The 53,079-nt window shown below is 62.2% G+C and carries 66 protein-coding genes and 5 tRNA genes (1 of these 71 only partly in view); 60 read left to right on the forward strand and 11 right to left on the reverse strand.

Annotation, left to right across the window (positions count from 1 at the left end; genetic code table 11):
- Positions 1-362: 362 nt before the first annotated feature.
- The 4 genes from Q0C23_RS06015 (at position 363) to Q0C23_RS06030 (ending at position 2,505) form a co-directional block, all read left to right on the forward strand.
- The gene (locus Q0C23_RS06015; RefSeq protein WP_291511478.1) at positions 363-563 is read left to right on the forward strand and encodes a hypothetical protein; all 201 of its coding nucleotides are present in this window, start codon (positions 363-365) and stop codon (positions 561-563) included.
- Positions 556-897, forward strand: coding sequence for a hypothetical protein (locus Q0C23_RS06020; RefSeq protein WP_291511479.1), 342 nt, complete (start codon positions 556-558; stop codon positions 895-897). Before Q0C23_RS06015 ends, Q0C23_RS06020 begins: the two co-directional genes overlap by 8 nt.
- Positions 894-1,985 (forward strand): hypothetical protein, encoded by a 1,092-nt coding sequence (locus Q0C23_RS06025; RefSeq protein ID WP_291511480.1) that lies wholly within the window; start codon positions 894-896, stop codon positions 1,983-1,985. The genes Q0C23_RS06020 and Q0C23_RS06025 overlap by 4 nt, the downstream gene beginning before the upstream one ends.
- Before the next feature lie 211 nt (positions 1,986-2,196).
- Entirely contained in the window at positions 2,197-2,505 is a 309-nt protein-coding gene (locus tag Q0C23_RS06030) for a hypothetical protein (RefSeq protein WP_291511481.1), read from the forward strand.
- A 290-nt stretch (positions 2,506-2,795) separates the two neighbouring features.
- Here the strand turns inward: Q0C23_RS06030 and Q0C23_RS06035 are convergent.
- From Q0C23_RS06035 to Q0C23_RS06055, 5 genes are all read right to left on the reverse strand, one after another.
- Positions 2,796-2,872, reverse strand: a tRNA-Pro gene (locus Q0C23_RS06035).
- 34 nt (positions 2,873-2,906) lie between these two features.
- On the reverse strand, positions 2,907-3,263 hold the full coding sequence (locus tag Q0C23_RS06040; RefSeq protein WP_291511482.1) for a YtxH domain-containing protein: 357 nt from the start codon (positions 3,261-3,263) through the stop codon (positions 2,907-2,909).
- 17 nt (positions 3,264-3,280) lie between these two features.
- Positions 3,281-4,915 (reverse strand): alpha-D-glucose phosphate-specific phosphoglucomutase, encoded by a 1,635-nt coding sequence (locus tag Q0C23_RS06045; RefSeq protein WP_291511483.1) that lies wholly within the window; start codon positions 4,913-4,915, stop codon positions 3,281-3,283.
- 8 nt (positions 4,916-4,923) lie between these two features.
- Positions 4,924-5,211, reverse strand: a complete 288-nt coding sequence (locus Q0C23_RS06050; RefSeq protein WP_291511484.1) for a hypothetical protein — start codon at positions 5,209-5,211, stop codon at positions 4,924-4,926.
- On the reverse strand, positions 5,208-6,098 hold the full coding sequence (locus Q0C23_RS06055; RefSeq protein ID WP_291511485.1) for a diiron oxygenase: 891 nt from the start codon (positions 6,096-6,098) through the stop codon (positions 5,208-5,210). Before Q0C23_RS06055 ends, Q0C23_RS06050 begins: the two co-directional genes overlap by 4 nt.
- A 150-nt stretch (positions 6,099-6,248) precedes the next feature.
- On the opposite strand from Q0C23_RS06055, the gene ffh reads away from it, so the two are divergent.
- The 8 genes from ffh (at position 6,249) to xerD (ending at position 12,217) form a co-directional block, all read left to right on the forward strand.
- On the forward strand, positions 6,249-7,625 hold the full coding sequence (gene ffh / locus Q0C23_RS06060) for a signal recognition particle protein (protein ID WP_291511486.1): 1,377 nt from the start codon (positions 6,249-6,251) through the stop codon (positions 7,623-7,625).
- A 97-nt stretch (positions 7,626-7,722) separates the two neighbouring features.
- Positions 7,723-7,980: a 30S ribosomal protein S16 gene (gene rpsP / locus Q0C23_RS06065; RefSeq protein WP_291511487.1), complete on the forward strand. Its 258-nt coding sequence runs from the start codon at positions 7,723-7,725 to the stop codon at positions 7,978-7,980.
- A complete protein-coding gene (gene rimM, locus Q0C23_RS06070) occupies positions 7,967-8,476 on the forward strand; it encodes a ribosome maturation factor RimM (protein ID WP_291511488.1) in 510 nt (169 codons plus the stop codon). The genes rpsP and rimM overlap by 14 nt, the downstream gene beginning before the upstream one ends.
- A complete protein-coding gene (gene trmD, locus Q0C23_RS06075; protein ID WP_291511489.1) occupies positions 8,476-9,201 on the forward strand; it encodes a tRNA (guanosine(37)-N1)-methyltransferase TrmD in 726 nt (241 codons plus the stop codon). The genes rimM and trmD overlap by 1 nt, the downstream gene beginning before the upstream one ends.
- 37 nt (positions 9,202-9,238) lie before the next feature.
- Positions 9,239-9,583, forward strand: coding sequence for a 50S ribosomal protein L19 (gene rplS, locus Q0C23_RS06080; protein ID WP_291511490.1), 345 nt, complete (start codon positions 9,239-9,241; stop codon positions 9,581-9,583).
- Positions 9,583-10,815 carry a hypothetical protein gene (locus tag Q0C23_RS06085; protein ID WP_291511491.1) on the forward strand — a complete coding sequence of 411 codons (1,233 nt, stop codon included), beginning with the start codon at positions 9,583-9,585 and terminating at the stop codon, positions 10,813-10,815. Before rplS ends, Q0C23_RS06085 begins: the two co-directional genes overlap by 1 nt.
- Positions 10,773-11,297 carry a methylated-DNA--[protein]-cysteine S-methyltransferase gene (locus Q0C23_RS06090; protein WP_291511492.1) on the forward strand — a complete coding sequence of 175 codons (525 nt, stop codon included), beginning with the start codon at positions 10,773-10,775 and terminating at the stop codon, positions 11,295-11,297. The genes Q0C23_RS06085 and Q0C23_RS06090 overlap by 43 nt, the downstream gene beginning before the upstream one ends.
- Positions 11,294-12,217, forward strand: coding sequence for a site-specific tyrosine recombinase XerD (xerD, locus tag Q0C23_RS06095; protein WP_291511493.1), 924 nt, complete (start codon positions 11,294-11,296; stop codon positions 12,215-12,217). The genes Q0C23_RS06090 and xerD overlap by 4 nt, the downstream gene beginning before the upstream one ends.
- Positions 12,218-12,292: 75 nt before the next feature.
- Here xerD and Q0C23_RS06100 read toward each other — a convergent pair whose 3' ends face one another.
- The 3 genes from Q0C23_RS06100 to Q0C23_RS06110 all read right to left on the reverse strand — a co-directional run bounded on the left by Q0C23_RS06100 (position 12,293) and on the right by Q0C23_RS06110 (position 15,505).
- Positions 12,293-13,798 carry a Do family serine endopeptidase gene (locus Q0C23_RS06100; protein WP_291511494.1) on the reverse strand — a complete coding sequence of 502 codons (1,506 nt, stop codon included), beginning with the start codon at positions 13,796-13,798 and terminating at the stop codon, positions 12,293-12,295.
- Between the two features lie 170 nt (positions 13,799-13,968).
- Positions 13,969-14,838, reverse strand: a complete 870-nt coding sequence (locus tag Q0C23_RS06105; RefSeq protein ID WP_291511495.1) for a tetratricopeptide repeat protein — start codon at positions 14,836-14,838, stop codon at positions 13,969-13,971.
- 112 nt (positions 14,839-14,950) lie between these two features.
- Positions 14,951-15,505 (reverse strand): hypothetical protein, encoded by a 555-nt coding sequence (locus Q0C23_RS06110; protein WP_291511496.1) that lies wholly within the window; start codon positions 15,503-15,505, stop codon positions 14,951-14,953.
- A 164-nt stretch (positions 15,506-15,669) separates the two neighbouring features.
- Here Q0C23_RS06110 and Q0C23_RS06115 point away from each other — a divergent pair, with 164 nt between their 5' ends.
- From Q0C23_RS06115 to Q0C23_RS06155, 9 genes are all read left to right on the forward strand, one after another.
- A complete protein-coding gene (locus Q0C23_RS06115; RefSeq protein WP_291511497.1) occupies positions 15,670-16,419 on the forward strand; it encodes a hypothetical protein in 750 nt (249 codons plus the stop codon).
- A 121-nt stretch (positions 16,420-16,540) separates the two neighbouring features.
- Positions 16,541-17,785, forward strand: coding sequence for a serine hydroxymethyltransferase (glyA, locus tag Q0C23_RS06120; protein WP_291511498.1), 1,245 nt, complete (start codon positions 16,541-16,543; stop codon positions 17,783-17,785).
- A 2-nt stretch (positions 17,786-17,787) separates the two neighbouring features.
- Positions 17,788-18,279: a transcriptional regulator NrdR gene (gene nrdR, locus Q0C23_RS06125; RefSeq protein WP_291511547.1), complete on the forward strand. Its 492-nt coding sequence runs from the start codon at positions 17,788-17,790 to the stop codon at positions 18,277-18,279.
- A complete protein-coding gene (ribD, locus tag Q0C23_RS06130; RefSeq protein WP_291511499.1) occupies positions 18,257-19,399 on the forward strand; it encodes a bifunctional diaminohydroxyphosphoribosylaminopyrimidine deaminase/5-amino-6-(5-phosphoribosylamino)uracil reductase RibD in 1,143 nt (380 codons plus the stop codon). Before nrdR ends, ribD begins: the two co-directional genes overlap by 23 nt.
- Positions 19,372-20,028: a riboflavin synthase gene (locus Q0C23_RS06135; RefSeq protein ID WP_291511500.1), complete on the forward strand. Its 657-nt coding sequence runs from the start codon at positions 19,372-19,374 to the stop codon at positions 20,026-20,028. The genes ribD and Q0C23_RS06135 overlap by 28 nt, the downstream gene beginning before the upstream one ends.
- Entirely contained in the window at positions 20,025-21,158 is a 1,134-nt protein-coding gene (gene ribB, locus Q0C23_RS06140; RefSeq protein WP_291511501.1) for a 3,4-dihydroxy-2-butanone-4-phosphate synthase, read from the forward strand. The genes Q0C23_RS06135 and ribB overlap by 4 nt, the downstream gene beginning before the upstream one ends.
- Complete coding sequence (gene ribE, locus Q0C23_RS06145; protein ID WP_291511502.1) at positions 21,151-21,618, forward strand: 6,7-dimethyl-8-ribityllumazine synthase; 468 nt, start codon at positions 21,151-21,153, stop codon at positions 21,616-21,618. Before ribB ends, ribE begins: the two co-directional genes overlap by 8 nt.
- A gap of 3 nt (positions 21,619-21,621) precedes the next feature.
- Positions 21,622-22,086, forward strand: a complete 465-nt coding sequence (nusB, locus tag Q0C23_RS06150) for a transcription antitermination factor NusB (RefSeq protein ID WP_291511503.1) — start codon at positions 21,622-21,624, stop codon at positions 22,084-22,086.
- Between the two features lie 108 nt (positions 22,087-22,194).
- Positions 22,195-22,761 (forward strand): tetratricopeptide repeat protein, encoded by a 567-nt coding sequence (locus Q0C23_RS06155; RefSeq protein WP_291511504.1) that lies wholly within the window; start codon positions 22,195-22,197, stop codon positions 22,759-22,761.
- 19 nt (positions 22,762-22,780) lie between these two features.
- Here the strand turns inward: Q0C23_RS06155 and Q0C23_RS06160 are convergent, their stop codons facing one another.
- From Q0C23_RS06160 to Q0C23_RS06170, 3 genes are all read right to left on the reverse strand, one after another.
- Positions 22,781-23,107, reverse strand: coding sequence for a lipopolysaccharide assembly LapA domain-containing protein (locus tag Q0C23_RS06160; protein WP_291511505.1), 327 nt, complete (start codon positions 23,105-23,107; stop codon positions 22,781-22,783).
- Between the two features lie 20 nt (positions 23,108-23,127).
- Positions 23,128-24,813, reverse strand: a complete 1,686-nt coding sequence (ubiB, locus tag Q0C23_RS06165) for a 2-polyprenylphenol 6-hydroxylase (RefSeq protein WP_291511506.1) — start codon at positions 24,811-24,813, stop codon at positions 23,128-23,130.
- 99 nt (positions 24,814-24,912) lie between these two features.
- A complete protein-coding gene (locus Q0C23_RS06170; protein WP_291511507.1) occupies positions 24,913-25,557 on the reverse strand; it encodes an OmpA family protein in 645 nt (214 codons plus the stop codon).
- A 297-nt stretch (positions 25,558-25,854) separates the two neighbouring features.
- On the opposite strand from Q0C23_RS06170, the gene Q0C23_RS06175 reads away from it, so the two are divergent.
- The 39 genes from Q0C23_RS06175 to secY form a co-directional block, all read left to right on the forward strand.
- Positions 25,855-25,939: transfer RNA gene (locus Q0C23_RS06175), tRNA-Tyr, on the forward strand.
- Between the two features lie 31 nt (positions 25,940-25,970).
- Positions 25,971-26,044, forward strand: a tRNA-Gly gene (locus tag Q0C23_RS06180).
- A gap of 7 nt (positions 26,045-26,051) precedes the next feature.
- A tRNA-Thr gene (locus tag Q0C23_RS06185) sits at positions 26,052-26,127 on the forward strand.
- Positions 26,128-26,171: 44 nt separating this feature from the next.
- Positions 26,172-27,362 carry an elongation factor Tu gene (tuf, locus tag Q0C23_RS06190; RefSeq protein WP_291511508.1) on the forward strand — a complete coding sequence of 397 codons (1,191 nt, stop codon included), beginning with the start codon at positions 26,172-26,174 and terminating at the stop codon, positions 27,360-27,362.
- 58 nt (positions 27,363-27,420) lie between these two features.
- Positions 27,421-27,496 (forward strand) — tRNA-Trp (locus Q0C23_RS06195).
- A gap of 20 nt (positions 27,497-27,516) precedes the next feature.
- A complete protein-coding gene (gene secE, locus Q0C23_RS06200) occupies positions 27,517-27,867 on the forward strand; it encodes a preprotein translocase subunit SecE (RefSeq protein WP_291511509.1) in 351 nt (116 codons plus the stop codon).
- Positions 27,867-28,400 carry a transcription termination/antitermination protein NusG gene (gene nusG, locus Q0C23_RS06205; protein WP_291511510.1) on the forward strand — a complete coding sequence of 178 codons (534 nt, stop codon included), beginning with the start codon at positions 27,867-27,869 and terminating at the stop codon, positions 28,398-28,400. Before secE ends, nusG begins: the two co-directional genes overlap by 1 nt.
- Positions 28,401-28,452: 52 nt before the next feature.
- Positions 28,453-28,881 carry a 50S ribosomal protein L11 gene (gene rplK / locus Q0C23_RS06210; RefSeq protein ID WP_291511511.1) on the forward strand — a complete coding sequence of 143 codons (429 nt, stop codon included), beginning with the start codon at positions 28,453-28,455 and terminating at the stop codon, positions 28,879-28,881.
- 3 nt (positions 28,882-28,884) lie between these two features.
- Positions 28,885-29,574, forward strand: coding sequence for a 50S ribosomal protein L1 (gene rplA / locus Q0C23_RS06215; protein WP_291511512.1), 690 nt, complete (start codon positions 28,885-28,887; stop codon positions 29,572-29,574).
- A 144-nt stretch (positions 29,575-29,718) separates the two neighbouring features.
- Positions 29,719-30,240, forward strand: a complete 522-nt coding sequence (gene rplJ / locus Q0C23_RS06220) for a 50S ribosomal protein L10 (protein WP_291511513.1) — start codon at positions 29,719-29,721, stop codon at positions 30,238-30,240.
- Positions 30,241-30,270: 30 nt separating this feature from the next.
- Complete coding sequence (gene rplL / locus Q0C23_RS06225; protein ID WP_291511514.1) at positions 30,271-30,663, forward strand: 50S ribosomal protein L7/L12; 393 nt, start codon at positions 30,271-30,273, stop codon at positions 30,661-30,663.
- A 115-nt stretch (positions 30,664-30,778) separates the two neighbouring features.
- Positions 30,779-34,867 carry a DNA-directed RNA polymerase subunit beta gene (rpoB, locus tag Q0C23_RS06230; RefSeq protein ID WP_291511515.1) on the forward strand — a complete coding sequence of 1,363 codons (4,089 nt, stop codon included), beginning with the start codon at positions 30,779-30,781 and terminating at the stop codon, positions 34,865-34,867.
- A gap of 29 nt (positions 34,868-34,896) precedes the next feature.
- The gene (rpoC, locus tag Q0C23_RS06235; protein ID WP_291511516.1) at positions 34,897-39,045 is read left to right on the forward strand and encodes a DNA-directed RNA polymerase subunit beta'; all 4,149 of its coding nucleotides are present in this window, start codon (positions 34,897-34,899) and stop codon (positions 39,043-39,045) included.
- Positions 39,046-39,151: 106 nt separating this feature from the next.
- Positions 39,152-39,523 (forward strand): 30S ribosomal protein S12, encoded by a 372-nt coding sequence (rpsL, locus tag Q0C23_RS06240; protein WP_004867899.1) that lies wholly within the window; start codon positions 39,152-39,154, stop codon positions 39,521-39,523.
- A gap of 42 nt (positions 39,524-39,565) precedes the next feature.
- Positions 39,566-40,036, forward strand: coding sequence for a 30S ribosomal protein S7 (rpsG, locus tag Q0C23_RS06245; RefSeq protein WP_004867897.1), 471 nt, complete (start codon positions 39,566-39,568; stop codon positions 40,034-40,036).
- Positions 40,037-40,068: 32 nt separating this feature from the next.
- Positions 40,069-42,168 carry an elongation factor G gene (fusA, locus tag Q0C23_RS06250; protein WP_291511517.1) on the forward strand — a complete coding sequence of 700 codons (2,100 nt, stop codon included), beginning with the start codon at positions 40,069-40,071 and terminating at the stop codon, positions 42,166-42,168.
- Between the two features lie 18 nt (positions 42,169-42,186).
- A complete protein-coding gene (gene tuf, locus Q0C23_RS06255; protein WP_291511508.1) occupies positions 42,187-43,377 on the forward strand; it encodes an elongation factor Tu in 1,191 nt (396 codons plus the stop codon).
- Positions 43,377-43,685, forward strand: coding sequence for a 30S ribosomal protein S10 (gene rpsJ, locus Q0C23_RS06260; protein WP_291511518.1), 309 nt, complete (start codon positions 43,377-43,379; stop codon positions 43,683-43,685). The genes tuf (Q0C23_RS06255) and rpsJ overlap by 1 nt, the downstream gene beginning before the upstream one ends.
- 10 nt (positions 43,686-43,695) lie before the next feature.
- Complete coding sequence (gene rplC, locus Q0C23_RS06265) at positions 43,696-44,328, forward strand: 50S ribosomal protein L3 (protein ID WP_291511519.1); 633 nt, start codon at positions 43,696-43,698, stop codon at positions 44,326-44,328.
- A 9-nt stretch (positions 44,329-44,337) separates the two neighbouring features.
- Complete coding sequence (gene rplD / locus Q0C23_RS06270; protein WP_291511520.1) at positions 44,338-44,955, forward strand: 50S ribosomal protein L4; 618 nt, start codon at positions 44,338-44,340, stop codon at positions 44,953-44,955.
- The gene (rplW, locus tag Q0C23_RS06275) at positions 44,952-45,245 is read left to right on the forward strand and encodes a 50S ribosomal protein L23 (protein ID WP_291511521.1); all 294 of its coding nucleotides are present in this window, start codon (positions 44,952-44,954) and stop codon (positions 45,243-45,245) included. Before rplD ends, rplW begins: the two co-directional genes overlap by 4 nt.
- Before the next feature lie 14 nt (positions 45,246-45,259).
- Positions 45,260-46,084 carry a 50S ribosomal protein L2 gene (gene rplB / locus Q0C23_RS06280; protein WP_291511522.1) on the forward strand — a complete coding sequence of 275 codons (825 nt, stop codon included), beginning with the start codon at positions 45,260-45,262 and terminating at the stop codon, positions 46,082-46,084.
- A 16-nt stretch (positions 46,085-46,100) separates the two neighbouring features.
- Positions 46,101-46,376: a 30S ribosomal protein S19 gene (gene rpsS / locus Q0C23_RS06285; protein WP_291511523.1), complete on the forward strand. Its 276-nt coding sequence runs from the start codon at positions 46,101-46,103 to the stop codon at positions 46,374-46,376.
- A 12-nt stretch (positions 46,377-46,388) separates the two neighbouring features.
- Positions 46,389-46,721 (forward strand): 50S ribosomal protein L22, encoded by a 333-nt coding sequence (rplV, locus tag Q0C23_RS06290; RefSeq protein ID WP_291511524.1) that lies wholly within the window; start codon positions 46,389-46,391, stop codon positions 46,719-46,721.
- 11 nt (positions 46,722-46,732) lie between these two features.
- Positions 46,733-47,395, forward strand: coding sequence for a 30S ribosomal protein S3 (rpsC, locus tag Q0C23_RS06295; protein WP_291511525.1), 663 nt, complete (start codon positions 46,733-46,735; stop codon positions 47,393-47,395).
- Positions 47,396-47,410: 15 nt separating this feature from the next.
- A complete protein-coding gene (gene rplP, locus Q0C23_RS06300; RefSeq protein ID WP_004870737.1) occupies positions 47,411-47,827 on the forward strand; it encodes a 50S ribosomal protein L16 in 417 nt (138 codons plus the stop codon).
- On the forward strand, positions 47,824-48,021 hold the full coding sequence (gene rpmC, locus Q0C23_RS06305) for a 50S ribosomal protein L29 (protein ID WP_291511526.1): 198 nt from the start codon (positions 47,824-47,826) through the stop codon (positions 48,019-48,021). Before rplP ends, rpmC begins: the two co-directional genes overlap by 4 nt.
- A complete protein-coding gene (rpsQ, locus tag Q0C23_RS06310; protein ID WP_291511527.1) occupies positions 48,018-48,293 on the forward strand; it encodes a 30S ribosomal protein S17 in 276 nt (91 codons plus the stop codon). Before rpmC ends, rpsQ begins: the two co-directional genes overlap by 4 nt.
- Positions 48,290-48,658 carry a 50S ribosomal protein L14 gene (gene rplN / locus Q0C23_RS06315; protein ID WP_004870742.1) on the forward strand — a complete coding sequence of 123 codons (369 nt, stop codon included), beginning with the start codon at positions 48,290-48,292 and terminating at the stop codon, positions 48,656-48,658. Before rpsQ ends, rplN begins: the two co-directional genes overlap by 4 nt.
- A gap of 7 nt (positions 48,659-48,665) precedes the next feature.
- Positions 48,666-48,989 (forward strand): 50S ribosomal protein L24, encoded by a 324-nt coding sequence (gene rplX, locus Q0C23_RS06320; protein WP_291511548.1) that lies wholly within the window; start codon positions 48,666-48,668, stop codon positions 48,987-48,989.
- Between the two features lie 17 nt (positions 48,990-49,006).
- Complete coding sequence (gene rplE, locus Q0C23_RS06325; protein WP_291511528.1) at positions 49,007-49,549, forward strand: 50S ribosomal protein L5; 543 nt, start codon at positions 49,007-49,009, stop codon at positions 49,547-49,549.
- A gap of 15 nt (positions 49,550-49,564) precedes the next feature.
- Entirely contained in the window at positions 49,565-49,750 is a 186-nt protein-coding gene (locus Q0C23_RS06330; protein WP_291511529.1) for a type Z 30S ribosomal protein S14, read from the forward strand.
- 9 nt (positions 49,751-49,759) lie between these two features.
- On the forward strand, positions 49,760-50,155 hold the full coding sequence (rpsH, locus tag Q0C23_RS06335) for a 30S ribosomal protein S8 (protein ID WP_291511530.1): 396 nt from the start codon (positions 49,760-49,762) through the stop codon (positions 50,153-50,155).
- 12 nt (positions 50,156-50,167) lie between these two features.
- The gene (gene rplF / locus Q0C23_RS06340) at positions 50,168-50,692 is read left to right on the forward strand and encodes a 50S ribosomal protein L6 (protein ID WP_291511531.1); all 525 of its coding nucleotides are present in this window, start codon (positions 50,168-50,170) and stop codon (positions 50,690-50,692) included.
- Positions 50,693-50,701: 9 nt separating this feature from the next.
- Complete coding sequence (rplR, locus tag Q0C23_RS06345; protein ID WP_291511532.1) at positions 50,702-51,058, forward strand: 50S ribosomal protein L18; 357 nt, start codon at positions 50,702-50,704, stop codon at positions 51,056-51,058.
- Positions 51,059-51,072: 14 nt separating this feature from the next.
- On the forward strand, positions 51,073-51,603 hold the full coding sequence (gene rpsE / locus Q0C23_RS06350) for a 30S ribosomal protein S5 (RefSeq protein ID WP_291511533.1): 531 nt from the start codon (positions 51,073-51,075) through the stop codon (positions 51,601-51,603).
- Positions 51,596-51,781, forward strand: coding sequence for a 50S ribosomal protein L30 (gene rpmD, locus Q0C23_RS06355; protein WP_291511534.1), 186 nt, complete (start codon positions 51,596-51,598; stop codon positions 51,779-51,781). The genes rpsE and rpmD overlap by 8 nt, the downstream gene beginning before the upstream one ends.
- The gene (rplO, locus tag Q0C23_RS06360) at positions 51,778-52,215 is read left to right on the forward strand and encodes a 50S ribosomal protein L15 (protein WP_291511535.1); all 438 of its coding nucleotides are present in this window, start codon (positions 51,778-51,780) and stop codon (positions 52,213-52,215) included. The genes rpmD and rplO overlap by 4 nt, the downstream gene beginning before the upstream one ends.
- Positions 52,215-53,079 carry the 5' portion of a preprotein translocase subunit SecY gene (gene secY / locus Q0C23_RS06365; protein ID WP_291511536.1) on the forward strand. The gene runs 467 nt beyond the window's last position, so 865 of the gene's 1,332 nt are visible here — the first part of the coding sequence; it begins with the start codon at positions 52,215-52,217; the stop codon falls past the right edge of the window. Before rplO ends, secY begins: the two co-directional genes overlap by 1 nt.

Below are 53,079 nucleotides of genomic sequence, written 5' to 3' on the forward strand. Positions count from 1 at the left end.
CCCCAATGTTCCCCCGCTGAGGGAACCAGAGAACCATATATAAATCAAGGCCGTTCCCCCTGTTCCCTCGGTTCCCCCGCAAATATTCAAAGTTCAGATGATTATGACGCGGCAGAGCAGGCGGCGATCCAGTGGGAGGCAGAGCAGCCGCCCTACGACGATCCCACCGGCACGGCTCGCGTGCCATGGCCGGACGAAGCCGCACGATTCCTGCTGATGGTGTTGCGGGACGGTTTGGGCTTGCACCCGCACCTGGACGCTGAGGGCAGGCTTCATATCCCTGGGCTCACCAACCCCCAGGATCGTAACTCAGTTGCCCGCTACAAGGACGCCCTAGTGGCGCTACTAAAGGAGGAAGCACGATGACCGACCAAGAGCTACACCTGCAAGACGCGTTTGAGAGCCTTTGCAACGCACAGGCCGCGCTCGACGGTGGCGATATGGAAGAACTCGCTGCCTGCCTTGCCGAGGCGGGATTCTCGATCTGCTGTGCCCTGCCTGAGCAGTACGCCGAGCGAGCGCCGGATGATTGGTTTGAGACCCAAGGAGGCATTGATGGCTGACAGTAAATTACAGGCGATTACAGGCAAGCGGCTACCACCGAACGCGGGCAAGGGCAGGCCAGCCGGAGCCGTCAACAAAACCACGGCCACCCTGAAAGCAGCCTTGGAGCAATCATTCAGCGAGCTTGGCGGGGTGCGTTGGTTGGTGCAGCTTGCCGAGCGAGAACCGCGAGCCTACGCCGCGCTGTTGGCAAAGCTGTTGCCGACGCAGATTGACGCGGATGTTACCGCACACCCGCCGATCACCAAGATCACCCGCGTGGTTGTGGACCCACAGCACGGCACCGAGACGGAAATACCACCAGCAACACCAGACAAGGAGATGAACTCATGAGCAGATTCTACGCGCTGGAGCTGTACGCGCCGACCGCACAGCAGCAGGCATCGGCCACGGTCACGCTGCCCATTGCGGCCAAGCAAGGCATCCTCCCCAAGCCCAGCCCGACCAGCGGGACCAAGACCTATCCCGGCTCTCCGACAAAGGTCTGGACCAGCCATCCCAACGGGATCTACGACCCAGGCGCCCAGAACATCCAGTTCGACGTGCTGACCTTTGGGCAGGGTATCGGGCAGACCATATTCACCATTCAGGTCGAGGGCGTATCGTTCCAAGACATCCAGCAGCACAACAACTTCCGCGACTACGGCCTGAAGCTCTACGCCGGGATGCTCCCCGGCCTGCCATTGGCCAACCAACAGCCAACCCCGGGACTGATCGTGCAGGGCTATGTTCTGGAAGGCATCGGCAACTGGGTCGGCAACGACATGACGCTCACCTTCGTGGTGAACCCCGACCCATTCACCGAAGACAACCCCGGCAATCTGGTGTTCCAGTGGAAGCCTGGGCAGACGTTGGCGCAGGCGTTGCAGAACATGCTTTCCGTGGCCTACCCCGGCTGGAAGTTTACTGCCAGCATCAGCTCGAATCTGGTTACCAACCATGTTGTGACGCACCGGGCCGCGACGCTTTCAGACTTCGCTAGCTGGCTGGAGCAGTACACCCGGCATCGTCTGGGGCCGAAGTATCGCGGCGTGGAGATGTTCTTCCGCCAAGGCCATATTGTGGCCACCGACTACACGCAGACGCCCACGTCCACCCCGCCATCCATCCGCTTTGACGAGCTGATAGGGCAGCCTGTCTGGTCGGATGCCGCGCAGATGGACCTCATGGTGGCCCTGCGCGCAGACGTCCGCGTGGGTGACCAGATCAAGCTGCCGTACACCGAAGCCGCGCCAGGGTTGCAGGTGGAGTTGCCGCAGACCAGCAACGCATCGCTGGACTATCAGAAATCCTTCAATGGCACGTTCATCGTGAGCCACACCCGCCAGCTTGGAGACTTCCGAGGGGAATCTGGCCAGGACTGGATCACGGTCATCCGCTGCTACGCGACGACGGTTGACGGACCAGGCGAGGCGTCCTAATCTTCTAAGCATGGTGCTAGTAACACCTACAGGCGGAAATCCGCCCCGTCAGACATGCGGGATTTTTTATGCCCAGCGTTGGGCACGTCCTCAATGGCCGGGGGTGGGCGAATACAATACCTTCGGGAAATCAACCCGGTGTTCCTGTAGCACTTTTCAGCCCCTGGCCGCCTGCCGCCGTTGGCAGGTACTCAGCTAGAGGGCTAATCACATGCATTTTTCCCACCTACACAACGGAATCTATAACGCCAAGGAAATGGCCGCCCACCCGGAGCGGTACACCAAGGCTGAAATGCGGAGCGAGGCGGACGAACTCGGAGTAGTTCTGCACGGCCTGTTGGACTTTATCGGGGTGCTTGGTCAGGTCATGCACTACACCGGAGACAACGGGGATGCGTGGCAGGGACGTAACCTTCGCACCGTCGGAGAAGCGCTGGCATCCCTGGCGGACCTGGCAACGGGTATTGACGATATTCGCTTTGACCTGTTGAACCCGTCTGTGGCCAAGTCCGACGACTGATAGACCGCATCGTCAGCACCAGCCCCCGCCCTGGGGGCTTTTCTTTGCCCTGAGAGCGACGATCAGGACGCGGGTGGGGCATGTGTACTGCCGAGGCCGGAGAATCGCTCAGAGGGCAAATCTGGCCTGCGCCAAAGCGAGTAGCCATCGGAAGGAAGGGCGCGACACCACCGTCAGGAGCGGGCCGATTTTGTCCAGTTTCTTGGCCGAGTGTAACCGGTAATGTAACCGGTAGATGGTGATGGGCAGATTACTGGCTCTGTGACTAGTTTATAACTGCTTGATTTTATTGGTCGGGGAGACAGGATTCGAACCTGCGACATCCTGCTCCCAAAGCAGGCGCGCTACCAGACTGCGCCACTCCCCGATGGCGCCAAGCATAGCGGCCCCGGGGAGGTGGGTCAATCCAGACGGGCGAGCTTGCGGCGCAGGCGATCCAGTTCGCCCCGTGCCATGGCTATGCCATCGTTGAGGCGAGCGCGCTCCTTTTCCGAGAGCTCCTTGCCTTTTTCCACCAGTTCCTCGCTGTAGATGGCGATGGTGTCCAGCAGTTCCTCCACCCGGGCGTTCATGCGCTCCCGCGAGGCAGCCATGCGGTCCCAGGCCTTGTTGGCCTGACGGCGCAGCTGCTCACGGGTACGCTCGCCCGCCTGCGGGGCAAAGAGCAGAGCAACAGCGGCTCCCGCCAGCGCACCGGCAACGAGTGCCGTGCCCAGTGCGCCGTATCCCAGACCGCGATCTTCGTCGTCATATTCCATGGTGTTTCCTCCGTGGTTCAGGTGATGACCGTAGGCTGTGTACGCCCCGACAGCGCTTGCAGACGGCAGAGATCCCGCCCCAGCCCGATGAGATCTTGCAGCACGCGCTGCGGATTCTGCATCTGTCGTTGGCTATCCCTTACCTGCGTCTCGTGGTAGATGCGCAGAGTCGCCCCCGAGGTCCCGGTTCCCGAGAGACGAAAGATCAGTCGAGCACCATCGTCGAACAGGATCCGCAGACCTTGATGCAGGCTGTGGCTACCGTCCACAGGATCAGTATAGGCGAAATCGTCGGCCAGCCGCACTTCCCGTCCTGCGAGTTTCTGTCCGGCAAGTACCGGCAGTTGGGTGGCGACGGCGGCTATCAGGTCGGCGCCCACCTGTGCCGGCAGATCCTCGTAGTCGTGCCGGGTGTAATAATGGCGACCGTATTCCTGCCAGTGCTGGCTGAGAATTTCGGCCACGCTCTGGCCGCGGGTAGCAAGGATGGAGAGCCAGGCCAGCACGGCCCAGAGACCATCCTTCTCACGGACGTGATTGGAGCCGGTGCCAAAGCTCTCTTCGCCGCAGAAGGTGATGGCGCCGGCGTCCAGCAGATTGCCGAAAAACTTCCAGCCCGTGGGCGTCTCATAATGGGGGATGCCCAGGCGCTGGGCGACGACGTCCACCGCCTGGCTGGTGGGCATGGAGCGGGCGACGCCGTTCAGGCCTTCGCGATAGGCGGGGATGCAGGTAGCACCCGCAGCCAGTACGGCCAGAGAATCGCTGGGTGTGACAAAGATGCCACGGCCGAGGATCATGTTGCGGTCACCGTCCCCGTCCGAGGCCGCACCGAAATCCAGCTGCTCGCCGGAGAGCAGGGCATCCGCCAGATCCTTGGCGTAGACGAGATTGGGGTCGGGATGTGCACCGCCAAAATCCGGCAGAGGGTCGCCGTGCACAACGGTACCGGCAGGCGCCCCCAGGCGCTTTTCCAGGATCTCGTGGGCATAGGGCCCGGTGATGGCGTGCAGGGCATCGAAGCGCATGCGAAAACGGCCGCGCAACAACCGCGACAGAGCATCGAAATCAAAGAGACTTTCCATCAGCTCGGCGTAATTCTGGACGGGGTCGATGACCTCCACGACCAGATCGCCCAGGCGACTCGTGCCCAGTCGGTCCAGGTCGGGGTCCTGGACCTCTGTGAGGATGCGGTAGCCATCGATGACCTTGCTGCGCGTCCAGATGGCCTCCGTCACGGACTCCGGCGCCGGGCCCCCATTGCTGACGTTGTACTTGATGCCAAAGTCCTGATCCGGCCCGCCCGGATTGTGAGAGGCCGTCAGGATGATGCCGCCGTAAGCCATGCTGCGACGGATCAGGGCCGATACCGCCGGCGTGGAGAGCAGACCGCCGCGCCCCACCAACACCCGGCCCCAGCCGTTGGCCGCCGCCATGCGCAGGATGACCTGAATGGCCTGCCGATTGTAATAGCGGCCATCGCCCCCCAGGATCAGCGTTTTACCCTGCCGATCCGGCAGCACATCGAAAATCGCCTGGACGAAGTTCTCGAGGTAATGCGCCTGCTGAAAGACGGTGACCTTCTTGCGCAGGCCAGAGGTGCCCGGACGCTGATCCGGGAAGGGCGTGGTCGGGACGGTGGCGATGGGCACGGTGCGCCTCAGTTATCCAGGGGAATGTCGAGAATGGTGGATTGGCGCGTGGCGTCGGTGCGCACCCAGAGGGTGTATCCGCCAATCTGCCAGGTAGTGACGACGGTGGCGCCACTGTCGATGGCCTGGCGGCTGGCGGCGGCGAGGTCTTCGTCCATGCTCTCCTCCCAGTCGCCGGTGACGTGGCGGCGAAGGATCTCCTGAGGGTCCACGTTGCCGGCCTCGAAGATGGCCCAGGCATCGGGAGAGGCCAGGATCTGGCCCAAGGGGAAAAGCATGGGCTTGGAATCGCTCATAGGGAAAAACCTTGGCTGCGGAGAAAATCTCGACTGGGTGCCGCGCACTCGTTCATGAGCTGTCGCCGATGCGGGTTATGCCGCACCCGCCGCGCCAGCAGCACCGGCTCTGCGAGACCGGCAGCGGCATAGACGTTGGCCGAGGGGAAGAAACAGCTCTGCAAAAACTGGTGGATGACCCGCCGCAGCAGCGGGCTCAGCAGGCGCTTCTGCCAGGAACTGAGCCGACGGCTGCGCTCTTGGATGGTGGCACGGGCAAAGGCCATGTGCCGAGCCTCCTCCCGCATGTGGATCTGGGTGATGGCGAGTACCGCGGCAGGCAGCTTCTTATCTGCAAAGATCCGCCGATTGAGGCGGTCTGGGATGTTCTCCCCCACCAGAATGGTGGCCCAGAAGGCCGCCGAACTCTCCGGCGCAAAGCGCGCAAAGGCACTGGCCAATCGTGGCCGATCCCGGGCACCGGACATGAAAGGAATCTGGGCGCGCCGTTGCAACTCCAGAAACATCAGACTGTGCCCGATTTCTTCGCGCATCTCATGGAGCTGATAGCGGTAGGCGGCGGCATCTCGATACATCTCCGCCAGCCGGTTGCGCCCGAGGCGCTCTATGAACAGGGCCTCCAACCATAGACCCAGTTCACAGAAGGCCACGAATTCGGCGTGGGAAAGGCGGATCCGCTCTTCCGCGCCAAGGGCGTCGAACTCCGGCAGGCCATAGAGCGACAGCAGCGGTTCCGGGAGCCAGAGCTCATCAAAGCGCAGACTGTCCCACGGCACGGCCGCGACCGGATCGCGATAGTGGCTGCTGTGCTCGTTCAGACGCAGCAGCAGGGCCTCGTGATGATGCCGAACGACAGCGGACGACGGAAGCGGTTCGGGACGGTTCATGGCCGCATTCTGCCACGTTGCGGCAGGGTCTCCAAGGCCGGTGGATGCCCGTCTCTGGTGAAGCAACGCACGGACTGGCAGCTTGGTTCCAAGATCGGACTTTGCGCGCGCACCGCAGCTGGCGCACAATATTGATGTCCAGGGGGTTCCATGTTCGACAATCTCACCCAGAAGCTCAGCCAAAGCTTCCGCAACCTGCGCGGTCAGGGGCGGCTCAGCGACGACAACATCCGCGATGCCCTGCGCGACGTGCGCATGGCCTTGCTCGAGGCGGACGTCGCCCTGCCCGTCGTCAAGGATTTCATCCAGTCCGTGCGGGAGCGGGCGCTGGGCGAGGAAGTCAGCCGCAGCCTGACGCCGGGGCAGGTCTTCATCAAGATCGTCAACGACGAACTGGTGGCGCTCATGGGCGCGACCAACGACCGGCTGGATCTGCAGGTGCGGCCACCTGCCGTGATTCTTCTGGCCGGCCTGCAAGGGTCCGGCAAGACCACCACGGCCGCCAAGCTCGCCCTGTGGCTGACGGAGCGGGAGAAAAAGCGGGTACTCCTGGTCAGTACCGACGTCTACCGGCCGGCGGCCATGGACCAGCTGCGCAATCTGGGCCGCGACATCGGCGTCGAGGTCTTTCCCAGCGATCCCAGCCAGGCCCCCCTGCAGATTGCGCGGGACGCCCTGGCCGAGGCACAGCGCAAGGTCATGGACGTGCTCATCGTCGATACCGCCGGTCGTCTGCACGTGGACGAGGAGATGATGGCCGAGGCCAAGGCCCTTGCCGCCGCCGTCCGGCCGGCGGAGCTCCTCTTCGTGGTGGATGCCATGACCGGCCAAGATGCGGTCAACACCGCCAAGGCCTTCGATGCCGCCCTGCCGCTGACGGGTGTCGTCCTCACCAAGGCAGACGGTGATGCCCGCGGCGGCGCGGCCCTTTCCATCCGCGCCATCACCGGCAAGCCCATCAAGTTCATCGGCGTGGGCGAAAAGGTGCGCAAGGGCCTCGAGCCTTTCTACCCCGATCGCATGGCCTCCCGCATTCTCGGCATGGGCGATATCGTCAGCCTTGTGGAGCAGGTGCAGCAGGACGTGGACCACGAGCAGGCCCGGCGCATGACGGAAAAGCTGCGCAAAGGCAAAGGCTTCGACTTGGAGGATTTCCGCGAACAGCTGCGTCAGCTGGAGCGCATGGGCGGCATGGCCAGTCTGATGGACAAGCTTCCGGGCATGGGCGAGCTGCCGGCCGAGGCGCAGAGCGCGCTGTCGGATCAGAAACCCATGCGCCGTCTGGAGGCCATCATCAATTCCATGACGCCCCAGGAGCGCCGCCACCCCGAGATCATCAAGGCCTCGCGCCGCCGCCGTATCGCCGCCGGCTCCGGCACCACGGTAACGGAGGTCAATCGGCTCCTCAAACAGTTCGAGATGATGCAGAAGATGTTCAAGAAGATGGGAAAGGGCGGCAAGGGCCTGGGACGTCTGCTGGGGATGAATCCCAAGAACCTGCTGAAGGGCGGTCTGCCCTTTTCCTGAAAGCGCGCCTGAAGTCTTTCAATGGCCGACATTTTTGGTTACGATACGCGCCTTTCCCAGCACGCGTGAGTGCCTGCGGGTAGTCCAAGGAGAATCTATGGTAGTCATTCGTATGGCAAGAGGCGGCGCCAAGAAGCGGCCTTTCTACCACATCGTGGTGGCCGACAGCCGCTTCCGGCGGGATGGACGTTTCATCGAGCGCTTGGGTTTCTACAACCCCATCGCCAATCCCTCGGAGCTTCGTATCGACAAGGAGCGGGCGGCGTATTGGTTGGCGCAGGGCGCGCAGCCCTCGGACACCGTGGCGCGTTTCCTCAAGCAGGAGGGCGTGAGCGGGGCAGGTGCCACAGCCTGAAGATGCCTGGACCGTCCTCGGACGGATCTCGGGAGTGCACGGTGTGCGCGGCTGGGTCAAGGTGTTTTCCTTTACTCAGGAGCGCGACGGGATCCTCGACTACCCCCACTGGTATCTCGGCAGCGAGCACAGGCCGGTTCGGGTAGTGGAAGGTCGCCTTCAGGGCGGTGGCGTGGTCGCCCGTCTGGAAGGGATAGAGGACCGCGACCTTGCCTTGGGCCTGGTCGGGCGTGAGATCGCGGTGCCCGCGTCGGCCCTGCCAGCCTTGCCGGCCGGAGAATATTACTGGTTCCAGCTGCAGGGGCTGGCGGTGGTCAATCTCTCCCAGGAGTGCCTTGGCAGAGTGTCCGGGCTCCTGGAAACCGGGGCCAACGACGTGCTGGTGGTGCAGGATGAGCAGGGTACGGAGATCCTCATTCCCTGGGACGCGCGTGCGGCCGCAGGGGTGGACCTGGAACAAGGGCGGATCACGGTGGATTGGCAGCGGGATTGGTGATGCGCTTTGACGTCATCAGCATCTTTCCGCAGCTCATCGAGCAATACCTGCAGGAGGGGGTGGTTGGGCGCGGTCTGGCGCAGGGCCATTTTCGACTGGGGCTGTGGAACCCGAGAGACTTCAGTACCCTTGCGCATCGTCGCGTAGACGATCGTCCCTTTGGTGGGGGGCCGGGCATGGTGATGATGGCGCCGCCACTGTTGGCGGCCATCGCCGCCGCCCGGGGTGAGAATCCGGGGGCGCCGGTGATCTATCTGTCGCCCCAGGGGAAGGTGCTCCATCAGGCGGCGCTGCAACGCTTTGCCGACCTGGAAGGCTTGATACTGCTTGCCGGGCGCTACGAAGGCATCGACGAACGGGTCATGTCGGCGGTGGATGAGGAGTGGTCCATCGGCGATTACGTGCTCGCCGGCGGCGAACTGCCGGCCCTGGTGCTCATGGAAGGGGTAGCGCGCCTGCTGCCGGGGGTGCTGGGGCATCCCGATTCGGCCGGGGAGGACAGCTTTGCCCGAAACGGCCTGTTGGACTGCCCGCACTACACCCGGCCGGAGCGTATCGGCACGCAAGAGGTGCCGCCGGTGCTGCTGTCGGGAGACCATCGGCGGATCGCCCGCTGGCGCCTGCGTCAGGCGCTGCGGCGCAGTCTGGAGCGCCGCCCGGATCTGCTACAGGCCCGGGGTCTGAGTGCCGAGGAGCGCGCTCTGTTGGAGCAAGAGGAAAACTGAAACGAGCGGGTAGGTCGGATTTTTTGAGGAGTGGGTCATGAACGTCATCGATGCGATCAATAAAGAGCAGATGGGTGCGGAATTGCCGGCCTTTGGTGCTGGCGATACCGTAGCCGTGCACGTCAAGGTCAAGGAAGGCGACCGCGAGCGCGTCCAGGTTTTTGAGGGTATCTGCATTGCGCGCCGCAACCGCGGTCTGCACTCGGCCTTCACCGTGCGCAAGATCTCCAACGGCGAAGGGGTAGAACGGGTGTTCCCCGCGCATTCTCCTGCGGTGGTCAAGGTGGAGGTGAAGCGGCGGGGCGATGTTCGTCGCGCCAAGCTCTACTACCTGCGCAACCTGTCTGGTAAGGCCGCGCGGATCAAGGAAAAGCTGGGCTGATGTCGGGCCCGGACCCGGAGCCCATATCGCGGCTCCGGCCACGGTTGCCAGGGTCGGCCTCGGAACAGGATAGCTGCTGGGCCGATCCGCAGGCGGCCGCTTCCCTCCGTCGGGACCTGTGGCACGCCATTCTGGGACGCTGGCAAGCGTATCCGGACGACGTGGCGGTGCTGGAAGGCGTGGTGGAGCAGCTCAGCTGGCTACAGGAAGCCCCTTCCATGGCCGGTTCCTGGGCGCTGCCTTGGCTGGAACGTTGGCTGGGTCCCGGCAGAGCGGAAACTGCCACCGCCGCCGAGATCATCGCCCATCACCACGCCGATCGGGCACTCCCGCTGGATATGGAAGGGGAGGAGTTCGGTCGTCGTCTGGCAGCACGTGATCCCGACGCACTGATGTCCCTTCTGCTCAGCATGGCAGAGGACGAACGGGCGCGGGAGCTGGTCGTGGCCGGTCTTGGTCTCAGCATGGCCGCCGATGCCGAGGCGGGTGGCTTGCGCTGCCGCTTGGCGGCGGCCTGGGCAGCGCAGGCAGCGACCTTGGATAACCAGGATTTTGCCGCCTCGGCCTGGCTTCTGGCACGCAGCCACTGGTCCCTGCCGGCCTCCTGCGCCGTGGTGGTACCCGAGAGTGTGTCGCCCAGTAGCACGGGGGATGAAAAACCTCTGCTGGAGAGTCTGCGCCAGCGAGATCTGCCCGCCTTCATGCAGCACCTGCGAGCCATGGGCGACCAGCCCTTGGCAGCCTTGCGGCAGCTCTTTCTCAGTACCGGCCTTGCCATCCTGGAGTGTGCGGAGGATGCGCAGCGGCGTGAGCTCGCTCGACTCTATCTGTGGATGGGAAGCAGTCTGCAGTTGCCCCACCGCAGCCGCCAGCAGAGCCGGCGCCTGCTCTTCGGCGTCGCCGCTGCCCTCTTTACTCAGGCCGGCTGGCAAAGACTCGACGGGGTACCGAGCTTTCGGGAAGTGCAGAGCTACGGTGAGGCTGTGCGTGCGGGTACAGCAGGCCCACCCACCCATCCATGGCAAAGCTGCCTTGCCGCGACCCAGGACGGTCAGCCGGAACACGAGGCGCGGTGGTGGCAGCACACGGCTCTGCAGTATGCTGCCTCGAGTGCGTGCGAGCGACCGTATTTTTTTGCGCTCTGGCACATGGCAAAAACGGCGGGTGCATTAGGCGGAGGTCCCTTGACGTGGATACATCCCCTGGTATTCCAGGCGCTGCATCGACCCTGAATGCCTACCACTGGCAGCCGGGCTGGGGCTGGATCGAAGCACAGTTCCAGGACGGTGCTCTGATCCGCCTGGCCTTTGCCGACGCGCCGTCCCTTGCGGACCCATCACTACCATCGGTAATACCTGCGCCGGCATCGCTGCGCGAGCTTTTGGATGCTTATTTTTCGGGCCGTCCCATCGCGGCGCGGGATGCGCTGCAGTGTCTCCCCATCCGCCTGCAGGGCACTCCGTTCCAGAAGCGCGTCTGGGCCGCCTTGACGGAAATACCCTACGGAAAAACGACCCAATACGGCCTTCTGGCTCAGAGTTTGGGAAGTGCACCGCGGGCTGTGGGTCAGGCCTGCAAGGCCAATCCTGTCGCCATTCTTGTCCCCTGCCACCGCGTTCTCGCGGCCACGGGCCTGGGTGGGTATGGCGGCTTGCGCAGCGGACCCGCATGGAGCCGCAAGGAGGCCCTGCTGCATCTGGAGGGCGCCCTTTGACAGTCGCCGAGGGTGAGGCTGTGGCGCCGCTTCCGGGTGGAGAGGATCTGACGCGTTTTCTCGATCACCTCTGGCTGGAGGGCAACTTGGCCGCCAACAGTCTCGCGGCCTACGGGCGCGATCTGCGCTTGCTGGAAAGCTACTTGGCATCCCGGGGGCGGCGATTGCGCGATGCCGACGCCGCCGATCTGTCCACCTTTCTCGCCCGGCGTCTGCAGGACGGTGCGGCCCTGCGGAGTATCGCCCGGCAACTCTCCAGCTTGCGGCGTTTTTATGCCTATGCGCAACGGGAAGGTTGGCGCGGCGATGATCCCAGCGCGTCTCTGCAGCACCTGCATATGGGTCGCCACCTACCTGCCGTACCCAGCGAAGGGGAGGTGGACGCCCTGCTGGCGGCGCCGGATCGCAGTACCGTTCTCGGCCTGCGCGACGCCGCCATGCTCGAGCTCCTCTACGCCACCGGTCTGCGAGTATCGGAGCTGGTGGGTCTGCTTCGTGCGCAGCTGGATCTCGAGGCCGGTGTGGTGCTGACCTTGGGCAAGGGCAGCAAGGAGCGTTTGATTCCCGTCGGTGAGGTGGCCATGGAAGTCCTCGACCGCTACCTGCGGGAAGCGCGACCGCAGCTGCTCGGGCAGAGGCAGAGTCCGGCCCTGTTCCTGAGCGTTCGCGGCGAGGCCATGAGCCGCCAGCGTTTCTGGCAGACCATCAAGGCCTACGGCGCCAAGGCCCAGATTCGCGCCGCCTTTTCACCCCACAGCCTGCGTCACGCCTTCGCCACCCACCTTCTGGACCACGGTGCCGATCTGCGCAGCGTGCAGCTCATGCTCGGCCACGCCCAGCTGAGCACCACAGAGATCTACACCCACATCGCCCAAGCGCGCCTGCAGAGCCTGCATCGCCAGCACCACCCCCGCGGTTGACAGCGGGCCCCGCCCGCAATGGGGCGGGCCTGCCACCATCCCCCGGGCGACAGCAGGCCTGAAGCGGAAGCGGTCTCAGTGCTTGGGCAGCGTCACGACCACATAGATGCTGGATGGACCCTGACGGACCAAGACCGGAATGGGTGTGTCGGCGGGCAGCCGGCGAACGATCGCCTCCAGTTGTTGAGGTGTGGAGACATCCTGTTGAGCGATCTGCTGGAGGATCATGCCGGGACGAATCCCCGCCTCCGCCGCCGCACCCTCACCCACATCCGTGATCACCACTCCATGGTGGATTTTCAGACGGTCCATCAGCGCCGCGTCCAGCGCCCGCACGTGCACGCCGAGGCGCGGAATCTCCAGGGCACTGGGCTTGGCCGCCTTGCTGCTGACGGTCTCGTCGGTTTTTTCCGGCTTGGGCAGGGCGCCGACGGTGACCTGAAGGGTTTCGGGTTTGCCGTCGCGGAGAATGCCCAGGGCGGCCGTGCTACCGGGTTTGCTGGATCCGACGAGCAGCGGTAGCTGTCCGACATTGTAGACGGGCTTGCCGGCAAAGGTGACGATGACGTCGCCGGGGCGCAGACCGGCATGGGCGGCAGGACCATTGCTCATCACCGAGGCCACCAGGGCACCCACGGGCTCCTTGAGGTGCAAGGCTTGGGCCATTTGCGGTGTCACGCTCTGCACCTCGACCCCCAAGTAACCGAATTCGATGGGCTTGTGCTCCTTGAGATCCCGCACCACCTGCATGACGGTGTTGATGGGGATGGAGAAGGATAGCCCCATGTAGCCGCCGCTATTGGTGTAGATCTGGTCGTTGATGCCGATGACCTGGCCCGCCATGTTGAACAGCGGCCCGCCGGAGTTGCCGGGATTGATGGGCACATCGCTCTGGATGAAGGGGATATATTCGTCGTCCGGCAGGGGCCGGTTGGTGGCGCTCACCACCCCTTGAGTCACGGTATTGAAGAAGCCGAAGGGGGCACCGACGGCCAGCAGCCACTGTCCCACCCGCAGGTCGTCGGAATTACCCAGGGGCGCGGTGGGCAGACCCTGGGCGTCTATTTTGAGGAGAGCGGTATCGTAGCGCACCGACAGGCCCACCAGCTTGGCGGGATAGGCGTGGTGATTGGTCAGGGTGACGACGATGTGCTGCGCGCCGCGGACGACGTGAGCGGCAGTGACGATGTAGCCGTCGGAGCTGAGAATGAAGCCGGAGCCCAGCGACTGGATTTTCTCCTGCGGGCCTGCGCCGTGACCTCCCTGAGAACCACCGAAATGTTTGAAGAAACGATAGAAGGGGGAGTCTGGCGGGAAGGGATTGTGTTCTTGGGCGAGGGCCTTGCTGCTGGTGCTGCTGATATTCACCACGGTCGGTCCGTAGCGATCGATGATCGGGGTGAAGTCCGGGAGATTCACCAGCGGCTGTGCCGGTCCTGCCTGAGCCGGAACCGACAGGGCCGCGGTGTTGGCCGCGGGCGTCGCCTGGGCGCATCCGCTGAGACCAAGAGTCAGGGCGAGAAGGGCAGTCCCCATGGCCTGGGACAGGGGAAGGCGGTTTTGCGGGGCGTGTCGGCTCACGGATGGAATCTCCTTGTGGTTGGACCTGAGGTCAGGCCGTAGGGTCGGGCGGCGGGTTTGGGCTGAGCCGGTAATCCGGACCGCCGGAGCGTGCCTGATCCGGAGTGGGGTCCGGGGCCAGGCGTGGGGCCACTGCGGCGGCACCGATCAAAAAAGCTGCAGCCTTTCGTTCAGTATAAGGTTCTCGCCAAGCGAGTGCGATACTTTTCCACGAGGGGATGGCGGGCCCCCAGTACCGTGAAGATCTGCAGCAGCGTCCGCCGACCGAGATCGTCGCCATACTGCCGATGGTCGCGTACCAGTTCCAGCAGCTCTTCCATGGCTGGCTCCTCCTGTCCCTGCAGGAGGAGGCGCAGCGCGTGCAGGTAGAGTGCCTGCGCCCGCTCGTCGCCCTGCGCTTCACGCAGGCGCCGCTCCAACTCGGCCATGGGGGGAGCGCTCTGGACAGCCTGGGAGAATTCCAGCAGGGCCTTCAAAGCCTGCACCTCATCTTCCAGCTGAAAGGCCGGACTCATGGCGGCGATGTCGGCGTTGACCTCTTCCCAGCGTCCTTGGGCACTGTGCAGGCGGGCCAGGCTCAGGCGAGCCGCATCGTTGCGGGGGTTGGCCGTCAGCGCTTCGCGAAAGAGCTTCTCGGCCTCGTCTTCCCGTCCTGCCTCCATGGCCGCCAGCGCTGCCTGGCGCAGATCGTCTCCGGGGGGTGGAACGATCCCCTCCAGAAACTTGCGCACAGCCGACTCGGGCAGGGCACCGGTGAATTCGTCTACCACCTTGCCGTCGCGGAAGGCTTTCACAGCGGGAATACCGCGTACCTGAAAGCTTCGCGACAGTTCTGGATTCTCATCGGAGTTGACCTTGGCCAGGAGGAAGGCACCTGCCATTTCTTCTGCCAGCTTCTCGAGGACGGGGCCGAGGGCACGGCAAGGCCCGCACCAGGGCGCCCAGAAGTCCACGACTACCGGCCTCCGCTTCGATTCCTCGAGGACCGCGGCGGCGAAATTGTCCTCACGGACATCGATGACCAAAGCTTGCGCCGTCATATGTACTCCCTGAAAACGATGGCATGTCTCACTGCATGACTGAGCCGATCATGGTAGGACCTCCGTCGGTGATTCTCAATGCATGGAGCGGATGGCGCGATGGCGGTCGCCGTCATTGCGGCCGCAGTCTTGCCAATTCGTCCAGAATGCCCTGCAGTAGCTGCCGGGCGTTGGCGCTCATACCCCGCGCCAGCCGGGCGTAGTCTTCTTGGCCGCGTGACAGTGGCCCGAGGGCAGCGCCAATACGCGCCATGTCGCCCCCGGCCCGCTCCATCTGGCTGGCCATCTGCCCAAGCCAGGCCAGCGCTTGGCTATCGCCCTGGCGCGCGGCGTGTACTACGCTGGCAATACCGGGAGCGGCAAGACTGGGGTCTGCGCCCTGATCCAGGGCGGGCAAGCTGTGCCGGTCCTGCAGTCCATTCAGGATGCTCTCAGTGATGACCCGGTCTTCTTCGTCCAGGCCCTCCAGCAAGGCGGGATCGCGTTGCCCGGCGAGGATCCGCCGCAGGATCTGCACCAGCTCACCCCAGCCGTTGCTGGCTGCCGTCTGTAGGTGTGGCTCCAGCGCCTTCTGCTCCGCCGGGTTCTGGCAGGCAGCCACCACCATATGGATCAGGCGGGCGTGGGCGCGCCGTATCTGTTCGCGACGCTCGGGCAAGCTGGACATCCTTCCTCCGCATTGATCGGCCACCGTTGCCGCGCCACGGCCAGGTGGTGTGTGCGCCGGGATGGGCGGCACTTAAGCTCTTTGAGTTTGTAGCCCGCCTTCTCTAGAATGTCAAAGCTAGCAAGGCTGGGGGGTGCACCTTGGGGTGGCAGTGGGTCAGTAGGATGGTGTCCTGGGTCGAGGGTGGCGCGGCCATCGTGGCAGCGCGACCGCGCGCCTGGGCACTTTTTGCCCTGTCCGCCGTGGCCGTGGCGGCCATTCCCTTCCCCAGCTGGCTCATGGATGCCATCGCTCCCATCGGGCTGCTCCTCGGGCTGCGTCTGGCCGGCCGCTGTGAGGGAGAGGAGTACAGCGCCACGCAGCTGCGCCACGCCCTGGAGGTAGCGGTGCTCTGGGGTATGTTGTTGGCCGTCTTCGGCATGCTGTTCAGCTTTGGTCAGGAGACGGTTATCCTCGCCGCCTTGCTCGCGGGCGTGGATGGGCACTGGCAGATGCCGAGCTCCGGCGGTTTTCTGGATTGGTGGTTCGGTCTTGGGGAGCGCCTTTCCGATCTGGCCCTGATGCCCTATTTCTGGTTCTCTCCGGCCTTTTTTGGAGTGGCCCTGGCGTTGCACAAGGGACACGGCTGGATCGAGTCGGAGGTGGAGACGACTCTGGCGCTCATTTTCCGACCCGAGGTTCGCGATCCCCTCATCGCGCTATGGGCCATCGTGCTTTTGAGCAATCTTTTTCTCCCCCAGTTTTCCCAGGTCTGGTTGGGACTGCTGGTGTGGGTGCTCGGCCCGCCCGTGGTCTTTGTCGCCTATCAGGATATCTTTGCCAACAAGCGCAAGCCGCCGCGCAAACGGGAACCGGCGCGCAAGGCCTCGGCCCTGGCCCAGCCGGTTCTGCGCCCAGTGCGGGCCAAAGGTTGAACGCGGATCTTGTTGCCCGCGGACATGAAAAGAATTCACGACGAGGTGCAAAAAAACGCCCTTGTCCTGCCGCAGGCCATCCGCTAGTGTGGAGGCCAAAATCCATCATCGAGGAGCTCCCATGTTTTCCAAGACCCTGAATCTATCGCAGTTCGACCCCAGCCTGTGGGAGGCGATGCAGCACGAATCCCAACGTCAGGAAGACCACGTCGAGCTCATCGCCTCGGAAAATTACGCCAGTCCGCTGGTCATGGCCGCGCAGGGATCGGTGCTTACCAACAAGTACGCGGAGGGCTACCCGGGCAAGCGCTATTACGGCGGTTGCGAATACGTCGACATCGCCGAGCAGCTGGCCATCGATCGGGCCCGCACCCTTTTCGGCGCCGAGCACGCCAATGTCCAGCCACACTCCGGCTCCCAGGCCAATCAGGCGGTCTTCTTTTCGGTCCTGAAGCCCGGCGACAAGATCATGGGCATGAGCTTGGCCCACGGCGGGCACCTCACCCACGGCGCCAAGGTCAATCTCTCGGGCAAGCTCTTCGAGGTGGTGGCCTATGGGGTACGCGAGGAGGACGGTCGCATCGATTACGATGCCCTGGCCGAACAGGCCGAGCGGGAGCGCCCGCGCATGATCATCGCTGGTGCCAGCGCCTATTCGCGGATCATCGACTTTGCCCGCATCGGCGAGATCGCCCGCAGTATCGGGGCCTATTTCCTGGTGGACATGGCCCACATCGCCGGTCTGGTTGCCGCTGGCCTGCACCCGAGCCCCGTGCCCCACGCGGATTTCGTCACCACCACCACCCACAAGACCCTGCGCGGTCCGCGGGGCGGTTTGATCCTCTGCAAGGAGGAGTATGCCAAGAAGGTCAACTCGCTGATTTTCCCGGGTATCCAGGGCGGACCCCTGATGCACGTCATCGCTGCCAAGGCCGTCGCCTTCCTCGAGGCGCAACAGCCGGAATTTCGCCAGTATCAGCAGCGGGTCATCGCCAATGCCCAGCGCCTCAGTACCGTGTTGGCCCAACGCGGCTATGGGGCGGTTTCCGGTGGTACCGACAACCACCTCTTCCTCCTCAATCTGGGTGAGCGGATCACCGGCAAGGATGCCGAGACGGCTTTGGGTGCGGCGCACATCACGGTCAACAAGAACGCCGTGCCCTTCGACAGCCGGCCCCCGGCTGTGACCAGCGGCATCCGCATCGGTACCCCCGCCGCCACCACACGCGGCTTCGATCTGGGGGAAATGGATGTACTCGGAGCCGCCATCGCCGACGTGCTGGATCATGCCGAGGATGAAAAGACCATCGCCGAGGTACGGGAGCGCGTCGTCGCCCTGTGCCGGCGCTTTCCGGTCTACGGCTGACGGTGCACTGCCCTTTTTGCGGTTTTGCCGACACGCGGGTGGTGGATTCGCGGTTGGCGGATGAGGGTGAGGCGGTCAAGCGTCGGCGTGAGTGTCCCTCCTGCGGCCAACGCTTCACCACCTATGAACGAGCAGAGCTAGGGTATCCCATGGTGGTCAAGGCCGATGGCCGTCGGGAAGCCTTCAATGCCGAGAAACTGCAGCGCGGCCTCACCCGCGCTTTGAGCAAGCGGCCGGTGGCCACGGAACGGGTAGACGCGGCGCTGCGCGATATCGAACGGCAGATCCGGGCCAGTGGTGAGCGGGAAATTGCCGCTCGCACCATCGGCGAGCTGGTGATGCGGGCCCTGGGAGATCTTGATCCTGTGGCCTATGTGCGTTTCGCCTCGGTATACCGACGCTTTGAGGACGTCGATGCCTTCAGTGCCGAGATCGCTCGTCTCAAGGCCAAGGATGACAAGGCGGACGCCGGTGACCCCGTCCAGGAATCCTGACGCCCGATTCATGGCCGAGGCCTTGGCTTTGGCGGGTCAGGGCATCTACTCGACGCATCCTAATCCGCGGGTCGGTGCCGTGGTGGTGCAGCAGGGAAAGATCATCGGGCGCGGCGCGCACCTGCGGGCAGGCGAGGCCCACGCCGAGGTCTTTGCCCTGGCCGAGGCCGGTGATGCGGCCCGCGGCGCGACCCTCTACGTCACCCTCGAGCCCTGTTGCCACCATGGCCGCACGCCGCCGTGCACCGAGGCGATACTGGCCGCTGGTGTGGCCCGCGTCGTCATCGCCACGGCCGATCCCAATCCGCAGGTGAGCGGTGGGGGTATCGCCTTGCTGCGCCAGCATGGCATCGAAGTCGAGTTGGGCTGTCTGGCGGAAGAGGCGACGGCTCTCAATATCGGCTTCATTCGACGCATGCGTTCGGGGCGACCCTGGATCCGCCTGAAGCAGGCGCAGAGTCTCGATGGCTGCGTCGCCCTCGCCAGCGGCGAGAGTCAATGGCTGACGGGTACGGCGGCGCGCGCCGATGTGCAGCGACAGCGCGCGGCAGTCAGCGCCATCGTCGTCGGCATCGGTACGGTGCTGGCCGATAATCCGCGCCTCGCGCCGCGAGTGGACTTTCCCCTGGTCCGCTATCCGCACAAGGTGATTCTCGACAGTGCCCTGCGCACGCCCCCGGAGGCCGCTCTCTGGGATACTCCGGGAGAGACCTGGATTTTTCACCGACAGGATGCGGACCCAGGGCGTCGCGCGATTCTTGCCGAGCGCGGCGCTCGATTGCGTAGCCTGCCGCCGGGATCCGCCGGTGTCGGCATCGATCTCGCGTCGCTGTGGACGGCGCTGGCCCAGGACGAATGCAACGAGGTCCTGGTGGAGGCGGGTCCGGGGCTCGCCACCAGTCTCCTGCGCGGCGGCTGGGTGGACGAGTGGCTGCTCTACCTTGCCCCCGTGGTGTTGGGTGCGGGGGCCCAAGCTTTCGCCCACCTGGGTCCCTACGCCCGGCTCGATAGGGTGCCCCGTTGGCATCTGCGGCGAGCCGACGCCCTGGACGGGGATGTCAAATTGCAGCTCCTTTCTGCGGAGGGACAATCGTGTTTACAGGAATCGTTCAAGCCTTAGGGCGGCTGCGGCAAAAGCAGGCTCAAGGTGGGGATTACCGCATGGTCTTTGATGCCGGGACCCTGGATCTCGGCGATGTCGCCTTGGGCGACAGCATCGCCGTTTCAGGGGTCTGCCTCACGGCGGTGGCACTGGCCGCGCCGACCTTTGCCGTGGATGTGTCGCGGGAAACACTGGAACGCAGCATTCTGGGCGATCTGGACATCGGTGCTGCCGTCAATCTGGAGAAGGCGCTGCGCCTGTCGGATCGTCTCGGCGGACATCTGGTGGCCGGCCACGTGGATGGCGTCGGCACAGTGCGGGAGGCAGTGCCATCCGGCCGCTCCATCGTCTTTCGCATATCGGCACCGGCGGAACTGCGGCGCTACATTGCCGCCAAAGGCAGCATCTGTGTGGATGGCATCAGCCTCACCGTCAACGCCGTCGAGGGCGAGACCTTTTCCCTCAATCTCATTCCGCACACCCTGGAGCAGACCACGGCGCGGGATTGGCGAGCGGGCCAGCGAGTCAATCTGGAGGTGGATCTGCTGGCGCGCTACCTCGAGCAACTCATGGTCAGGGATGGTGCAGACGGTGTAGAATCTCGTATTACGCCGCAATGGTTGGCTGCCAAAGGATTCCCGCAATGAGTGAAGCCCAGATCAGTCCGACGGAAGAGATCATCGCCGAGATTGCAGCCGGGCGTATGGTGATCCTGATGGACGACGAGGGGCGGGAAAACGAAGGCGATCTCATCATGGCCGCCGAGTTCGTCACGCCCGAAGCCATCAATTTCATGGTTCGGCACGCCCGGGGATTGGTCTGTCTGCCCCTCACGCGGGAGCGCTGCCAGCGTCTGCGTCTGCCGCAGATGGTCAGCCACAACACCACACACCTGGGCACGGCCTTTACGGTATCCATCGAAGCGGCGCGCGGTGTCAGCACCGGCATATCCGCTGCCGATCGTGCTACCACCATCCTTGCGGCCATTGCCGACGATGCCGGCCCCGAGGACATCGTCATGCCCGGACATATTTTTCCTCTGGCGGCGGAGCCCGGTGGCGTCCTGGTCCGCGCCGGACACACCGAGGCGGCGGTAGACCTGGCGAGTCTTGCCGGTTGTAAACCGGCCGGCGTTATCTGTGAGATCCTCAACGAGAACGGGGAAATGGCGCGGCTGCCCGACCTGCTGCCCTACGCCGCCCGGCACGGTCTGAAGATCGGCACCATCGCCGACCTCATCCGCTACCGGCTGGAGCGTGAGCACATTGTCCAGCGCGAGGCCAGCGGTCCCTGGTCGTCGCCCTACGGCACGTTTACCCTGCACCTCTATCGTGACCGGATCCGTCGGGAGACCCATTTCGCCCTGGTGCACGGCGACCTGGCGCAGCGCACGGAACCCATCCTGGTGCGGGTACAGGTAGGCAAGACCCTCACCGATCTCTTCCTCGGACCCGATGGACCCGTAGCCAAGGCCATGGAGCGTCTGGCCAGAGAGCCCGCCGGTGTGCTCGTCTACCTCGACCACCGCGAGGATGGCGACGAACTCCTCGCCCAGGTGCAGGCCCTTCCCAATCCTCCCAAGGGGCCGGGCCAGGCGGGCGATTCCGGGCGCATCCTGCGTACCTTTGGGGTGGGGGCGCAGATTCTCACGGATCTCGGTGTACAGCGAGCCGTCGTGCTCAGCGACAGTCAATTTCAGTATCGCGGTATCGGCGGTTTCGGTCTCGAGATCGTCGGTCAGCTTCCCTTTTTGGAGCAGGGTGCAAGCCATGATTGAACGTATCGAGGGACATTGGCGGGTGGACGATCGGCATCACTTCGTCTTGCTGGTCAGCCGTTTCAACAGCTTTATCACGCAGCAGCTGGAGCAGGGGGCCATCGATGCCCTGCGCCGCCACGGGGTCCAGGACGAGCGCATACAGGTAGTCTACGCCCCCGGCGCCTACGAGATCCCGTTGGTGGCGCAGAAGCTCGCGCGCAGCGGACGCTATGCGGCGGTTATCTGCCTCGGGGCGGTGATCCGCGGCGGTACACCCCACTTCGACTACGTCGCCGGGGAGGCGGCCAAGGGGATCGCCCAGGTTTCCCTGGAAACGGGCGTCCCCGTCGTTTTTGGCGTGCTCACCACCGACAGCATCGAGCAGGCCATCGAGCGGGCCGGAACCAAGGCTGGCAACAAAGGTTTCGACGCGGCACTCACCGCTCTGGAGATGGTGCATCTCCTGGCGCAGATCTGAACCGTGGCGGTCAGCAGACGACGATTGGCTCGCGAGGCGCTGCTGCAGGCCCTCTACCAATGGCAGTTGAATCCCGCACCTTGCAGCGAGATCGCCCGCCAGTTTCTGGAGGATGACGAGCGTCTGGTGGGAGCGGACCGGAGCTTCTTCGAGGAGATCTGGGCGCGCCTGTGTCCGGCGCTGGATGCCCTGGACGAGACCATTGCCGCCGTGATCCTGGATCGGCGCTGGGCGGATGAGGTCAGTGAGGTGGAGCGCGCCATACTCCGTCTAGGTGCCTTCGAACTGCGGGATGAGCGGCAGACGCCCTATCGCGTGATCATCAACGAGGCTGTGGAACTCAGCAAGGCTTTCGGCGCGGAGCAGGGACACCGCTTCATCAACGGGGTCCTCGATCGCCTGGCCCATCAGTGGCGCCAGAGCGAGCTGGAGAGCGACGGCAAGAACCCATTGCAGAGCCGCAAATAAGTTCTGGCAAAGTCTGAAGCACTTGTTGTAAGCTACTGTGGCTCAAGGTAATTGCTGTCACATTGGAGGGTCGATCACATGCGCGGGTCCCGGCATCGCACAGAATGGATGAATCGTTGTCTCGGTTTGGGCCTTGGCGTTCTGCTGGCTTCTGCCAGCGCCACGGCCTGGGCACAGGCGCCAGTGGCCAAGGCAGAGGTGGAGGACAATGCCAGCACGCAGCCGGCCAACCTCACCACCGCCAAGCTCGAGAATAGTATCGGTACGCGCTGCGCCCTGGGTGAGGGTGTGCCCCAGGATTATGCCCTGGCCGCGCAGTGGTTCCGCAAGGCCGCGGAACACGGCTATGGCAAGGCCGAATACAATTTGGGTATGCAGTACTACTTCGGTCAGGGTCTGCCCCAGGATTACGCCCTGGCGGCGTACTGGTGGGAGCGTGCGGCCAACCAGAACATTTCGGCCGCTCAGTACAACCTGGGCAATCTCTACTTCATGGGCCAGGGTGTAAGTCGGGATTACCAGAAAGCCGCGTACTGGTGGCAAAAGGCCGCTGCCAGCGGTAACGCCGACGCCAGCCGGAATTTGGCGGTCCTCGCCAAGATGGAACCCGCCGTGCTTCACAGCACGCCGCTGGCGGGTCCGGTGGCGACCAGCGCGGCTGCGCCCCAGGGGTAAACGGACGCAAAAGAGCGTGTCAGTGCTCGGCGCTGCTGTGGCCGGCCTGCGCTCTCATGCTCTCGGCGCGCTCGATTTCCAGTTGGGCGCGCTTTCCACGTTCAGCTGCCAGATCTGCCTCGACCTCAGCAATACGCTTCTCGTGTCGGCGAATCCGCCAGCGATTGCGCAGGTGCGTCGGTAAATAGACGATCAGTGCCGCCACAAAACCCGCCAGGAAACCAATGAGCAGGACCACGCCCAAAGACTGCTGAAACTCCCAGCTCAGGAAGGTCACTTTGGCCGGAGCGTTGTTCTCCACAGCGAAGAGCACCGCCAGGGCGCCGATGATGAAAGACAAAACCATCCACATAACGATCTCCCTCCCTAGATTTTCCCACGAAAGAATACACGGCGCAGCCACCAGAAGCCTAGAGCAGAAAGCACGGGTAGGCCGATCAGCCACAACCACACCGGCAGACCCAGCACATCGCGATAGAGCTCGTGCTCCAGGGTGGCGACAATGGCCAGTCCAATGAACAGAAAGGCTGAACTCGTGCTGATGGCAAGCCGTCGGAGACCATTGCGGAGTTCCTGGCGGATGCCGGCGAGGTCCGGATTTTCCACCTGCAGGGGCAGTCGACCCTGGTGCGCCTGTTGCATCAGGCCGTGCAGTAGTACAGGCATCTCCGGTAGGACCAGCCCCCACTGCGGAAACTGTTGCCGCAGCGCATGCCACCAGGCCTGAGGCCCGCGTTGACGGTTGAGCCAGTCGCGCAATAGCGGTGTGGCAATCTCCCAAATATTCAAGGACGGGTTGAAGTCTCGGGCAATGCCTTCGACATTGACCAGGGTCTTCTGCAGCAGTAACAGCTGAGGTTGGGTCTGCATCTGGAAGGTGCGCGTGGTCTGGAAGAGTCGCAGCAGCAATTGGGCCACGGAGATTTCGTTGAGCGGTTTTTCAAAGATCGGCTCCGCCAAGGCCCGGATGGCCGTCTCGAAATCTTGGATGTTGGTGTCGGGTGGCACCCAGCCTGCCTCCACGTGTGCCTCAGCGACCCGGCGATAATCGCGGTTGAAGAAGGCCACCATGTTCTCTGCCAGGTAGTGCTGGCTGGCTTCGTCGAGGCTGCCCATGATGCCAAAGTCCACGGCAATGAATCGCCCATTGTTGGGATCGACGAAGATATTCCCCGGGTGCATGTCGGCGTGAAAATACGAGTCGCGGAAGACCTGACGGAAAAAGATCTCGGCCGCCCGCCGCGACAGCTGGTCGAAATCGATTCCGGCAGCCCGCAGAGCTTCCCTGTGGCCGATGGGAATACCGTAGATGCGCTCCATGACCAGTACCTCGGAGCTGCAATAGTCCCAGTAGATCTCAGGAACATAGAGCAGCTCCGGCTCCGCCAGGAAGTTGCGCCGCAATTGGCTGGCGTTGGCCGCTTCGCGCAACAGATCCAGTTCCCCCCGCAGGGTCTTCGCGTATTCGGCGACCACCGCGCGCACACGCAGTCGCCGGCCTTCCTGGGAGTAGCGCTCGGCAAATTCCGCCAAAGACGCTAGAATGCCGAGGTCCTGCTCAATGATCCGACCAAGCCCCGGTCGTTGGATCTTGACCGCTACGGCGCGACCGTCCAGCAGCTCGCCGAAGTGGACCTGCGCAATGGAGGCCGCCGCCGCAGGTTCCGTGTCCAGATGTTTGAAGACTTTGCCAAGCTCGGTTCCGAGGCTCGTCTCTATCCGCTGGCGTGCCTCTGCCCAGGAAAAGGGCGGCACCGCATCCTGAAGACGCGCCAGTTCTTGGGTGATGGCGTCTGGCAGCAGGTCCCGCCGGGTCGACAGCATCTGCCCGAGCTTGATAAAGGTGGGACCCAGACTTTCCAGGGCCATACGCAGGCGTACCGGAAAGTCGCCCGATGGCTTCGGCATGATCCACAGCAGCGGATTCAGTTTGAGAATGGCCTGATAGGGTTTCAGCAGGGGCAGAAAATAGAGGACCTCGTCCAGACGATAACGGACGAGCACCCGAGTGATAACCAGAATTCGCAGGAAACGCAGGTAGGATTGGCGCATGGCTGCGATTCTAGCACGGAAACTGCCAGCGACGATGTGGAAATCCACAAGCAAATGGGCCCAGAAGGGCCCATTTTTACAGCGACCTAGACACTATATTTACTGCTGAACGGTCTTTTCCACCTTGATGCTGGAGTTGATCTCGACCCGCTGGTTCAAGAAGCGTCCCTCGGGGGTAGCGTTGCTGGCCACCGGATCGTTGTAAGAGTGACCCTTCAGCACCATCCGATCGCGCGGAACGCCATGACGCTCCAGGTACTGAGCGACGCTTTCGGCGCGCAGCTTGGAGAGCTTCAGGTTGTAGGCGTAGGTACCCACCTTGCTGCAGTAGCCGTTGACGTCCAGCACCGCATCCGGGTGTTCCTTGGCAAAGTCCGCGACCTGGTCGAGGACCTTGATGTCCCGATCCAGAAGCTTGTAGGAGTTGAATTTGAAATTGATGCCCGTGATCGTGATCGGTTTACTTACCAAAACCGTCTTTTCCACTGGCGCGATCGGCGCGGGTGCCGGAGCGGGCGCTGGGGCCGGAGCCGGCTTAGCCGCCACCTTGGGTGCACAGTAGGCTGGCGTTGCGCCGTCGGTCACCGGACGGCCACCACGCACACATTGGCCGGTACCGGTCACGACCGGCTGTCCCTGCCCATTGATGGCGTAGCCTTCGTAGGCGTTTTCCGCCAGAGCTGCGGTACTGACGAGCCCGGCGGCAAGCCCTGCGATCAGTGCCACTCTTTTGTTCTTGATCATGATTTAACCCTCCTCTTGTCAAGCCGCTGCCCCGTTTGCTCAGCGGAGAACCGAAACAACCTCCGAAGAATGTTGTAAACGGGCAACGATGTCAAGGGATACGGTTGCCGACGCCCTTGCAGCAGGGTCTCGAGCTGTGGCATTTTGTCGGCTTGGCAGTCGTCGTCATGCGCACGCGGCTGGCCGGGCTTTCTTAAAATCCTCAACCCAGACAGCGGGAATCGCACACGCAGATTCCCGCGGCCGCCTTCTACTTGACACTGCACGGACCCGCGCCCATAATTCGCCGCTACCGTGGGAGGGGTTCCCGAGCGGTCAAAGGGATCAGACTGTAAATCTGACGGCTCTGCCTTCGGAGGTTCGAATCCTCCCCCCTCCACCATAACTGTTTGAGTTGTTTCGGCTTCGGTCGTGCGGGTGTAGTTCAATGGTAGAACCTCAGCCTTCCAAGCTGATGGTGTGGGTTCGATTCCCATCACCCGCTCCAAGTACAGGCCCACATAGCTCAGTCGGCAGAGCACTTCCTTGGTAAGGAAGAGGTCACCGGTTCGAATCCGGTTGTGGGCTCCATTTTTTCGGTCGATCTTGGGTCTTGCTTTTTTGGAGAAAGTCTGATGTCCAAAGGAAAGTTTGAGCGGACGAAGCCGCATGTGAACGTGGGGACGATTGGTCATGTGGACCATGGGAAGACCACCTTGACGGCGGCGCTGACGAAGGTGTTGTCGGCGAAGTTTGGTGGGGAGGCGCGGGCCTACGACCAGATCGACAATGCGCCGGAAGAGCGGGCGCGTGGTATTACGATTGCGACGTCGCACGTGGAGTACGAGACGGAGAACCGGCACTACGCGCACGTGGACTGTCCGGGGCATGCGGACTATGTGAAGAACATGATCACGGGTGCGGCGCAGATGGACGGTGCGATTCTGGTGGTATCGGCGGCGGATGGTCCGATGCCGCAGACGCGGGAGCACATTCTGTTGGCGCGTCAGGTGGGGGTGCCCTACATCGTGGTGTTCATGAACAAGGCGGACATGGTGGACGATGCGGAGCTCCTGGAGCTTGTCGAGATGGAGGTACGGGAGCTGTTGTCCAAGTACGATTTCCCGGGGGACGACATTCCGGTGGTGATCGGATCGGCGCTGAAGGCTCTGGAAGGGGATCAGAGCGACATTGGTGAGCCGGCCATCATCAAGTTGGCGGCGGCCATGGACAGTTACATTCCGATGCCCGAGCGGCCCATCGACAAGACCTTCCTGATGCCCATCGAAGACGTCTTCAGTATTTCCGGGCGTGGTACGGTGGTGACCGGGCGTATCGAGCGCGGTATTGTCAAGGTGGGCGATGAGATCGAGATCGTGGGATTGCGGCCGACGAGCAAGACCACGGTGACGGGAGTGGAGATGTTCCGCAAGATTCTGGATCAGGGTCAGGCGGGGGACAACGTCGGGGTGCTGCTGCGCGGCACGAAGAAGGACGAGGTGGAGCGTGGTCAGGTGCTGGCCAAGCCTGGCAGTATCAAGCCGCACACGCGTTTTGAGGCGGAAGTGTACGTGTTGTCCAAGGAAGAGGGGGGTCGGCACACGCCCTTTTTCAACGGATACCGGCCGCAGTTCTATTTTCGGACGACGGACGTGACGGGGGCGGTGGAGTTGCCGGAGGGTGTGGAGATGGTGATGCCGGGGGACAACATTCAGTTCAAGGTGACCCTGATTGCGCCCATCGCCATGGAAGAGGGGCTGCGCTTTGCGGTGCGTGAGGGCGGTCGGACCGTCGGCGCCGGCGTCGTGTCCAAGGTGGTGGAGTAGTTACCGTAGGAAATAAAGCGTTGGAAGACGGCGGCAGATTCCGCCGTTTGCCGTCTGCAGGGCAGTAGCTCAATTGGTAGAGCAGCGGTCTCCAAAACCGCAGGTTGGGGGTTCGAGCCCCTCCTGCCCTGCCATTTTTAAAGGTGCAGCGTTCATGTCGGAGAAAGTGAAACTCTATTCCGCGGCAATCCTTGCCGCCTTGGGGGTGTTCGCCTACTTCCTGATCCCGCTGCACCTGGGTACGCTATATCCCAGTCTGGCCTTGATCCTTGCCTTGGCGCTCGCGCTCCTGGTGTTTGCCACCAGTGCTGCTGCCAAGGCGCTCGTCGTGTTTTTCCGCGAAGCCTATGTGGAGCTGCTCAAGGTCGTCTGGCCGTCGCGCAAGGAGGTATTGCGCAGCACGGGCGTCATCTTGGCCTTGATCATCGTCATAGCGATCTTTCTCTGGCTTGTGGATATAGCCTTGCTGGCCATTGTGCGCTTTGCCTTGGGGGGCGTGGGATAATGACGATGCGATGGTACGTGGTACACGCCTTTTCGAGCTTTGAGAAAAAGGTGCAGGCAGAAATCCGCGAACGTGCGAAGCGGGAAGGATTGGAGGATCAGTTCGGCGAGATCCTCGTCCCCGTCGAAGAGGTCGTGGAGATGCGCAACGGTCAGAAGACCAGTTCCCAGCGCATGTTCTATCCGGGCTACGTGCTCGTGCAGATGGAGATGAACGATCAGACCTGGCACCTGGTCAAACACACGCCGCGGGTGACGGGTTTCGTCGGCGGTTCCGTGGGCAAGCCGCACCCCTTGAGTGAAGCCGAGGCCAACGCCATCCTCGATCGTATCAAGGAGGGGGTCGAGAAGCCGCGTCCGAAGTTCAGCTTCGATCCTGGCGAGCAGGTCCGGGTCATCGATGGGCCCTTCAAGGACTTCAGCGGGGTTGTGGAAGAGGTCAACTTCGAGAAGAGCAAGCTGCGCGTCTCGGTCACTATTTTTGGACGTTCCACCCCGGTGGAGCTGGATTTTGGTCAGGTAGAAAAAATCTGACCATCTGCGACGAGGGAGCCTTTTCCGGCGTTTGCACCTCATGGAGAGTTGAATGGCAAAGAAAATCACGGGTTACATCAAACTGCAGGTGAAGGCTACCCAAGCCAATCCCAGCCCACCCATCGGCCCCGCTCTGGGTCAGCGCGGTCTGAACATCATGGAATTCTGCAAGGCCTTCAATGCCCAGACCCAGGGTATCGAGCCGGGTCTGCCGCTACCGGTCATCATCACCGTGTTCGCCGACAAGAGTTTCACCTTCGAGGTGAAGACGCCACCGGCGCCGGTGCTGTTGATGAAAGCAGCGGGTCTGACCAAGGGCAGCGGACGGCCCAACACCAACAAGGTGGGCCAGGTGACCGAGGCGCAGATCGAGGAGATCGCCAAGACCAAGATGCCGGACCTCAATACTCAGGATCTGGAGTCTGCCAAGCGCAGTATTCGTGGCACCGCCCGCAGTATGGGCATCACGGTGGAGGGCTAGCTCATGGCCAAGGTTTCCAAGAGAGAGGCTGCCTTGCGGCAGCTGGTGGATCGCAGCAAGCGTTATGCCGTCGACGAGGCGCTGGCGCTGGTGAAGCAGGGCGCGACGGCAAAGTTCGACGAGTCCGTGGACGTGGCGGTGGGTCTCGGTATCGATCCCCGCAAGTCCGATCAGGTAGTGCGTGGTGCCGTGGTCCTGCCCAAAGGCACCGGCAAGACCATGCGCGTAGCGGTCTTCGCTACAGGCGACAAGGCCAATGAGGCGCGCGAGGCCGGTGCGGATCTCGTCGGCATGGAGGATCTGGCAGAACAGGTCAAGGCCGGTCAGATGGATTTCGATGTGGTTATTGCCACTCCCGACGCCATGCGTGTGGTGGGTGCGCTGGGGCCGGTGCTGGGCCCGCGCGGCCTGATGCCCAACCCCAAGGTGGGGACGGTAACCGCAGACGTGCGCACGGCCGTGCAGAACGCCAAGGGCGGCCAGGTGCGCTACCGTGCCGACAAGGGTGGTATCGTCCACAGCAGTATCGGCAAGGCGTCCTTCAGTGTCGACGATCTGCGCGAGAATCTGCTGGCACTCATGGATAGCTTGAAGAAAGCCAAGCCGGCCACCAGCAAGGGCATCTACATTCGCAAGATCAGTGTTTCGCCCACCATGGGCCCGGGCGTGCCCGTGGACCCGTCTGGGCTCTAAGGTTTCGTCCTCGGTGACGAAAGGTCGGCGCAAGCCGGCGTTCAAAGACCGCAGGGGGCTTCGGCCTTAAACATCCCGCCCTGCGTAGGCGACGGCGCGCCAAGAATTTTTGGCCGCCTCTGTCCAACTGGAGGTAGCAGTCCAATGAGTCTCAAGCTCGCAGAAAAGGAACAGGTAGTCGCTGCACTGCAAGCGAAGCTCGAGGGTGTGCAAGCTACCGTGGTAGCGGAGTATCGGGGCTTGACGGTAGCGCAGATGACGGAGTTGCGCGCTGCCGGACGCAAGCAGGGTGTATGGATTCAGGTGGTGAAGAACTCACTCCTGCGTCGCGCCCTGAAAGACAGCCCTTTCCTGGTGATGGATCCCCTGCTCAAGGGCCCGCTGGTCTTTGCGGCCAGTGCGGATCCCGTGGCCATGGCCAAGCTCTTCACGGACTTTGCCAAGCGTTACGATAAGCTGGTCATCACCGGCGGTGCTCTGGGGTCTCAGCTCATGGATCCGCAATCCCTGGCGCAGCTCAGCAAGATGCCCTCGCGCGAGGAGTTGCTGGCCAAGCTCATGGGTACCATGCAGGCCCCCATCTCTACCTTCGTGCGCACACTCAACGAGGTTCCCGGACGCTTCGTCCGCACCCTCGCCGCAGTGCGCGACCAGAAAGCAGCGTAATTCATTCATATTTTCATAGGAGTATAGATCATGGCATTGTCCAAGGCCGAAATTCTGGATGCCATTGCTGGCATGACCGTCCTGGAGCTCTCCGAGCTGATCAAGGACATGGAGGAGAAGTTTGGTGTTTCTGCCGCGGCCGTAGCGGTGGCGGCTGGCCCCGCCGCCGGTGGCGCGGGTGGTGGTGAGGCGGCGGCTGCGGCTGAGGAGCAGACGGAGTTCGACGTCATCCTTACCGCCGCCGGTGCCAATAAGGTCAACACCATCAAGGTGGTGCGTGCCATCACCAATCTCGGCCTGAAGGAGGCCAAGGATCTGGTGGACGGTGCACCCAAGCCGGTCAAGGAAGGTGTCTCCAAGGCCGAGGCGGAGAGCATCAAGGCGCAGCTGGTCGAAGCTGGTGCCCAGGCAGAAATCAAGTAAAAGCAGTATCTTGGCTTTACCGGCTGGCGACGCTGGACGTTGCCAGCCCCTTATTATTGGCGGTAGTCACCGCTTTTGTCGGATCTCTTCTTAGCGAGCGTCGCGCGGAGCACTCATGGCCTATTCTTTTACTGAAAAGAAACGGATTCGTAAAGACTTTGGCAAGAGCCAGAGCATCCTGCAGGTGCCCTATCTGTTGGCCACCCAAATGGATTCGTACCGGGATTTTCTGCAAGCCGAAGTGCCGGCCGCTGCGCGCAAGGAGGTCGGACTGCAAGAGGTGTTCCGCTCGCTCTTCCCCATGGAGAGCTACTCGGGCAATGCCAGCCTCGATTTTGTCTCGTATCGGCTGGAGAAGCCCGTCTTCGACGTGGTGGAGTGCCGCCAGCGCGGCTTGACCTACTGCGCTGGTCTGCGCGTGCGTCTGCGCCTGGCACTCTACGAAAAGGACGACAGTACCGGTGCCAAGCGCATCAAGGATGTCAAGGAGCAGGACGTGTATATGGGGGAACTCCCCCTGATGACGGAGCACGGTTCCTTCGTCATCAACGGTACGGAGCGGGTCATCGTGTCGCAGCTACACCGCTCTCCGGGGGTGTTCTTCGATCACGATCGGGGCAAGACCCATTCCTCGGGTAAACTGCTCTTCAACGCGCGGATCATTCCTTACCGCGGTTCTTGGCTCGACTTCGAGTTCGACCCTAAGGATCACATTTACGCCCGTATCGACCGACGCCGCAAGTTGCCGGCGACGACCTTGCTGCGCGCCCTGGGTTACAGCACCGAAGACATCCTGGCCATGTTCTTCGAGACGGATACCTTCCGTATCGATGGTAAGCGTATCTTTTACCATCTGATTCCGCAGCGTCTACAGGGTGAGACGGCGGTATTCGATATCGTGCACCCCAAGACCGGTGAGGTGGTCGTGGCGGCGGGCAAGCGCGTGACGGCGCGTCACGTACGCCAGCTCAGCGACCTGGGCGGAGAGCAGGAAGTGGAAGTACCGGAGGCCTTTCTCCTCGGTAAGGTGCTCGCTCAGGATCTGGTGGATGAGAGCACTGGCGAGCTTATCGTGGCGGCCAACGAGCCTCTCGACGCGGAGACCCTCGAGCGTCTCTACGCCCTTCCGTCCCGCAGTCTGCGCACGCTCTACACCAACGAGCTGGATCGCGGCGCCTACATCTCCGAGACCCTGCGCATCGATACGGCGCGGGACGCGCACGAGGCGCAGCTGGAGATCTACCGCCTGATGCGTCCGGGTGAACCGCCCTCCAAGGATGCCGCCCAGAATCTTTTCCAGGGTCTCTTCTTCAGTCCGGATCGCTACGATCTGTCCGCCGTTGGTCGGATGAAATTCAATCGGCGGGTGGGGCGGGAGGAGATCACCGGCCCCGGAGTGCTCAGCAACGAGGACATCATCGATGTGCTCAAGGTGCTTGTGGCCTTGCGCAACGGCCAGGGCGACATCGACGACATCGATCACTTGGGCAATCGCCGCGTGCGCTCTGTGGGTGAGCTGATGGAAAATCAGTTCCGCCTGGGTCTGGTGCGGGTCGAACGGGCGGTGAAGGATCGCCTGGCCCTGGCCGAGAGCGAGGGGCTCACGCCCCAGGATCTCATCAACGCCAAGCCCATCGCGGCGGTGGTCAATGAGTTCTTCGGTTCCAGTCAGCTCTCGCAGTTCATGGATCAGACCAATCCCTTGTCGGAGGTCACCCACAAGCGTCGTGTGTCGGCCCTGGGGCCGGGCGGACTGACTCGCGAGCGGGCGGGATTCGAGGTGCGCGACGTGCACCCCACCCATTACGGGCGCATCTGCCCCATCGAGACGCCGGAAGGGCCGAACATCGGTCTCATCAACAGCCTTTCCTGCTACGCCCGCACCAACGCCTACGGTTTTCTGGAGACCCCCTATCGGCGGGTGATCGAGGGCAAAGCGACGGATGAGGTGATCTATCTCTCGGCTATCGACGAGGGCAACTACGTCATCGCCCAGGCCAACAGCACCTTGGACGAGGACAATCGTCTCGTGGATGAACTGGTGTCCTGCCGGCACCGCAACGAGACCATTCTGGCCACTCCGGATCAGGTGCAGTTCATGGATATCTCGCCACGGCAGATCGTGTCGGTGGCGGCCAGCCTGATCCCCTTCCTGGAACACGATGATGCCAACCGCGCCCTCATGGGCTCCAACATGCAGCGCCAAGCCGTACCGACGGTGCGCTCCCAGGCGCCGCTGGTGGGCACGGGGATGGAACGGGTGGTGGCCATCGATTCCGGTGCTGCCATCAAGGCCGAGCGTGGCGGGGTGGTGGACAGTGTGGACGGAGCTCGCATCGTGGTACGGGTCAATGACGAAGAAACCCTTCCCGGAGAGCCCGGCGTCGATATCTACAATCTGGTGAAGTACGCCCGTTCCAACCAGAACACCACCCTCAATCAGCGTCCCATCGTCAAGGTGGGAGACGTGGTGGCGCGCGGCGATGTGCTCGCCGACGGCCCCAGCACCGAAATGGGCGAGCTGGCCCTGGGGCAAAACATCCTGGTGGCCTTCATGCCTTGGAACGGCTACAACTTTGAGGACTCCATCCTCATCTCCGAGCGGGTGGCTGCGGAAGACCGCTACACCACCATCCACATCGAGGAATTCTCGGTCTTTGCCCGCGATACCAAACTGGGGCCGGAAGAGATCACCCGCGACATTCCCAACGTGGCCGAGGGGGCGCTGCGCCACCTGGATGAGTCCGGCATCGTTGTCATCGGCGCCGAGCTGGCGCCGGGCGACATCCTGGTGGGCAAGGTCACGCCCAAGGGTGAGACGCAGTTGACCCCTGAAGAGAAGCTGCTGCGCGCCATCTTCGGCGAGAAGGCCTCGGACGTGAAGGACAACTCCATGCGCATGCCGGCAGGCATGTACGGGACCGTCATCGACGTCCAGGTGTTCACCCGCGACGGTATTGAAAAGGACGCCCGGGCCAAGGCCATCGAAGAAGAGCAGCTGCGCAAGATCCGCAAGGACGTCAACGACGAGTATCGGATCTTCGAGCAGGATAGCTTCCAGCGTATTGAGCGTCTGCTGCTGAACAAGGTGGCGGAGGGTGGTCCCCAGGGGCTGGCGGCGGGTGCCAAGATCACCAAGGCCTACCTCAAGGAGCTACCGCGCAGTCAGTGGTTCGACATCCGCCTGCGCAGCGAAGAGAGTAACGCAGCGCTGGAGCAGATCCGGGCGCAGTTGGAACAGCAGCGTGAGCGTCTGGACGCGGTCCTGGAAGAAAAGCGGCGCAAGCTGACACAGGGCGACGACCTGAGCCCCGGCGTGCTGAAAATGGTCAAAGTCCACGTGGCGGTGAAGCGGCAGTTGCAGCCCGGCGACAAGATGGCAGGTCGCCACGGTAACAAGGGTGTGGTGTCCAAGATCGTGCCGGTGGAAGACATGCCCTATCTGGCCGACGGTACCCCGGTGGATATCGTCCTCAACCCCCTGGGCGTGCCTTCGCGCATGAACGTCGGGCAGATTCTGGAGACGCACCTGGGCTGGGCCGCCAAGGGGCTGGGCCGGCGTATCGAGGAGATGTTGGAGAACCAGCGCCAGGTGACGGAGATCCGCGCCTTCCTGAAGGAGATCTACAACCGTTCCGGCAAGAAGGAAGATCTGGATCTGCTCAGCGATGAGGACATTCTGGATCTCGCCCAAAATCTCCGCCGCGGTGTGCCCATGGCAACCCCGGTCTTTGACGGAGCCTCCGAAGAGGAGATCCGCGACATGCTGGAGCTCGCCGGGCTGCCGCGCAGCGGTCAGGTCACCCTCTACGACGGACGCAGCGGCGAGGCCTTCGATCGACCCGTCACCGTCGGCTACATGTACATGCTGAAGCTCCACCATCTGGTGGACGACAAGATGCACGCACGCTCCACCGGCCCCTACAGCCTGGTCACCCAGCAGCCTTTGGGCGGCAAGGCGCAGTTCGGTGGTCAGCGCTTCGGCGAGATGGAAGTCTGGGCATTGGAGGCCTACGGTGCGGCCTACACCTTGCAGGAAATGCTCACGGTCAAGTCCGATGACGTTTCTGGGCGCAGCAAGATGTACGAGTCCATCGTCAAGGGCGACTTCCGCATGGATGCCGGCATGCCCGAGTCCTTCAATGTACTCCTGAAGGAATTGCGGTCGCTCGCCATCGACATCGAACTGGAACAGTCCAACTAAAGGTCCACAGGCGGACAAGGAAGGGTGCCTTGAAAGATTTATTGAAGCTGTTCAAGCAGAACGATCGGCAGGAAGAGTTCGACGCCATCCGTATCGGCATTGCCTCGCCGGACAAGATCCGGTCCTGGTCCTACGGTGAGGTGAAAAAGCCCGAGACCATCAACTACCGGACCTTTAAGCCCGAGCGGGAAGGGCTGTTCTGCGCCAAGATCTTTGGTCCCATCAAGGACTACGAGTGTCTCTGCGGCAAGTACAAGCGTCTGAAACACCGCGGTGTCGTCTGTGAGAAATGCGGCGTCGAAGTGACCCAGGCCCGGGTCCGGCGCGAGCGCATGGGGCACATCGAACTGGCAAGTCCCGTCGCCCACATCTGGTTCCTGAAGTCCCTGCCGAGCCGCATGGGCATGATCCTGGATATGGCGCTTCGCGATATCGAGCGGGTGCTCTATTTCGAGGCCTACGTCGTCGTGGATCCGGGTTTGACGCCCATGGATCGCGGGACGATCCTCAGCGAGGATCAGTACCTGGACGCCCTGGAGGAGTATGGTGACGAATTTGTCGCCAAGATGGGCGCCGAGGGTATCCGCGATCTGCTGCGGGCCATTCCCCTCAAGGAAGAGATCGAGAAGACCCGCAACGAACTGCGCGAGAGCAATTCCGACACCAAGACCAAGAAACTGGCTAAGCGTCTGAAGATCCTCGAGGCCTTCGACACTTCCGGCAATCGTCCCGAGTGGATGATCATGGAAGTCCTACCGGTGCTGCCGCCGGATCTGCGGCCCTTGGTGCCCCTGGATGGTGGTCGTTTCGCTACCTCCGATCTGAATGACCTCTATCGTCGAGTCATCAACCGGAACAATCGCCTGAAGCGCCTATTGGAGCTCAAGGCTCCGGACATCATCGTGCGCAACGAAAAGCGCATGCTCCAAGAGGCCGTGGATGCCCTCCTGGACAACGGTCGTCGCGGTCGCGCCATCGCCGGTCCCAACAAGCGGCCCCTGAAGTCCCTCGCGGATATGATCAAGGGCAAGCAGGGACGTTTCCGCCAGAATCTCCTGGGTAAGCGGGTGGATTACTCCGGACGTTCGGTGATCGTCGTCGGCCCGGAACTGCGGCTGCACCAGTGCGGACTGCCCAAGAAGATGGCCCTGGAACTCTTCAAGCCCTTCATCTTCAACAAGCTGGAGGAGCGTGGCCTGGCCACTACCATCAAGGCCGCCAAGCGTCTGGTGGAGCAGGAGAAGCCCGAAGTCTGGGATATCCTCGAAGAGGTCATCCGCGAGCATCCGGTCATGCTGAACCGAGCGCCGACCCTGCACCGTCTGGGTATCCAGGCCTTTGAGCCGGTACTCATCGAGGGTAAGGCCATCCAGCTGCATCCCCTGGTTTGTGCCGCCTACAATGCCGACTTCGACGGCGACCAGATGGCCGTGCATGTGCCCTTGTCGCTGGAGGCCCAGCTGGAGGCGCGCACGCTCATGATGTCCACCAACAACATCCTGAGCCCTGCCAATGGCGAGCCCATCATCGTGCCCTCCCAGGACATCGTGCTGGGTCTCTACTACGTCAGCCAGGAGCGCGCGGGGGCGCCTGGTACCGGCAGTGTCTTCGCCGATACCGCGGAGGTGCGCCGCGCCTACGACACCGGTCAGGTGGGACTGCACGCCCGAATCACGGTACGTTTCCGCGGTGAGCGGGTAGAGACGACGGTGGGCCGTGCGCTGCTGGGCGATATCCTGCCCGAAGGTCTGCCCTTCAAGGTCATCAACCGGGTCCTGAAAAAGAAGGTCATCGCCGAACTCATCAATACCTGCTACCGCACCCTGGGCGTGAAGGATACGGTGATCTTTGCCGATCAGCTCATGTATACGGGCTATCGCATGGCTACCCGTGGCGGTATCTCCTTCGGCGCCGGCGATATGGTGACGCCGCCGGAGAAGGAGACGATCCTGGCGCGGGCCGAGGAAGAGGTCAAAACCATTCAGGAGCAGTACACCTCCGGTCTCGTCACCGAGGGCGAGCGCTACAACAAGGTAGTGGACATCTGGTCGCGGGCGACCGATGAGGTCGCCAAGGCGATGATGGATCTGGTGAGCAAGGAAAAAGTGGTGCTTGCCGATGGCAAAGAGGTCCAGCAGGACTCCTTCAACTCCATCTTCATGATGGCCGACTCGGGAGCCCGTGGTTCGGCGGCACAGATTCGCCAGTTGGCGGGTATGCGCGGTCTCATGGCCAAGCCCGACGGCTCCATCATCGAAACGCCCATCACCGCCAACTTCCGCGAAGGTCTGAACGTCCTCCAGTATTTCATATCCACCCACGGTGCCCGTAAGGGCCTGGCGGATACCGCACTGAAGACGGCCAACTCCGGCTACCTCACCCGCCGTCTGGTGGACGTCACGCAGGACCTGGTGGTCGTCGAGCACGACTGTGGCACCGAAGAAGGCCTGCCCATGATGCCCCTGGTGGAGGGCGGTGAGGTCATCGAGGCCTTGCGGGATCGTGTCCTCGGACGGGTCACGGCGGAGGACATTCAGCACCCCAACAGCGGTGAGGTGGTGATTGCACGCAACACTCTGCTGACGGAGAAGCTGCTGTCGACCCTGGACGAACTGGGCATCGACTCCCTCAAGGTGCGCTCGCCGCTCACCTGCAAGTCGCGTCACGGCGTCTGCGCGCTGTGCTACGGCCGCGACCTGGCCCGCGGCCACCTGGTGAACATCGGTGAGGCCGTCGGCGTCATTGCCGCCCAGTCCATCGGTGAACCGGGCACACAGCTGACCATGCGTACCTTCCACATCGGCGGTGCCGCCAGCCGCGCCGTGTCCCAGAGCAGCATCGACATCAAGCAAGGTGGCGCCATCCGTTACCAGCCCAATCTACGACTGGTGACCCACCCCAGCGGTCGTCACGTGGTCGTGGCTCGCAACGGCGAGATCACCGTCACCGACGAGCAGGGTCGCGAGAAGGAACGCTATAAGGTGCCCTATGGTGCCACCATTCTGGTGGACGATGGTGCCACGGTCACGGCGGGCAAGCGGATTGCGGAGTGGGATCCGCACACACGGCCCATCGTCAGCGAAATCGGCGGCCGCGCGGTGCTCAAGGATGTGGTCGAGGGCGTCAGCGTCCAGGTGCAAAGCGACGATATCACGGGGCTCTCCACCTGGATGGTGCTGGACGCGAAGCAGAGGCCGGCGGCGGGCCGCGACCTGCGGCCCATGATCACCCTGCAGGACGAGCAGGGTCAGGACTTGAAGCTTCCCGGCACGGATCTGCCGGCGCGCTACTATCTGCCCGCAAGGGCGGTATTGGCGGTGCAGGAGGGCTCGACGGTCCAGCCCGGCGACATTCTCGCCCGTTTGCCCGTCGGCACCAGCAAGACCCGCGACATCACCGGTGGTCTGCCGCGGGTTGCGGAGCTCTTCGAAGCGCGCCGCCCCAAGGATTTCGCCATCGTTGCCGAACACGACGGCATCGTCAGTTTCGGCAAGGATACCAAGGGCAAGCAGCGGCTCATCATCACCGACGAGCACAATGAGCAGCACGAGTACCTCATTCCCAAGGGGCGCCACGTCACCGTCCACGACGGCGAGCGTGTCAGTCCCGGCGAGCCTCTGGTGGAAGGCCAACCCGTTCCCCACGATATCCTCCGGGTGTTGGGAGTACAGGCGCTCGCCAACTATATCGTCGATGAGGTGCAGGACGTCTATCGCCTGCAGGGTGTGCGTATCAACGACAAGCACATCGAGGTGATCCTGCGGCAGATGCTACGTAAAGTGGAGATCAACTACGCGGGGGACAGCAGCTTCATCCCGGGTGATCAGGTGGATCGCGCCCGTGTCGAAGAAGAGAACGCGGCGCTGGAGGCCGCCGGCAAGGAGCCGGCGCGCTTCACCCCCATGCTGCTGGGTATCACGAAGGCCAGCCTCTCGACGGAGTCCTTCATTTCCGCGGCGAGCTTCCAGGAAACCACGCGTGTGCTCACGGAGGCGGCGGTGGCCGGCAAGGTGGACGATCTGCGTGGGCTCAAGGAGAACGTCATCGTCGGTCGCCTCATTCCGGCGGGTACCGGGCTCGCGTACCACGAGCATAGACGCCGGCGCAACCGCGGAATTCCGGCGGTGCTGGACGGGGAGAGTGAGCCCAGCGAAAGCACGGTAGCCGAGCTGCAGTAACTCGTTTTTCGCCAAGACTTTTCTTGACACCCTGGGCGCGCATCACTAAAATGCGCGCTCTCGCTAGCGGCGCATTCCGGCCGCTTTCTGACTTTGGAGATGGTAGATGCCCACACTGAATCAATTGGTGCGCAAACCGCGCAAGGCGCCGACGGCCAAGAGCAAGGTGCCCGCCCTGGAAGCAAATCCCCAGAAGCGCGGCGTCTGTACCCGTGTCTACACCACCACCCCGAAAAAGCCCAACTCGGCTCTGCGTAAGGTGGCGCGTGTGCGTCTCACCAACGGCTTCGAAGTCAGCAGCTACATTCCGGGTGAGGGACACAATCTGCAGGAGCACTCTGTGGTCCTTATTCGTGGCGGCCGTGTCAAGGACCTCCCCGGCGTGCGCTACCACATCGTCCGCGGCACCCTGGATACCGCGGGCGTCAAGAATCGTAAACAGGCCCGTTCCAAGTACGGTGCCAAGAGGCCCAAGTAAAGGCCGGTCGTAGCCTATCCGCATCGAGGAGTTTCGAGAGTCATGCCAAGACGTCGTGAAGTGCCCAAGCGTACGGTCCTGCCGGATCCAAAGTACAAGGAAGAGCTGATCGCCAAGTTCGCCAACGTGATGATGCGCGATGGCAAGAAGAGTACCGCAGAGAAGATCGTCTACGGCGCTCTTGAAATCGTTGGTGAGAAAGCCAAGACGGATCCCATGGAGGTCTTTCGCAAGGCCATAGACAACGTCCGTCCGGTTGTGGAGGTCAAGAGCCGTCGTGTCGGTGGCGCCACCTACCAGGTACCGGTGGAGGTGCGCTCCGATCGCCGCATGGCTCTTGCGATGCGTTGGCTGCGCGATTCGGCGCGCAAGCGCAATGAAAAATCCATGGGCAATCGTTTGGCGGCAGAGATTCTCGAGGCGGCCGAAAATCGTGGCAACGCCGTGCGCAAGCGCGAAGAGACGCACCGAATGGCCGAAGCGAACAAGGCCTTCGCCCACTTCCGCTGGTAACTCCCACCGTTTTCAACGACAAGGACCGAACCGTGGCGCGCACAACCCCCATCGACCGCTATCGCAACATCGGCATCATGGCTCACATCGATGCCGGCAAGACGACTACCACCGAGCGTATCCTCTTCTACACCGGGGTCTCGCACAAGCTGGGTGAGGTGCACGAGGGCACCGCGACCATGGACTGGATGGCCCAGGAGCAGGAGCGCGGCATCACCATCACTTCCGCGGCAACCACCTGCTTCTGGAAAGGGATGGACGGCTCTCGCCCCGAGCACCGCATCAATATCATCGACACGCCCGGACACGTGGACTTCACCATCGAGGTGGAGCGTTCTCTGCGCGTGCTGGACGGTGCGATGGCGGTATTCTGCGCCGTCGGCGGCGTGCAACCGCAGTCGGAGACGGTGTGGCGGCAGGCGAACAAGTACGGCGTACCCCGTATTGCCTTCGTCAACAAGATGGATCGTCAGGGTGCCAACTTCCAGCGTGTGGTGGAACAGATCCGCACGCGTCTTCGTGGCAATGCTCTGCCGATCCAGCTACCCATCGGTGCTGAGGACAGCTTTCACGGCGTCATTGATCTCTTCAAGATGAAGGCCATCATCTGGGACGACGCCACTCAGGGGATGCGATTCAACGAGGAAGAGATCCCGGCCGAGCTCAAAGAGGCGGCGGAGGCTGCCCACCACGCCATGGTCGAGGCTATCTGCGACACCGACGAGACCCTCATGATGAAGTATCTCGAGGGTGAAGAAATCTCCCTGGATGAGCTCAAGGCCGCGCTGCGGCGTGCCACCATTGCCAGCGAGCTGGTCCCGGTACTCTGTGGTAGCGCTTTCAAGAATCGGGGCGTGCAGGCAGCCCTGGATGCGGTCCTTGACTATTTGCCCTCGCCGGTCGACATCCCTCCGGTAGTCGGTACCGACCCCAACCAGGGTGGAGAGGTGCAGCGTTCCGCGGACGACAACGAACCCTTTTCGGCCCTGGCCTTCAAGATCATGACCGATCCCTTCGTCGGTCAGCTCACCTTCTTTCGGGTCTATTCCGGTGTGCTGCAGGCCGGATCCACGGTCCTGAATCCGGGCCGTGGTCAGCGCGAGCGCATCGGTCGCGTCCTGCAGATGCACGCCAACGAGCGGCGCGAGATCAAGGAGGTTTACGCCGGTGACATCGCCGCGGCCGTCGGTCTGAAGACCGCCTACACCGGTGACACCCTCTGCGACATGAACAAACCCATCCTGCTCGAGCAGATGGAGTTCCCGGAGCCGGTGATCCACGTCGCCGTGGAGCCTAAGACCAAGGCCGACCAAGAAAAAATGGGCATCGCCCTGGGCAAGCTCGCCCAGGAGGATCCTTCCTTTCGGGTGCGCACCGATCAAGAGTCGGGCCAGACCATCATTTCCGGGATGGGCGAGTTGCACCTGGAAATCATCGTCGATCGCATGAAGCGGGAGTTCAATGTCGAGGCCACCGTGGGTGCGCCACAGGTAGCCTACCGGGAAACCATCCGCAAAACCGTGGAGTCGGAAGGCAAGTTCGTCCGTCAGTCTGGCGGCCGCGGCCAGTACGGTCACGTGTGGTTGCGCCTGGAACCCTTGGAGCCCGGCAGCGGATTCGTCTTCGAGAACGGCATCGTCGGCGGTGTCGTACCCAAGGAGTACATTGGTCCGACCCAGAAAGGCGTTGAAGAGGCCCTGGAAAATGGTATAATCGCCGGCTTCCCGGTGGTTGATGTGAAGGCGACCATCTTTGACGGCTCCTACCACGAGGTGGACTCCTCGGAAGCGGCCTTCAAGATCGCCGGCTCCATGGCTTTCAAGGCGGGTGCGGCCAAGGCCAACCCGGTGCTGCTCGAGCCCATCTTCGCGGTCGAGGTGGTCACGCCCGAGGAGTACATGGGCGACATCATCGGCGACATCAATAGCCGTCGCGGGGTGATGCAGGCCATGGAAGACGAGGCGGGCGCCAAGGTGATCAAGGCGGAAGTGCCGTTGGCGGAGATGTTCGGGTACGCCACCACCTTGCGTTCGCTCTCCCAGGGACGCGCCACCTACACCATGCAGTTTGAGAAGTATCTGGAAGTTCCGGGCCACGTGGCCGAAGCCATCATCAAGAAAAGTCAGCGCTAGTCGTTAGGAGAGTGGAGAATGTCCAAAGGAAAGTTTGAGCGGACGAAGCCGCATGTGAACGTGGGGACGATTGGTCATGTGGACCATGGGAAGACCACCTTGACGGCGGCGCTGACGAAGGTGTTGTCGGCGAAGTTTGGTGGGGAGGCGCGGGCCTACGACCAGATCGACAATGCGCCGGAAGAGCGGGCGCGTGGTATTACGATTGCGACGTCGCACGTGGAGTACGAGACGGAGAACCGGCACTACGCGCACGTGGACTGTCCGGGGCATGCGGACTATGTGAAGAACATGATCACGGGTGCGGCGCAGATGGACGGTGCGATTCTGGTGGTATCGGCGGCGGATGGTCCGATGCCGCAGACGCGGGAGCACATTCTGTTGGCGCGTCAGGTGGGGGTGCCCTACATCGTGGTGTTCATGAACAAGGCGGACATGGTGGACGATGCGGAGCTCCTGGAGCTTGTCGAGATGGAGGTACGGGAGCTGTTGTCCAAGTACGATTTCCCGGGGGACGACATTCCGGTGGTGATCGGATCGGCGCTGAAGGCTCTGGAAGGGGATCAGAGCGACATTGGTGAGCCGGCCATCATCAAGTTGGCGGCGGCCATGGACAGTTACATTCCGATGCCCGAGCGGCCCATCGACAAGACCTTCCTGATGCCCATCGAAGACGTCTTCAGTATTTCCGGGCGTGGTACGGTGGTGACCGGGCGTATCGAGCGCGGTATTGTCAAGGTGGGCGATGAGATCGAGATCGTGGGATTGCGGCCGACGAGCAAGACCACGGTGACGGGAGTGGAGATGTTCCGCAAGATTCTGGATCAGGGTCAGGCGGGGGACAACGTCGGGGTGCTGCTGCGCGGCACGAAGAAGGACGAGGTGGAGCGTGGTCAGGTGCTGGCCAAGCCTGGCAGTATCAAGCCGCACACGCGTTTTGAGGCGGAAGTGTACGTGTTGTCCAAGGAAGAGGGGGGTCGGCACACGCCCTTTTTCAACGGATACCGGCCGCAGTTCTATTTTCGGACGACGGACGTGACGGGGGCGGTGGAGTTGCCGGAGGGTGTGGAGATGGTGATGCCGGGGGACAACATTCAGTTCAAGGTGACCCTGATTGCGCCCATCGCCATGGAAGAGGGGCTGCGCTTTGCGGTGCGTGAGGGCGGTCGGACCGTCGGCGCCGGCGTCGTGTCCAAGGTGGTGGAGTAATGGCCAGCTCCAAGATTCGTATCCGGCTCAAGTCCTATGATTACCGGATGCTGGATATTTCCGCGGCGGAAATCGTCGAGACGGCGCGCCGTACGGGCGCACGGGTCTGTGGGCCTATCCCCTTGCCTACCAAGATCGAGCGCTTCACCGTATTGCGCTCGCCGCACGTCGACAAGAATGCACGGGATCAGTTCGAGCAGAGGACGCACAAGCGCCTGTTGGACATTCTGGACCCCAACGACAAGACCGTGGATGCCCTGATCAAGTTGGATCTGGCCGCCGGCGTCGATGTCGAAATCAAGTTGTGAGGGAATGATCATGGCCATCGGCTTGGTTGGACGCAAAATAGGTATGACCCGGATTCAGAGTGAAGACGGGCGAGTGGTGCCGGTTACGGTGATCCAGGTGGAGGCAAACACTATTACCCAGATCAAGACCCTGGAGCGTGACGGTTACGAAGCCATCCAGGTGACGACGGGAGAGCGGCGGCCGCAGCGAGTCACCTCGGCGCTGGCCGGTCACTACCGGCGCGCCGGTGCCCAACCGGGGCGGCTGTTGCGTGAATTTCGTGATGCAGGCCTCGCGGACGCCCAACTGGGCCAAGAGCTGGGTCTCGACATGTTCAATGCCGGGCAGCGCGTAGACGTGACCGGAGTCAGCAAGGGAAAAGGTTTTGCCGGCGCTATCAAGCGGCACAACTTTCGCAGCAACCGGGCTAGCCACGGTAACTCGCTGTCCCATCGGGCACCGGGATCCATCGGCTGTCGGCAGACGCCGGGCCGAGTGTTCAAGGGTAAGAAGATGGCGGGACAGTTGGGCAACGAGCGTGTCACTACCCTCAACCTTGAGCTGGTACGTATCGATACAGAGCGTCGCCTGCTCATGGTCAAGGGCGCGGTGCCCGGGGCCAATCAGGCTGACGTGATCGTCCGGCCGGCCGTACGGGCTTAGGAGCAGGCAATGCAGGTCAACAGTGTAGAAGTGAGCAGCGGCAAAGAGATGCCGGTGGAACTGGCGGATGCCGTATTTGCCGTTCCTTACAACGAGGCGTTGCTGCATCAGGTGGTGGTGGCGCAGTTGGCAGGATTGCGCAGCGGTACAGCCGCCCAGAAGAACCGTGCCGCGGTGCGTGGCGGCGGACGCAAGCCCTGGAAGCAAAAGGGCAGTGGTCGAGCGCGGGCCGGAAGCATTCGCAGCCCGCTCTGGCGCGGCGGTGGACGGGCTTTCCCCGGTGTCACCCAGAACTACGCGCAGAAGGTCAACAAGAAGATGTGGGCCGGAGCCATGCGCACGGCGCTGGCGGAGCTGCTGCGGCAGGGGCGCCTGCAGATCGTCGTGGTTGAGGATTTTGCCGAGCCCCGCTCGCGCCTTGCCCGGGAGTGGTTGCGCAAGGCCGGTGGCAGCGATCTCCTGCTGGTGATGGATGAGGTGCCGGAAAACCTCTTTCTCGCGCTGCGCAATTTTCCACAGGTCGGCATCGCCGGTTGGCAAGATATCGGGCCAGCGGATCTCCTGCGCTACGGTCGGGTGCTGATGGATGCCCAAGCAGCTGAAAAATTCGGTGAGGTGTACGGATGAATCCGGATCGGAAATATCTGGTGCTGTTGGCACCGATCATCAGTGAAAAAAGCACTATGGTGCAGCAGAAGTCCAACCAATACGTCTTCCGTGTCGCCCGTGATGCCAAGAAGCTGGAAATAAAGGCGGCCGTGGAAGCCATGTTCCGAGTGGATGTGCTGTCCGTACAGACCTGCAATTACGCTGGCAAAGAAAAGCGCATGGGTCGCCACGTTGGACGTCGCCCCGCCTGGAAGAAGGCCTATGTGCGTCTGGCAGACGGCGCCAGTATCGACTTTGGCATTGCCTGAGGACTCAAGACATCATGGCTCTCGTAAAAACCAAACCGACCTCTGCAGGACGACGCTTCGTCATTCGCGTAGTGAATCCGGACCTGCACAAGGGCGCGCCCTACGCCCCCTTGGTGGAGCCGCAGAGCAAGTCCGGTGGGCGCAATCACTATGGACGGGTGACCCGTCGACATCAAGGTGGCGGTCACCGGCGGCACTACCGCGTGGTGGATTTTCGGCGCGACAAGCTGGAAATTCCGGCGCGGGTAGAACGGCTCGAATACGATCCCAACCGGAGCGCGCACATTGCGCTGCTGTGTTATGCCGATGGTGAGCGCCGCTACATTCTCGCTCCCAAAGGGCTCAAAGCCGGGGATACCGTGCTGTCTGGTAACGATACCCCCATCAAGGCGGGTAACTGCATGCAGTTGCGCAATATTCCCATCGGTTCCATGGTGCACAACGTGGAATTGCGCCCGGGTAAGGGTGGGCAGATCGCTCGCTCGGCGGGCGCCGGTGTCCAGCTCATGGCTCGGGAAGGGGACTACGCCCAACTGCGTTTGCGCTCTGGTGAAGTTCGGCGGATTCATGTATCCTGCCGCGCCACCATCGGTGAAGTCGGCAACGATGAGCACGGCTCGCGCCAGCTGGGCAAGGCCGGCGCGACGCGTTGGCGCGGAGTGCGTCCCACGGTGCGTGGTGTGGCCATGAACCCCGTAGATCATCCCCACGGTGGCGGTGAAGGACGTACTTCCGGTGGACGTCATCCCGTGTCTCCCTGGGGTCAGCCCACCAAGGGGTATCGGACTCGGAAAAACAAGCGGACGAGCAATATGATCGTTCGTCGTCGCAGCAAATAAGGCTAGAGGATTCGCCGTGCCACGTTCCGTCAAGAAAGGACCATTCATTGACCTGCACCTGGATCGCAAAGTTCAGGAGGCTCAGGCCAGCAACAGTCGTCGCCCCATCAAGACCTGGTCGCGGCGCTCTACCATCACCCCGGACTTCATCGGGCTGACCATCAGTGTTCACAACGGTCGCCAGCACATTCCCGTCGTCGTGAATGAGAACATGGTAGGCCACAAGTTGGGCGAGTTTGCACTGACCCGTACTTTCAAGGGTCACAGTGCAGACAAGAAAGCCAAACGCTAAGGGGACGAGAGAATGAGATCCAGCGCGGTACTCAAAGGATTGCAGATGTCGCCACAGAAGGCGCGACTGGTGGCCGACCTCGTGCGCGGACTACCTGTGGCCAAGGCTCTGGAGATCCTGCAATTCACCAACAAAAAGGCGGCTCTGCCCATTCGTAAGTGCCTCGAGTCGGCGGTGGCTAACGCAGAGAACAACGAAGGGGCAGACGTTGACGCCTTGGTTGTGGAGAGCATTCAGATCGATGGTGGTGCCGTGCTCAAACGTTTTGCGGCGCGAGCCAAAGGCCGAGGATCGCGGATTCTCAAACGCACCAGCCACATCACCATTGTCGTTGCTGAACACTGAGCGGGGATTTCATGGGACAGAAAACTAATCCAATCGGACTGCGTCTGGGAATCATTAAGAATTGGAATTCTCGCTGGTACAGCAAGGGCGATTTCAAGGACAAGCTCATCGAAGACATCCGTGTGCGCGAGTTCATCCGCAAGCGCCTCGGTGGCGCCGCCATTTCGCAGATCATTATCGAGCGTCCGGCGCGCAGTGCGCGGATCACCCTGCACACCGCCCGACCGGGCGTAGTCATCGGCAAGAAGGGTGAGGACATCGAGAAGTTGCGGCTGGACGTCCAACGGCAGATGGGCGTACCGGTTCACATCAATGTCGAAGAGATTCGCAAGCCGGAGTTGGACGCGCAGCTTGTGGCCGAAAGCGTGGCCCAGCAACTGGAGCGGCGCATCATGTTTCGCCGGGCCATGAAGCGGGCGGTCACCAACGCCATGCGCTTCGGCGCCAAGGGCATGCGGATCAATTGTGCGGGACGTTTGGGCGGCGCAGAAATTGCCCGCACGGAATGGTATCGGGAAGGGCGAGTCCCCTTGCACACCCTCCGCGCAGACATCGACTACGGTTTTGCCGAAGCCAAGACGACCTACGGTATCATCGGCGTGAAAGTGTGGATCTTCAAAGGCGAGATCCTGGAGTGGAGCACCGCCCAAGGCGGTAGCTCTCAGCAGAAGTGACGGGAGCAACCAGACATGCTGCAACCTAATCGCACCAAGTTCAGAAAACAGCACAAGGGCCGCAATCGCGGTATCGCTACCCGTGGCAACAAGGTCAGCTTCGGCGAGTATGGGCTCAAGGCGGTGACTCGCGGTCGGATCACGGCACGCCAGTTGGAGGCTGCTCGGCGGGCCATCAGCCGGCACGTCAAGCGCGGCGGCCGTATCTGGATTCGCATCTTCCCGGACAAGCCCATCAGCAAGAAACCGGCAGAAGTGCGTATGGGTAAGGGCAAGGGTAATCCGGAGTACTGGGTAGCGCTGATCCAGCCCGGCAAGGTGTTGTACGAGATGGAAGGGGTATCCGAGGAAGTGGCGCGGGAAGCTTTCTCTCTGGGTGCAGCAAAGCTGCCGGTACAGACCGTCTTTGTCAGTCGTCGGGTGATGGGATGAACCAGTCAGAATTGCACCAAATGAGTCTTGTGGAATGCCGGCAGCGCTTGGAACAGTTGCTCGAGGAGCAGTTCAAGCTGCGCATGCAGCACGGTACCGGGCAGCTGGGTAACACGGCGCGGCTGCGCAGTGTACGTCGCGATATTGCGCGGGTGCGGACCTTGATGACGGCGAAGGCGAGGAGTGAGGGATGAGTGAAGAAAAAAAGCCGCGCAGCTTGGTCGGCAAGGTCGTGAGCAATCGCATGGACAAGACCATCGTGGTTACGGTGGAACGCCGCGTCCAACACCCGCTGTACAAAAAATACATTCGGCGTAGCAAGAAATTTCACGCTCATGATGCGGAGAATCTCTGCCGCATCGGTGACACCGTTCGCATCGAAGAGTGTCGGCCCATGTCCAAGACCAAGACCTGGCGTTTGGTGAAGGTCATCAGCGAAGCCATCGAGGAAGGGGTGCAATCATGATCCAGATGCAGAGTCGTCTTTCGGTAGCCGACAACAGCGGAGCCAAAGAGGTCATGTGTATCAAGGTGCTCGGGGGCTCACACCGGCGCTACGCGGACATCGGTGACGTCATCAAGGTGAGCGTCAAGGACGCAGCACCGCGCGGCAAGGTCAAGAAGGGGGATGTGTACAATGCCCTCATCGTGCGTACGCGCAAGGGTGTGCGGCGTGAGGACGGCTCCGTCATCCGTTTCGACAGCAACTCCGCTGTGTTGCTGAACAATCAGATGCAGCCCATCGGCACGCGTATCTTCGGTCCCGTGACGCGTGAACTGCGCGGTGCGAACTTCATGAAGATCATTTCCCTGGCGCCGGAAGTGCTGTGAGGAATCGCTGATGAGCAAATTACGAAAAAATGATGAAGTCATCGTCCTGGCGGGCAAAGACAAGGGTAAGCGCGGCAAGATCCTGCGCGTTCTCCCCGATGAGTCGCGCGTCGTGGTGGAAAAGGTCAATATGATCAAGCGGCACACGCGTCCGGATCGGATGGGTAAGGCTGGGGGCATCGTCGAAAAGGAAGCGCCTATCCACATCTCCAATGTCGCCGTGGTGAACCCGGCCACCGGCAAGGCGGATCGAATCGGCCTACGGTTTCTGGAGGATGGTCGTAAGGTACGTTTTTTCAAGAGTAACGGCGAAGTAGTGCCGAGTCATTGATGGGAGCCGTCGATAACATGGAAGCGCGCTTGTACCAAGTTTACAAGACCACTATCGTACCGCGATTGATGCAAGAATTCGGCTTCAAGAGCGTGATGGAGGTCCCGCGCCTGCAGAAGATCACTCTGAACATGGGAGTGGGTGAGGCAGTGGGCGACAAAAAGGTTCTGGAAGCGGCTCTGGGCGATATGACCAAGATCGCCGGTCAAAAGCCGATTGTGACCAAGGCGCGCAAATCGGTGGCGGCGTTCAAGATCCGTGATGGTTACCCTATCGGCTGCATGGTGACCCTGCGGGGGGCGCGCATGTATGAATTCCTGGATCGCCTGGTCACGGTGGCGATCCCTCGTATCCGCGACTTTCGCGGGCTCTCTCCGCGCTCCTTCGACGGACGGGGTAATTACAGTATGGGCGTCAAAGAGCAGATCATCTTTCCCGAAATCGAGTACGACAAGATCGATCGTTTACGGGGCCTGGATGTCATCTTCACGACGACGGCCAAGAACGATGCCGAGGGCCTTGGGCTCTTGAAGGCTTTCAATATGCCTTTCCGGTCCTGAGGGAGTTAATCAGCCATGGCAAAAAAATCTCTGATCGCAAAGTCCGAACGTACACCGAAGTTTCAGGTGCGCGCGTACCACCGCTGTAAGTTGTGCGGTCGCTCGCGCGGTTACTATCGGAAGTTTGGGCTTTGTCGACTTTGTCTGCGTAAGCACGCATCCAGCGGGGCCATTCCTGGCGTCGTCAAGAGCAGTTGGTGAGGGTTGATTATGAGCATGACAGATCCTATTGCAGACATGTTGACCCGCATCCGCAACGCGCAGCAGGTGGGTAAGGCTTCCGTACAGGTGCCGGCATCCAAGTTGAAGCGCGCCATTGCCAGGGTGCTGTTGGACGAGGGTTATATCGCGGGCATCGCCGATGACGAGCTGGGCGGTCACCCGAGTCTTCGGCTCACTCTGAAATACTATGCTGGTGAGGGCGTGATCGCTGAGATTCGGCGGGTCAGTCGTCCCGGTGTGCGTATCTACCGGGGCGCTCAGGACTTGCCACGGGTACGGGATGGTCTTGGCATCGCCATTGTATCGACCTCTCAGGGCATCATGACGGATCGCGCGGCCCGTGCCGCCGGGATCGGTGGTGAAGTCCTCTGTGTCGTATCGTAAATCGGGGGGATCATGTCGCGCATAGCAAAATATCCGGTGCAGCTGCCCAAGGGGGTCGAGGTGACCGTGGGCACGGGCGAGGTCTCCGTCAAAGGCCCTAAGGGCCAGCTTTCCACCGCCATGGTGCCGGGGCTATCCCTGGTGGTGGATAATGGTACCGCTACCGTATCCTGGGACGCAGGCCAGAGTCATCATGCCGGTACCCTGCGGGCCCTGTTGAACAACATGGTGGTCGGAGTCTCCCAAGGATTCGAGCGCAAGCTGGAGATCATCGGGGTGGGTTACCGCGCGCAGGCCAAGGGCAAGACCCTGAGTCTCAGCCTGGGATTTTCCCATCCCGTGGAATACCCGGTGCCGGACGAAATCACCATCGAGACGCCGACGCAGACCGAAATCGTCATTCGCGGCGTGGACAAGCAAAAGGTCGGGCAAGTGGCGGCGGATATTCGCGGATATCGCCCGCCAGAACCCTACAAGGGCAAAGGCGTTCGCTATTCCGGCGAAAATGTCCGACGCAAAGAAGCCAAGAAGAAGTAGGAGCCTGAGATGAAAGACAAAAATATCGCTCGGTTGCGGCGAGCCCGGAAAACCCGGATCCGCATCGCCGGTCAGGGTAAACCCAGGCTGTGCGTGTTTCGCTCAGGTCGGCACATCTACGCTCAGATCATCGACGACGCCAAGGGCCGGGTACTGACGCAGGCCTCGAGCGTTGAGAAAGAGACGCGCAGCGTCCACGGTCTGGGTAATGACGTTGCGGCGGCGGCGGCCATAGGCGAACGGGTCGCCCAGAAGGCCTTGGCGATCGGTATCAAGGAAGTGGCTTTCGACCGTAGCGGCTACCGTTATCATGGCCGCGTCAAGGCGCTGGCGGAGGCCGCACGCGAGGGCGGCCTGTCTTTCTGAGGGAGAATTTCTAGATGGCAAGAGAAAACCGCGACAATCAGCAGTCGGCCGATGGGATGCAGGAAAAGCTCATTCATATCAACCGGGTATCGAAAGTCGTGAAAGGTGGCCGGCAGTTTGGTTTCGCGGCGTTGATGGTGGTCGGGGACGGCGACGGCAAGGTCGGCTTTGGGCGTGGCAAGGCCAAAGAGGTACCTGCCGGCATCCAGAAAGCGACGGAGCAAGCGCGGCGCTTTCTGACGCAGATCCCGCTGATGCGTGGAGGTACCATTCCACACCCCGTGGAAGGACGTCACGGGGCGGCACGGGTCATCCTGCGCCCAGCTCCTGAAGGTAGCGGCGTGATCGCCGGTGGCGCCATGCGCGCTGTCTGTGAGGCCGTTGGCCTTCGCAACGTGGTGGCCAAGTCCTTGGGGTCCAACAACCCCATCAACGTGGTGCGGGCGACCTTCAATGCCTTCGAAAAGCTGTCCAGTCCACAGGCGGTGGCCATGAAGCGTGGCAAATCGCTCAAAGATATTCGCGATGGGGGTCACGATGACTGATCGGGTGCGTATTACCCTGGTGCGGAGTTTGATCGGAATTACCAAGAAGCACCGGCAAACGGTACGAGGCATCGGTCTCCGACACACGGGCCACACCGTGGAAAGGGACGACACCCCGGAACTGCGCGGGATGTTGGCGAAGATCCCCTATCTCTTGCGCTGGGAGGTGCAGCGATGAAACTCAACACGATTAGCCCCGCCGAGGGCTCCAAGCAAGAGCGTCGTCGGGTTGGCCGCGGAATCGGCAGCGGCTTCGGCAAGACGGCCGGCCGGGGACACAAGGGTCAGCATGCCCGCTCCGGTGGTTATCACAAGGTCGGATTCGAGGGCGGCCAGATGCCCTTGCAGAGGCGTATCCCCAAGCGCGGTTTTCGCAATGCCATCGCACCGCGGGTCGCCGAGGTGCAACTTGGTTTGTTGGCCAGTGCGGCCATTGCGGGGGTGGTGGATCTTGAGGCTTTGCGGCTACGTCGGCTGGTGCGCGGCAAGCCGGCGGCGGTGAAGGTCATCCTTGGCGGTGAGCTCACGGAGGCTATCACCGTGAAAGGCCTGCGTGTGAGCGCTGGTGCACGTGCGGTCATCGAGCAGGCCGGCGGTACGGTGGAAGCCTGATGTCCGGCTTGCGGGCCATCGGCAATGCCGCCCAGGGCGCCGGGAAGATCACGGAGCTCCGTAACCGCATACTGTTCCTTTTGGGTGCCCTGCTCGTGTTCCGCATTGGTGCCCACATCCCGGTACCGGGAATCGACCCCGCTGCCATGGCGGCGTTCTTCAATCAGCAGCGTGGAACCATCCTCGGCATGTTCAACATGTTCTCGGGGGGTGCGCTTTCGCGCCTGACGGTATTCGCCCTGGGCATCATGCCTTACATCAGCGCGTCCATCATCTTCCAGCTGGCGGGCTCCGTCGTGCCGAAGATCGAAGAACTGAAGAAAGAGGGCGAGGCCGGGCGGCGCAAGATCACCGAATACACCCGCTATGCCACGGTAGTACTGTCGCTACTGCAAGGACTTGGTATCGCCGTGGCCATTGAAAAGATGCACGCCGGCAACCTTCCGGTAGTCATCGATCCTGGCATCGGCTTTCTCTTCACCACGACTATATCCTTGGCCGCTGGGACCGTCTTCCTCATGTGGATTGGGGAGCAGATCACCGAACGGGGTATCGGCAACGGTATTTCCATGATCATCTTTGCCGGTATCGTGGCGGGCCTCCCGGAGGCTATCGGCACCACCTTTGAACTGATGCGTACTGGCCAGTATCAACCCCTCTTCGTGCTCCTGCTCTTCATATTGGCGCTGGCGGTACTCGCGTTCGTCGTCTTCATGGAAAGCGCGCAGCGGCGCATTCCCATTCAATACGCCAAGCGGCAGGTGGGTAGGAAGATCTATGGTGGTCAGAGCACGCACATGCCGCTGAAGGTGAACATGTCCGGCGTGATTCCGCCCATCTTTGCGTCCAGCATCATCCTGTTGC

The organism is Acidithiobacillus sp. (assembly GCF_023256195.1).
Lineage (GTDB): Bacteria > Pseudomonadota > Gammaproteobacteria > Acidithiobacillales > Acidithiobacillaceae > Acidithiobacillus_A.

Excerpts from the sequence above, each read along its gene's own strand:
- Q0C23_RS06105 (WP_291511495.1), bottom strand. The coding sequence starts at position 14,838 with ATGACGGCGCAAGCTTTGGTCATCGATGTCCGTGAGGACAATTTCGCC.
- trmD (WP_291511489.1), top strand. The coding sequence starts at position 8,476 with ATGCGCTTTGACGTCATCAGCATCTTTCCGCAGCTCATCGAGCAATAC.
- Q0C23_RS06055 (WP_291511485.1), bottom strand. The coding sequence starts at position 6,098 with ATGAACCGTCCCGAACCGCTTCCGTCGTCCGCTGTCGTTCGGCATCAT.
- rplO (WP_291511535.1), top strand. The coding sequence starts at position 51,778 with ATGAAACTCAACACGATTAGCCCCGCCGAGGGCTCCAAGCAAGAGCGT.
- nusG (WP_291511510.1), top strand. The coding sequence starts at position 27,867 with ATGACGATGCGATGGTACGTGGTACACGCCTTTTCGAGCTTTGAGAAA.
- rpsJ (WP_291511518.1), top strand. The coding sequence starts at position 43,377 with ATGGCCAGCTCCAAGATTCGTATCCGGCTCAAGTCCTATGATTACCGG.
- Q0C23_RS06040 (WP_291511482.1), bottom strand. The coding sequence starts at position 3,263 with ATGGAATATGACGACGAAGATCGCGGTCTGGGATACGGCGCACTGGGC.
- secE (WP_291511509.1), top strand. The coding sequence starts at position 27,517 with ATGTCGGAGAAAGTGAAACTCTATTCCGCGGCAATCCTTGCCGCCTTG.
- Q0C23_RS06160 (WP_291511505.1), bottom strand. The coding sequence starts at position 23,107 with ATGGTTTTGTCTTTCATCATCGGCGCCCTGGCGGTGCTCTTCGCTGTG.
- rpsL (WP_004867899.1), top strand. The coding sequence starts at position 39,152 with ATGCCCACACTGAATCAATTGGTGCGCAAACCGCGCAAGGCGCCGACG.
- Q0C23_RS06030 (WP_291511481.1), top strand. The coding sequence starts at position 2,197 with ATGCATTTTTCCCACCTACACAACGGAATCTATAACGCCAAGGAAATG.
- rpsE (WP_291511533.1), top strand. The coding sequence starts at position 51,073 with ATGGCAAGAGAAAACCGCGACAATCAGCAGTCGGCCGATGGGATGCAG.
- rplE (WP_291511528.1), top strand. The coding sequence starts at position 49,007 with ATGGAAGCGCGCTTGTACCAAGTTTACAAGACCACTATCGTACCGCGA.
- rplF (WP_291511531.1), top strand. The coding sequence starts at position 50,168 with ATGTCGCGCATAGCAAAATATCCGGTGCAGCTGCCCAAGGGGGTCGAG.
- ribE (WP_291511502.1), top strand. The coding sequence starts at position 21,151 with ATGATTGAACGTATCGAGGGACATTGGCGGGTGGACGATCGGCATCAC.
- rpsG (WP_004867897.1), top strand. The coding sequence starts at position 39,566 with ATGCCAAGACGTCGTGAAGTGCCCAAGCGTACGGTCCTGCCGGATCCA.
- rplW (WP_291511521.1), top strand. The coding sequence starts at position 44,952 with ATGAATCCGGATCGGAAATATCTGGTGCTGTTGGCACCGATCATCAGT.
- Q0C23_RS06170 (WP_291511507.1), bottom strand. The coding sequence starts at position 25,557 with ATGATCAAGAACAAAAGAGTGGCACTGATCGCAGGGCTTGCCGCCGGG.
- rplD (WP_291511520.1), top strand. The coding sequence starts at position 44,338 with ATGCAGGTCAACAGTGTAGAAGTGAGCAGCGGCAAAGAGATGCCGGTG.
- rplS (WP_291511490.1), top strand. The coding sequence starts at position 9,239 with ATGAACGTCATCGATGCGATCAATAAAGAGCAGATGGGTGCGGAATTG.
- rpoB (WP_291511515.1), top strand. The coding sequence starts at position 30,779 with ATGGCCTATTCTTTTACTGAAAAGAAACGGATTCGTAAAGACTTTGGC.
- Q0C23_RS06155 (WP_291511504.1), top strand. The coding sequence starts at position 22,195 with ATGAATCGTTGTCTCGGTTTGGGCCTTGGCGTTCTGCTGGCTTCTGCC.
- tuf (WP_291511508.1), top strand. The coding sequence starts at position 26,172 with ATGTCCAAAGGAAAGTTTGAGCGGACGAAGCCGCATGTGAACGTGGGG.
- Q0C23_RS06085 (WP_291511491.1), top strand. The coding sequence starts at position 9,583 with ATGTCGGGCCCGGACCCGGAGCCCATATCGCGGCTCCGGCCACGGTTG.
- Q0C23_RS06050 (WP_291511484.1), bottom strand. The coding sequence starts at position 5,211 with ATGAGCGATTCCAAGCCCATGCTTTTCCCCTTGGGCCAGATCCTGGCC.
- rpmD (WP_291511534.1), top strand. The coding sequence starts at position 51,596 with ATGACTGATCGGGTGCGTATTACCCTGGTGCGGAGTTTGATCGGAATT.
- Q0C23_RS06015 (WP_291511478.1), top strand. The coding sequence starts at position 363 with ATGACCGACCAAGAGCTACACCTGCAAGACGCGTTTGAGAGCCTTTGC.
- glyA (WP_291511498.1), top strand. The coding sequence starts at position 16,541 with ATGTTTTCCAAGACCCTGAATCTATCGCAGTTCGACCCCAGCCTGTGG.
- rplL (WP_291511514.1), top strand. The coding sequence starts at position 30,271 with ATGGCATTGTCCAAGGCCGAAATTCTGGATGCCATTGCTGGCATGACC.
- rplV (WP_291511524.1), top strand. The coding sequence starts at position 46,389 with ATGAGATCCAGCGCGGTACTCAAAGGATTGCAGATGTCGCCACAGAAG.
- rplN (WP_004870742.1), top strand. The coding sequence starts at position 48,290 with ATGATCCAGATGCAGAGTCGTCTTTCGGTAGCCGACAACAGCGGAGCC.
- rplP (WP_004870737.1), top strand. The coding sequence starts at position 47,411 with ATGCTGCAACCTAATCGCACCAAGTTCAGAAAACAGCACAAGGGCCGC.
- Q0C23_RS06110 (WP_291511496.1), bottom strand. The coding sequence starts at position 15,505 with ATGTCCAGCTTGCCCGAGCGTCGCGAACAGATACGGCGCGCCCACGCC.
- ubiB (WP_291511506.1), bottom strand. The coding sequence starts at position 24,813 with ATGCGCCAATCCTACCTGCGTTTCCTGCGAATTCTGGTTATCACTCGG.
- rpsC (WP_291511525.1), top strand. The coding sequence starts at position 46,733 with ATGGGACAGAAAACTAATCCAATCGGACTGCGTCTGGGAATCATTAAG.
- rplR (WP_291511532.1), top strand. The coding sequence starts at position 50,702 with ATGAAAGACAAAAATATCGCTCGGTTGCGGCGAGCCCGGAAAACCCGG.
- rplK (WP_291511511.1), top strand. The coding sequence starts at position 28,453 with ATGGCAAAGAAAATCACGGGTTACATCAAACTGCAGGTGAAGGCTACC.
- ffh (WP_291511486.1), top strand. The coding sequence starts at position 6,249 with ATGTTCGACAATCTCACCCAGAAGCTCAGCCAAAGCTTCCGCAACCTG.
- Q0C23_RS06020 (WP_291511479.1), top strand. The coding sequence starts at position 556 with ATGGCTGACAGTAAATTACAGGCGATTACAGGCAAGCGGCTACCACCG.
- Q0C23_RS06330 (WP_291511529.1), top strand. The coding sequence starts at position 49,565 with ATGGCAAAAAAATCTCTGATCGCAAAGTCCGAACGTACACCGAAGTTT.
- rplJ (WP_291511513.1), top strand. The coding sequence starts at position 29,719 with ATGAGTCTCAAGCTCGCAGAAAAGGAACAGGTAGTCGCTGCACTGCAA.
- tuf (WP_291511508.1), top strand. The coding sequence starts at position 42,187 with ATGTCCAAAGGAAAGTTTGAGCGGACGAAGCCGCATGTGAACGTGGGG.
- Q0C23_RS06115 (WP_291511497.1), top strand. The coding sequence starts at position 15,670 with ATGGTGTCCTGGGTCGAGGGTGGCGCGGCCATCGTGGCAGCGCGACCG.
- rpsQ (WP_291511527.1), top strand. The coding sequence starts at position 48,018 with ATGAGTGAAGAAAAAAAGCCGCGCAGCTTGGTCGGCAAGGTCGTGAGC.
- rpsP (WP_291511487.1), top strand. The coding sequence starts at position 7,723 with ATGGTAGTCATTCGTATGGCAAGAGGCGGCGCCAAGAAGCGGCCTTTC.
- ribB (WP_291511501.1), top strand. The coding sequence starts at position 20,025 with ATGAGTGAAGCCCAGATCAGTCCGACGGAAGAGATCATCGCCGAGATT.
- rpsH (WP_291511530.1), top strand. The coding sequence starts at position 49,760 with ATGAGCATGACAGATCCTATTGCAGACATGTTGACCCGCATCCGCAAC.
- rplB (WP_291511522.1), top strand. The coding sequence starts at position 45,260 with ATGGCTCTCGTAAAAACCAAACCGACCTCTGCAGGACGACGCTTCGTC.
- Q0C23_RS06025 (WP_291511480.1), top strand. The coding sequence starts at position 894 with ATGAGCAGATTCTACGCGCTGGAGCTGTACGCGCCGACCGCACAGCAG.
- rplC (WP_291511519.1), top strand. The coding sequence starts at position 43,696 with ATGGCCATCGGCTTGGTTGGACGCAAAATAGGTATGACCCGGATTCAG.
- rpmC (WP_291511526.1), top strand. The coding sequence starts at position 47,824 with ATGAACCAGTCAGAATTGCACCAAATGAGTCTTGTGGAATGCCGGCAG.
- rplA (WP_291511512.1), top strand. The coding sequence starts at position 28,885 with ATGGCCAAGGTTTCCAAGAGAGAGGCTGCCTTGCGGCAGCTGGTGGAT.